This is a genomic window from Nocardia sp. NBC_00511, from assembly GCF_045161165.1.
Classification (GTDB): Bacteria; Actinomycetota; Actinomycetes; order Mycobacteriales; family Mycobacteriaceae; genus Nocardia.
The window spans coordinates 4,823,214-4,880,141 of the sequence record NZ_CP107849.1 but is presented as its reverse complement, the minus strand read 5'-3'; the positions used below and the strand labels follow the sequence as shown (position 1 = coordinate 4,880,141).

At 67.3% G+C, this 56,928-nt stretch carries 54 protein-coding genes, 1 tRNA gene and 2 pseudogenes (2 of these 57 running past the window's edge); 34 read left to right on the top strand and 23 right to left on the bottom strand.

Translation table 11 applies throughout. The features are described 5' to 3' along the window. Both OG300_RS22910 and OG300_RS22905 read left to right on the top strand, forming a co-directional pair. Positions 1-318, top strand: the 3' portion of a protein-coding gene (locus tag OG300_RS22910; RefSeq protein WP_405484780.1) for a hypothetical protein. Its footprint begins 354 nt before the window's first position; 318 of the gene's 672 nt are visible here — the last part of the coding sequence; its start codon lies off the left edge, out of view; the stop codon is at positions 316-318. Further along, the gene (locus tag OG300_RS22905) at positions 315-1,352 is read left to right on the top strand and encodes an isopenicillin N synthase family dioxygenase (protein WP_405484778.1); all 1,038 of its coding nucleotides are present in this window, start codon (positions 315-317) and stop codon (positions 1,350-1,352) included. Before OG300_RS22910 ends, OG300_RS22905 begins: the two co-directional genes overlap by 4 nt. 94 nt (positions 1,353-1,446) lie before the next feature. Here the strand turns inward: OG300_RS22905 and OG300_RS22900 are convergent, their stop codons facing one another. Further along, positions 1,447-1,965 (bottom strand): CD225/dispanin family protein, encoded by a 519-nt coding sequence (locus OG300_RS22900; RefSeq protein WP_405484776.1) that lies wholly within the window; start codon positions 1,963-1,965, stop codon positions 1,447-1,449. 169 nt (positions 1,966-2,134) lie between these two features. After that, positions 2,135-2,899, bottom strand: coding sequence for an IclR family transcriptional regulator (locus OG300_RS22895; RefSeq protein ID WP_405484774.1), 765 nt, complete (start codon positions 2,897-2,899; stop codon positions 2,135-2,137). A gap of 84 nt (positions 2,900-2,983) precedes the next feature. Here OG300_RS22895 and OG300_RS22890 point away from each other — a divergent pair, with 84 nt between their 5' ends. From OG300_RS22890 to OG300_RS22835, 12 genes are all read left to right on the top strand, one after another. Continuing rightward, a complete protein-coding gene (locus tag OG300_RS22890) occupies positions 2,984-3,223 on the top strand; it encodes a thiamine-binding protein (protein WP_405484772.1) in 240 nt (79 codons plus the stop codon). A gap of 18 nt (positions 3,224-3,241) precedes the next feature. Next, positions 3,242-3,652: a helix-turn-helix domain-containing protein gene (locus OG300_RS22885; protein ID WP_405484770.1), complete on the top strand. Its 411-nt coding sequence runs from the start codon at positions 3,242-3,244 to the stop codon at positions 3,650-3,652. A gap of 118 nt (positions 3,653-3,770) precedes the next feature. After that, the gene (locus tag OG300_RS22880) at positions 3,771-5,129 is read left to right on the top strand and encodes a nucleobase:cation symporter-2 family protein (protein ID WP_405484768.1); all 1,359 of its coding nucleotides are present in this window, start codon (positions 3,771-3,773) and stop codon (positions 5,127-5,129) included. 247 nt (positions 5,130-5,376) lie between these two features. Further along, positions 5,377-5,874 carry a 2-oxo-4-hydroxy-4-carboxy-5-ureidoimidazoline decarboxylase gene (gene uraD, locus OG300_RS22875; protein WP_405484766.1) on the top strand — a complete coding sequence of 166 codons (498 nt, stop codon included), beginning with the start codon at positions 5,377-5,379 and terminating at the stop codon, positions 5,872-5,874. Further along, on the top strand, positions 5,871-6,206 hold the full coding sequence (uraH, locus tag OG300_RS22870) for a hydroxyisourate hydrolase (RefSeq protein WP_405484764.1): 336 nt from the start codon (positions 5,871-5,873) through the stop codon (positions 6,204-6,206). The genes uraD and uraH overlap by 4 nt, the downstream gene beginning before the upstream one ends. A gap of 7 nt (positions 6,207-6,213) precedes the next feature. Next, positions 6,214-7,119, top strand: a complete 906-nt coding sequence (gene pucL / locus OG300_RS22865; protein WP_405484762.1) for a factor-independent urate hydroxylase — start codon at positions 6,214-6,216, stop codon at positions 7,117-7,119. Positions 7,120-7,150: 31 nt separating this feature from the next. Next, positions 7,151-8,557 (top strand): nucleobase:cation symporter-2 family protein, encoded by a 1,407-nt coding sequence (locus OG300_RS22860; protein ID WP_405484760.1) that lies wholly within the window; start codon positions 7,151-7,153, stop codon positions 8,555-8,557. Between the two features lie 148 nt (positions 8,558-8,705). Next, positions 8,706-9,527: a hydroxypyruvate isomerase family protein gene (locus tag OG300_RS22855; protein WP_405484759.1), complete on the top strand. Its 822-nt coding sequence runs from the start codon at positions 8,706-8,708 to the stop codon at positions 9,525-9,527. Between the two features lie 39 nt (positions 9,528-9,566). Continuing rightward, complete coding sequence (locus OG300_RS22850) at positions 9,567-10,457, top strand: 2-hydroxy-3-oxopropionate reductase (protein ID WP_405484757.1); 891 nt, start codon at positions 9,567-9,569, stop codon at positions 10,455-10,457. A 4-nt stretch (positions 10,458-10,461) separates the two neighbouring features. After that, the gene (gcl, locus tag OG300_RS22845; RefSeq protein WP_405484755.1) at positions 10,462-12,240 is read left to right on the top strand and encodes a glyoxylate carboligase; all 1,779 of its coding nucleotides are present in this window, start codon (positions 10,462-10,464) and stop codon (positions 12,238-12,240) included. Positions 12,241-12,254: 14 nt separating this feature from the next. Beyond that, a complete protein-coding gene (locus OG300_RS22840) occupies positions 12,255-13,427 on the top strand; it encodes a glycerate kinase (protein WP_405484753.1) in 1,173 nt (390 codons plus the stop codon). Beyond that, entirely contained in the window at positions 13,424-14,308 is an 885-nt protein-coding gene (locus OG300_RS22835; protein ID WP_405484751.1) for a fumarylacetoacetate hydrolase family protein, read from the top strand. Before OG300_RS22840 ends, OG300_RS22835 begins: the two co-directional genes overlap by 4 nt. A gap of 110 nt (positions 14,309-14,418) precedes the next feature. Here OG300_RS22835 and OG300_RS22830 read toward each other — a convergent pair whose 3' ends face one another. After that, entirely contained in the window at positions 14,419-15,213 is a 795-nt protein-coding gene (locus OG300_RS22830; protein WP_405484749.1) for a VOC family protein, read from the bottom strand. 138 nt (positions 15,214-15,351) lie between these two features. On the opposite strand from OG300_RS22830, the pseudogene OG300_RS22825 reads away from it, so the two are divergent. The 11 genes and pseudogenes from OG300_RS22825 to OG300_RS22775 all read left to right on the top strand — a co-directional run. After that, positions 15,352-15,854: pseudogene (locus OG300_RS22825) on the top strand (serine/threonine-protein kinase); the annotation flags it as partial. A 68-nt stretch (positions 15,855-15,922) separates the two neighbouring features. Then, a complete protein-coding gene (locus OG300_RS22820; protein ID WP_405484747.1) occupies positions 15,923-16,906 on the top strand; it encodes a hypothetical protein in 984 nt (327 codons plus the stop codon). Positions 16,907-17,002: 96 nt separating this feature from the next. Then, positions 17,003-18,022, top strand: coding sequence for a YdcF family protein (locus OG300_RS22815; RefSeq protein ID WP_405484745.1), 1,020 nt, complete (start codon positions 17,003-17,005; stop codon positions 18,020-18,022). Positions 18,023-18,124: 102 nt separating this feature from the next. After that, positions 18,125-19,507: a hypothetical protein gene (locus OG300_RS22810; protein WP_405484743.1), complete on the top strand. Its 1,383-nt coding sequence runs from the start codon at positions 18,125-18,127 to the stop codon at positions 19,505-19,507. 51 nt (positions 19,508-19,558) lie between these two features. After that, a complete protein-coding gene (locus tag OG300_RS22805; protein ID WP_405484742.1) occupies positions 19,559-20,806 on the top strand; it encodes an AAA family ATPase in 1,248 nt (415 codons plus the stop codon). Beyond that, a complete protein-coding gene (locus OG300_RS22800; RefSeq protein ID WP_405484740.1) occupies positions 20,803-22,026 on the top strand; it encodes a DUF2201 family putative metallopeptidase in 1,224 nt (407 codons plus the stop codon). The genes OG300_RS22805 and OG300_RS22800 overlap by 4 nt, the downstream gene beginning before the upstream one ends. Before the next feature lie 47 nt (positions 22,027-22,073). Further along, positions 22,074-23,552, top strand: coding sequence for an MFS transporter (locus OG300_RS22795; protein ID WP_405484738.1), 1,479 nt, complete (start codon positions 22,074-22,076; stop codon positions 23,550-23,552). A 102-nt stretch (positions 23,553-23,654) separates the two neighbouring features. After that, a complete protein-coding gene (locus tag OG300_RS22790) occupies positions 23,655-24,344 on the top strand; it encodes a VC0807 family protein (RefSeq protein ID WP_405484736.1) in 690 nt (229 codons plus the stop codon). After that, positions 24,337-25,011, top strand: a complete 675-nt coding sequence (locus OG300_RS22785; RefSeq protein WP_405484734.1) for a TMEM175 family protein — start codon at positions 24,337-24,339, stop codon at positions 25,009-25,011. The genes OG300_RS22790 and OG300_RS22785 overlap by 8 nt, the downstream gene beginning before the upstream one ends. A gap of 31 nt (positions 25,012-25,042) precedes the next feature. Continuing rightward, a complete protein-coding gene (locus tag OG300_RS22780) occupies positions 25,043-25,528 on the top strand; it encodes a VOC family protein (RefSeq protein ID WP_405484732.1) in 486 nt (161 codons plus the stop codon). Beyond that, on the top strand, positions 25,525-26,982 hold the full coding sequence (locus tag OG300_RS22775; protein WP_405484731.1) for an FAD-binding protein: 1,458 nt from the start codon (positions 25,525-25,527) through the stop codon (positions 26,980-26,982). Before OG300_RS22780 ends, OG300_RS22775 begins: the two co-directional genes overlap by 4 nt. Here the strand turns inward: OG300_RS22775 and OG300_RS22770 are convergent. The 3 genes from OG300_RS22770 to OG300_RS22760 are packed head-to-tail and all read right to left on the bottom strand — an operon-like array spanning position 26,958 to position 29,749. Next, entirely contained in the window at positions 26,958-28,439 is a 1,482-nt protein-coding gene (locus tag OG300_RS22770; RefSeq protein ID WP_405484729.1) for a DUF4132 domain-containing protein, read from the bottom strand. The genes OG300_RS22775 and OG300_RS22770 overlap by 25 nt on opposite strands. Before the next feature lie 36 nt (positions 28,440-28,475). Further along, positions 28,476-29,105, bottom strand: coding sequence for a TetR/AcrR family transcriptional regulator (locus tag OG300_RS22765; protein ID WP_405484727.1), 630 nt, complete (start codon positions 29,103-29,105; stop codon positions 28,476-28,478). Between the two features lie 50 nt (positions 29,106-29,155). Next, positions 29,156-29,749, bottom strand: coding sequence for a TetR/AcrR family transcriptional regulator (locus OG300_RS22760; RefSeq protein ID WP_405484725.1), 594 nt, complete (start codon positions 29,747-29,749; stop codon positions 29,156-29,158). A gap of 76 nt (positions 29,750-29,825) precedes the next feature. Here OG300_RS22760 and OG300_RS22755 point away from each other — a divergent pair, with 76 nt between their 5' ends. Beyond that, complete coding sequence (locus tag OG300_RS22755) at positions 29,826-31,205, top strand: DUF3533 domain-containing protein (RefSeq protein ID WP_405484723.1); 1,380 nt, start codon at positions 29,826-29,828, stop codon at positions 31,203-31,205. A 124-nt stretch (positions 31,206-31,329) separates the two neighbouring features. Then, on the top strand, positions 31,330-32,016 hold the full coding sequence (locus tag OG300_RS22750) for a GAF and ANTAR domain-containing protein (protein WP_405484721.1): 687 nt from the start codon (positions 31,330-31,332) through the stop codon (positions 32,014-32,016). 15 nt (positions 32,017-32,031) lie between these two features. Here the strand turns inward: OG300_RS22750 and OG300_RS22745 are convergent, their stop codons facing one another. From OG300_RS22745 to OG300_RS22715, 7 genes are all read right to left on the bottom strand, one after another. Then, positions 32,032-33,582 carry an MFS transporter gene (locus OG300_RS22745; protein WP_405484719.1) on the bottom strand — a complete coding sequence of 517 codons (1,551 nt, stop codon included), beginning with the start codon at positions 33,580-33,582 and terminating at the stop codon, positions 32,032-32,034. A gap of 59 nt (positions 33,583-33,641) precedes the next feature. After that, positions 33,642-34,142 (bottom strand): large conductance mechanosensitive channel protein MscL, encoded by a 501-nt coding sequence (mscL, locus tag OG300_RS22740; protein ID WP_405484717.1) that lies wholly within the window; start codon positions 34,140-34,142, stop codon positions 33,642-33,644. Between the two features lie 132 nt (positions 34,143-34,274). After that, a complete protein-coding gene (locus OG300_RS22735) occupies positions 34,275-35,834 on the bottom strand; it encodes a BCCT family transporter (protein WP_405484715.1) in 1,560 nt (519 codons plus the stop codon). Between the two features lie 93 nt (positions 35,835-35,927). After that, a complete protein-coding gene (locus OG300_RS22730; protein ID WP_405484713.1) occupies positions 35,928-36,293 on the bottom strand; it encodes a hypothetical protein in 366 nt (121 codons plus the stop codon). A 9-nt stretch (positions 36,294-36,302) separates the two neighbouring features. Then, a complete protein-coding gene (locus OG300_RS22725) occupies positions 36,303-36,494 on the bottom strand; it encodes a hypothetical protein (protein ID WP_405484711.1) in 192 nt (63 codons plus the stop codon). Between the two features lie 139 nt (positions 36,495-36,633). Next, complete coding sequence (locus OG300_RS22720; RefSeq protein WP_405484709.1) at positions 36,634-37,932, bottom strand: D-arabinono-1,4-lactone oxidase; 1,299 nt, start codon at positions 37,930-37,932, stop codon at positions 36,634-36,636. A 34-nt stretch (positions 37,933-37,966) separates the two neighbouring features. After that, positions 37,967-38,641: a TetR/AcrR family transcriptional regulator gene (locus OG300_RS22715; RefSeq protein ID WP_405484707.1), complete on the bottom strand. Its 675-nt coding sequence runs from the start codon at positions 38,639-38,641 to the stop codon at positions 37,967-37,969. 117 nt (positions 38,642-38,758) lie between these two features. Between OG300_RS22715 and OG300_RS22710 the strand changes: the two genes are divergently transcribed. Then, positions 38,759-40,267 carry an MFS transporter gene (locus OG300_RS22710; RefSeq protein WP_405484705.1) on the top strand — a complete coding sequence of 503 codons (1,509 nt, stop codon included), beginning with the start codon at positions 38,759-38,761 and terminating at the stop codon, positions 40,265-40,267. Positions 40,268-40,447: 180 nt separating this feature from the next. Here the strand turns inward: OG300_RS22710 and OG300_RS22705 are convergent, their stop codons facing one another. Next, complete coding sequence (locus OG300_RS22705) at positions 40,448-41,644, bottom strand: lipase family protein (RefSeq protein ID WP_405484703.1); 1,197 nt, start codon at positions 41,642-41,644, stop codon at positions 40,448-40,450. 120 nt (positions 41,645-41,764) lie between these two features. On the opposite strand from OG300_RS22705, the gene OG300_RS22700 reads away from it, so the two are divergent. From OG300_RS22700 to OG300_RS22685, 4 genes are all read left to right on the top strand, one after another. Then, the gene (locus OG300_RS22700; protein ID WP_405484701.1) at positions 41,765-42,226 is read left to right on the top strand and encodes a DUF190 domain-containing protein; all 462 of its coding nucleotides are present in this window, start codon (positions 41,765-41,767) and stop codon (positions 42,224-42,226) included. Between the two features lie 268 nt (positions 42,227-42,494). Beyond that, positions 42,495-44,135, top strand: coding sequence for a phosphoglucomutase (alpha-D-glucose-1,6-bisphosphate-dependent) (gene pgm, locus OG300_RS22695; protein ID WP_405484699.1), 1,641 nt, complete (start codon positions 42,495-42,497; stop codon positions 44,133-44,135). 321 nt (positions 44,136-44,456) lie between these two features. Continuing rightward, on the top strand, positions 44,457-45,680 hold the full coding sequence (locus tag OG300_RS22690; RefSeq protein WP_405484697.1) for an MFS transporter: 1,224 nt from the start codon (positions 44,457-44,459) through the stop codon (positions 45,678-45,680). Between the two features lie 70 nt (positions 45,681-45,750). Further along, positions 45,751-46,470: a DsbA family protein gene (locus OG300_RS22685; RefSeq protein ID WP_405484695.1), complete on the top strand. Its 720-nt coding sequence runs from the start codon at positions 45,751-45,753 to the stop codon at positions 46,468-46,470. A 158-nt stretch (positions 46,471-46,628) separates the two neighbouring features. Here OG300_RS22685 and OG300_RS22680 read toward each other — a convergent pair whose 3' ends face one another. After that, positions 46,629-48,278, bottom strand: coding sequence for a DUF222 domain-containing protein (locus OG300_RS22680; protein WP_405484693.1), 1,650 nt, complete (start codon positions 48,276-48,278; stop codon positions 46,629-46,631). 129 nt (positions 48,279-48,407) lie between these two features. On the opposite strand from OG300_RS22680, the gene OG300_RS22675 reads away from it, so the two are divergent. Then, positions 48,408-48,483: transfer RNA gene (locus OG300_RS22675), tRNA-Ala, on the top strand. A gap of 529 nt (positions 48,484-49,012) precedes the next feature. Here the strand turns inward: OG300_RS22675 and OG300_RS22670 are convergent. From OG300_RS22670 to OG300_RS22650, 5 genes and pseudogenes are all read right to left on the bottom strand, one after another. Continuing rightward, positions 49,013-50,071, bottom strand: a pseudogene (locus tag OG300_RS22670) (recombinase family protein); the annotation flags it as partial. Between the two features lie 170 nt (positions 50,072-50,241). After that, positions 50,242-50,460, bottom strand: coding sequence for a hypothetical protein (locus OG300_RS22665; RefSeq protein WP_405484691.1), 219 nt, complete (start codon positions 50,458-50,460; stop codon positions 50,242-50,244). Between the two features lie 359 nt (positions 50,461-50,819). After that, positions 50,820-51,152, bottom strand: a complete 333-nt coding sequence (locus OG300_RS22660) for a hypothetical protein (protein WP_405484689.1) — start codon at positions 51,150-51,152, stop codon at positions 50,820-50,822. Between the two features lie 23 nt (positions 51,153-51,175). Continuing rightward, positions 51,176-51,499, bottom strand: coding sequence for a hypothetical protein (locus tag OG300_RS22655; protein WP_405484687.1), 324 nt, complete (start codon positions 51,497-51,499; stop codon positions 51,176-51,178). Between the two features lie 2 nt (positions 51,500-51,501). After that, positions 51,502-51,693 (bottom strand): hypothetical protein, encoded by a 192-nt coding sequence (locus tag OG300_RS22650; RefSeq protein WP_405484686.1) that lies wholly within the window; start codon positions 51,691-51,693, stop codon positions 51,502-51,504. 161 nt (positions 51,694-51,854) lie between these two features. Here OG300_RS22650 and OG300_RS22645 point away from each other — a divergent pair, with 161 nt between their 5' ends. Then, complete coding sequence (locus tag OG300_RS22645) at positions 51,855-53,066, top strand: helix-turn-helix domain-containing protein (protein ID WP_405484684.1); 1,212 nt, start codon at positions 51,855-51,857, stop codon at positions 53,064-53,066. Between the two features lie 575 nt (positions 53,067-53,641). On the opposite strand, the gene OG300_RS22640 is transcribed toward OG300_RS22645, so the two are convergent. The 3 genes from OG300_RS22640 to OG300_RS22630 form a co-directional block, all read right to left on the bottom strand. Continuing rightward, complete coding sequence (locus OG300_RS22640) at positions 53,642-54,496, bottom strand: pentapeptide repeat-containing protein (protein ID WP_405484682.1); 855 nt, start codon at positions 54,494-54,496, stop codon at positions 53,642-53,644. Positions 54,497-54,866: 370 nt separating this feature from the next. Next, positions 54,867-55,919 (bottom strand): hypothetical protein, encoded by a 1,053-nt coding sequence (locus OG300_RS22635; protein WP_405484680.1) that lies wholly within the window; start codon positions 55,917-55,919, stop codon positions 54,867-54,869. A 47-nt stretch (positions 55,920-55,966) separates the two neighbouring features. Then, positions 55,967-56,928, bottom strand: the end of a protein-coding gene (locus OG300_RS22630; protein ID WP_405484678.1) for a hypothetical protein. It continues 1,585 nt past the right edge of the window; 962 of the gene's 2,547 nt are visible here — the last part of the coding sequence; its start codon lies beyond the right edge, outside the window — the gene reads right to left on this strand; its stop codon occupies positions 55,967-55,969.

Below are 56,928 nucleotides of genomic sequence, written 5' to 3'. Positions count from 1 at the left end.
CTCGTCGAAATCGGCGTGCACGCCGACTATTTCGAGCATTGGACCCGGACCGCCACGCCCGGACCCTGCTGGGCGATGGATCTCGAAGCGCCAGACGGCAGTCTCGCCCTGGTGCTGCGGGTGGGCGCGCTGTTCGGCTGGGCGCACCGTGCAGCCGCAGGGGGCGTCGAGCTTTCGCTCGGCACGGTCACCGACGGCGAATGGCTGATCACCGATTCCTCGCTACCTCATCGGGAAGGGCAAGTCCTGCAACCACTCTGGGCCGCGACCCAACAGGAATGGCGGATCCTCTACACGGAAGGAAACGTGACGTCATGAGTACAGTGACCCCTTTCACCTCGGTTCCGGTGATCGACATCGCCGGGCTGCGCTCCGGTGATCTCGCCGATCGCCGCGCCGTCGCCGACGAAATCGGCAAGGCGGCAAGGGAAGTCGGGTTCTTCTACATCAGCGGAACCGGGATCGATCCGGCGCTCTTCGATGAACTGCTGGCGGCCACCGAGGCGTTCTTCGCGCTGCCGCTGGAGGAGAAGATGCGGTCCTACATCGGATTGTCGCGCTGCCACCGCGGCTACGTGCCGACCGGCGAGGAGGGCATGGACGAGGTCAAACCCGATCTGAAGGAAGCCTTCGACACCGCACTCGACCTGCCCGCCGACGATCCGGACCACCTGGCCGGAAACCCCATGCTCGGCCCCAATGTCTGGCCCGAGCTGCCGGGCTTCGACGCCACGGTGACCGCCTACTACCAGGCTGTCATCGATATCGGGCGACAGTTGCTGTGGGCCTTCGCCATCGCATTGGACGAGGACCCGGACACCTTCCTGCGCTACGCCACCAAGACGCCCAGCCAGCTGCGCCTCATCCACTACCCGTACAACCCGGCCGCCGACGACGCGGTCGGCATCGGCGCACACAGCGACTTCGAATGCTTCACCCTGCTCAAACCCACCGCGCCCGGACTCGAGGTGCTCAACGGGGCCGGACAGTGGATCGACGTACCGCCGCTGCCGGACACCTTCGTCATCAATATCGGCGACATGCTCGAACTGTGGACCGACGGCGAATTCGTCGCCACCACCCATCGGGTTCGCAAGGTGAAGGAGGAGCGCTACTCCTTCCCCCTGTTCTTCAATGTCGACTACGACACCGTGGTTCAGCCACTGCCACAGTTCATCTCACCCGACCGCGCCCAGCGCGCCCCACTGCGTGCCGGTGAACACCTCTTCGCCCAGACCGCCCAGATCTTCCGCTACCTACGGCGACGGCTGGAGTCGGGCGAGCTCGAACTCCCGGCCGGTTCCCTGCCCGTCGGCTCCTTCGGTCAGGAGGCCCGCCAGCACGCCTCCTGACCGTTCCCCGGTACGGGCTGCTGGATTTCGTTGTGACGCAGCGGTATCGGGTCCCTGCCGCCCCGTCGGCAGGGACCCGGACCGGGTCGCTACGTCAGTGCGTGGGGGTCGGAGTCGGGGTGGGGGTGGTGGTCGGGGTGGGGACACTCATGCGGGGGGCGCCGCCGTTGCCCATCATGGGGCGATGGGTCATGCCGTTGCCGTGCTGACCGCCGCCGTGGCCGCCGTGGTGACCGCCGCCGTTGCCCCAGCCGCCGTGGTGGCCGTGATGGCCGTGGCGCATGAGGACGAACATCATCACGAGGTAGGCGATCACGAAGAGCGCGAACAGGATTCCGCCGATGATCAGGGACAGGATGCCAAGGTAGCGGGCGCGGTGGGAGGCGTGGCGGGCGCCTTCCTCGTCGCCTTCGCTCCAGAGCGGGAAGACGTTGAAGGCGTGGGTGAACGCCGAGAAGGACAGCGGCCAGAAGAACAGCAGCGAGGCCACCGCCCAGCCGACGTTGTTGGCGGGCCGGACCACCGGCAGTGCGGTGGCGGGCGCGGGTTCGACCGCTGTGGTCGGCGGTTGTTCGGAAATGGGGGCCGTGGCCTCCGGGTCGGGGGTGGGCATGGCGGGGTCCTTTTCGAATTGCCTGGTCCGCGAGGATTCGCGACCTGTGATGAGGTCGATTACGCGCTCGCTGCCTGGTAATTCACGGTGAACCGCCGGTGAGCTTGCTACGGGGCGGGTCCGAGGCGGCAAGCCCGCCCCGCGACACGCCCGCAAACTCCGGTTCGGCTCAGCGAAGATCGTCGGAGAGGGCCTCGGCGACCTCGATGAGCAGCGGCGCGGCCCGGTCGACGAGTGGTTCGGTCATCCGGCCCACCGGACCCGAGATCGAGATGGCCAGCCGGGCGGGCGCCTTGGGGACCGCCACGGCAACACAGCGGACACCCATCTCCTGCTCACCCTCGTCCATGGCGAATCCGGTACGGGCGGCCACCTCGAGCTGGGCGGCGAACTCGTTCGGATCGGTGATGGTGGTGTCGGTGTAGCGGGGCATTCCGGTGCGCGCCAACAGGTCTCGGGTCAGCTCGCGGGGGAGTCCGGCCAGGATGGCCTTGCCGACCGCGGTGCAGTGCGGCAGCGCGCGACGGCCCACCTCGGTGAACATGCGCATGGAATGGCGCGACTGCACCTGCGCCACGTAGACGATCTGATCGCCGTCCAGCATCGCCATGTTCGCGGACTCGCCGAGTTCGTCGACCAGCCGGGTCAGATGCGGGCGGGCCAGCACGCTGAGCATTTGCGAGGAACTCTCACCGAGCTTGATCAGCTTGGGGCCCAGCACATATTTGCGGGACGGTTCCTGATGCAGGTAGCCGAGGTCGACCAGGGTGCGCACCAGCCGGTGGATGGTGGGCAGCGGCAGCCCCGATTGGGTGGCCAGCTGCGACAGGCCCATCATGCCGCCCTCGTCGGCCATCAGCTCGAGCAGTCCGAACGCGCGCTCGATCGATTGCACGCCCCCGGTGCTGCCCTTCGGCTGCTTCGCTGCGGGCACTCCCGGTCCTCCTTCACTTTTCCGAATGCCGGAATTCTAAGCCAGATGGTAGATCGTGTGATCCAGCCCAGTAGCCTGGGGCGCATGCGGTTGCGCGCGGAGTTCACGACCGAACCATTCCACGGCGAAGGGGAGGCCCCGCCGCATGCGGTGGCCGCGCTCGAGCTGGCCGAATCGGCCGGTCTGGACTGCGATTTCGGCCCGCTGGGCACCTCGGTCTCCGGGTCGGACACCGACCTGCTGCCGGTGCTGGGCCAGATCATGGTGACCGCGTTCGCGCACGGCGCGACCCGGGTCACCATGCAGGTCGAACACGATGATTGAAACGGCAGGACGAACACGATGACCGAACGTTCGCCGCTGAACGAGTCCCACCCGGTGCTGCTGACCATCGCCCCGATCCTGGAACGGACCGGCGGCCGACTGGTGTCCGCGCAGGAGCGCGGCGCCGACGACATTCCCGTGGTGTGGGAGGGCGAGACCCTGGCCTGCGTGCGTTTCGTGCCCGTCGACGTGGGTGTGGCGGCGCCGGAATCGGATTCGATCGGCGGTCTGGAACGGCTGCTCGACGAGGTGGCGGGGGAGCTCGGCGGCGAGCTGGCCGCGCTGCCGCGGGTGGACAAGCAGCGTGCCGTCCGATTGCTGGAGGAGCGGGGCGCGTTCACCTTTCGCAAGTCGGCCGAGACCGTGGCCGCGGCGCTGGGGGTCACCCGGTTCACCGTCTACAACTACCTCAATCGCGAGCGGGCCTGATTCCTGTCGGTCGCGCGATAGATATATAGTTCAACATCTTGTTGACGACCTATGTGGCCCATGCCACTCTTCTCGGATGGCGGAATGACCCTTCCGCTATCCGAGAGAGGTTGCGTCAATGGCGAGTTCCGAAGCGCCCGAACGACATCCGGTCGATGCCGTACCCCCGCCCTGGCAGTTGCTCGCGGGCGGCCTGCAGCACATCGCGGCCATGGTCGCGGGCGTGGTGGCACCCCCGCTGATCGTCGGTGCGGCGGTCGGATTGAGTTCGCGCGAAACGGTTCTGCTCATCACCGCGAGCCTGTTCACCGCGGGCCTGGCCACCCTGCTGCAGTCACTGGGCTGGTGGAAATTCGGGGCGCGGATGCCGTTGATCAACGGCGGTTCCTTCGCCGCGGTCGGGCCGATCCTGGCCATCGCCAAGGAAGCCGCACCCGGGGAGGCGCTGCCGGTCATCTTCGGCGCGACCCTGATCGCGGGCATGCTGGCGGTTTTCGCGGCACCGTATTTCTCGCGGCTGCGCCGCTTCTTCCCGCCGATCGTGGGCGGCACCGTCATCGCGCTGATCGGCCTGTCGCTGCTGCCGGTCGCGCTGGGCTGGATCAGCGGGGCCGGGGAGGGCGCGACGGCTTCGGCGCACGTGCCGATGAAGAACCTTGTCGTAGCGGGCTTTTCGCTGGTGGTGGTGCTGCTGTGTCACCGCTTCCTGAAGGGTTTCGGCCGTCAGTTGGCGCTGCTGATCGGATTGGTGGCGGGTTCGCTGCTGGGCTGGCCGCTGGGGCTGATCGACACCGCGCCGGTGCACGCCAGCGCGCTGATCGGCTTCCCGTCGCCGATGCACTTCGGCGGACCCATCTTTCAGATCGGTGCGATCGTCTCGCTGTGCATCGTCATGTTGGTGGTGATGACCGAGAGCACCGCGACCATGATCGCGCTCGGTGAGATCGTCGATCGGCCCGCCGAGGAGCATCACATCGCGGGTGGTTTGCGGGCCGCCGGACTCGGCACCCTATTGAGTTCGCTGCTGGGTGGATTCGCCTGTGGCGCTTTCGCTCAGAACGTCGGTCTGGTCGCGCTGACCCGGATGTACAGCCGCTACGTGGTGGCCGCGAGCGGGGCGCTGCTGGTGCTGCTGGGCGTGTTCCCGGTGGCGGGTGCGGTGGTCGAGCTGGTGCCCAAGCCCGCGCTGGGCGGCACCGGTCTGGTGCTGTTCGGGACCGTGGCGGCCAGTGGTATCCGCACGCTGGCCAAGGCGGATCTGCACGATCCGATCAATTCACTGATCGTCGGTGTCGCGCTGTTCATCGGCATGACGCCCACTGTCGCGCCGTCCTTCTACGCCGGACTGCCGGGTCCGGTGTCGATCATCATGGCCTCGGGTATCAGCGCGGGCTGTCTGGCGGCGGTGGTCCTGCACCAGCTGTTCCGGGCGCGTGGTGAGGCCGTGGGCCTGGAGGCGGCGGCACAGGGGTCCTGATGCCCGCGAGGGCGCGGTGATCCCGCATTGAGGGGAATCGGCGGTGGGTGGCCTGTACGGGCTGCCCACCGCCGCCTGCGTTGGCGAGTGCTGTAGATTTGCTGGACCGTCGACTTGGTATGGTGAAACCTGCTTGACCTGCGGTTCACGTATATTTTCAACAAAATGTTGACGAACGCTTGTGGCCCGTGCCACTCTTCTCGGGTAGCGGAATGACCCTTCCGTTATCCGAGAGAGGTAACCGCCGATGGTGACGTTGAACGAGTTCAACTCGCGAGCCAGCGAAGAGCTCTGGCCCGAACTGCTGGCCTGCTGCGATGTGCCCGCCTGGGCCGACGCGGTACTGCGGGCCCGCCCGTACGCCGACATCGACGGCGTCCTGGCCACCGCGAGCGAACTCGCCGCCGGACTGGCCGGACCCGATGTGGAACGCGCCCTGGCCGCGCACCCCCGCATCGGCGACCGCGTCTCCGGCACCGACACCCACTCCAAGTGGTCGCGACAGGAACAGTCCGGAGTCAGCGATGACGCGGACGTCGCCGCGCAACTCCTGGACGGCAACCTCGCCTACGAACAGCGCTTCGGCCGGGTCTTCCTGATCTGCGCCACCGGGCTCTCCGCCGAGCAGATCCTCGCGAGCCTGACCCGCCGTCTCACCAACGACGACGCCACCGAGGCGGCCGAGGTCGCCGAGGAACTGCGCAAGATCGCCGTCCTGCGCCTGCGAAAGGTGTTCACCGCATGAGCACGATCACCACGCACATCCTGGATTCCGCACTCGGCAAGCCCGCGGCGGGCGTTCCGGTCCGGCTCGAGCAGCTCACCCCGTCGGCTCGAATCCTGGCCGAGGGCAAGACCGATGACGACGGCCGGATCAAGGATCTCGGCCCGGAAGGTCTCGAGGCCGGCAACTACCGCCTCACCTTCGACATCGAAACCTATTCCGCCGCAACACAGCAGACGTATTTCTATCCGTCGGTCGCGATCACCTTCACCGTGGCCGGCGCAGCGGGCGAGCACTACCACGTGCCCCTGCTGATGAGCCCCTTCGCCTATTCCACCTACCGAGGAAGCTGAGATCGACATGGCAATCAAGCTGGGACAGAACCAGTACGGCAAGGCCGAGAACCGCGTCGTGCGCGTCTACCGTGACACCCCCCGCCATCAGATCCGCGATCTGAACGTCTCCTCCGCGCTGCGCGGCGACTTCACCGACGCCCACATCACCGGTGACCAGGGCGACGTGCTGCCCACCGACACCCAGAAGAACACCGCCTTCTCCTTCGCGAAGGAGAAGGGCGTCAACGCGATCGAGGACTTCGGCATCACCCTCGCCGACCACTTCATCTCCCGCGCCCCCACCGCCACCGGTGCCCGCGTCGAGATCGAGGAGTACTCCTGGGATCGCATCCAGGTCGACGGCGAAGAGCACGACCACTCGTTCGTGAAGTCCGGCCGCGGTATTCGCACCACCGTGGTGAACATCGACGGCGTCGGCCCGGACCGGGTGGCGCACGTGGTATCCGGTGTCCGCGACCTCACGCTGCTCAAGACCACCGGCTCGGAGTTCCACGGGTTCTTCAAGGACAAGTACACCACCCTGCAGCCGACCAACGACCGCATCATGGCGACCTCGCTGGTGGCCAAGTGGCGCTACAACCACACCAATGTGGACTGGGACAAGTCCTACGAGACCATCCTCAAGACCATCCTGCGCCAGTTCGCGGTGGTGCACTCGATGGCGCTGCAGCAGACCCTGTACTCCATGGGCCGCGCGGTGCTCGAGCAGCACACCGAGGTCGCCGAGATCCGTTTCTCCGCACCGAACAAGCATCACTTCCTGGTGGACCTGAGCCCCTTCCACGTGGACAACCCGGGCGAGGTCTTCATCGCCGCGGACCGTCCCTACGGCCTGATCGAGGCCACCGTCGAGCGCGACGACGCCGTCGAGCCGGGTAACGCGTGGCTCGCCACCCCCGGCTTTTGCTGATCCGGCTGCTGCTGATCTAGGAGGTGCGGCGATGGGCGACGACCAGAGCCGCGTGGAAGTGACCGTCACCCGGCCCGAGGACGCACGACATCCCTTCGGCCAGTTGGCGGTCTACGGAACCCAGCACATCCTGACGATGTACGGCGGCGTGATCGCGCCGCCGCTCATCGTGGGTGGTGCGGCCGGGCTCTCGGTGACGGATATGGCGCTGCTGGTGACAGCGGGCCTGTTCGTCTCGGGACTGGCCACCCTGCTGCAAACCCTGGGCATCGGGCCGGTCGGCTCCAGATTGCCCATCGTGCAAGGCATTTCGTTCGCCAGCGTCTCGACCATGGTGACGATCGCGAGCCAGGACGGGCTGCGCTCGGTCTTCGGCTCGATCATCGTTGCCGGTGTCATCGGGCTGGTACTGTCGTCGTTCTTCGCGAAGCTGGTGCGGCTGTTCCCGGCCGTGGTGACCGGCACGATCATCACGGTGATCGGACTCTCGTTGCTGCCCACGGCATTTCAGTGGGCGATGGGCAACGACCGGAAATCGGCCGAGTACGGGTCGATGGGCAATATCGCCTTCGCGGGCCTGACGTTGCTGATCATTCTGGTGATCAGTCGCCTGTTCCAGGGCGCGATCTCGCGGCTGTCGATTCTGATCGGCCTGATCGCGGGCACCCTGCTGGCTGTGGTCACCGGCCGAGCCGACTTCTCCGCGGTCGCCCACACCAAGATCGTGGCGTTGCCGCCGATCATGCATTTCGGATCGCCGACCTTCCAGGTCGGGGCGATCGTGTCGATGACCATCGTGATCCTGGTGATCATGACCGAGACCACCGCCGACATCCTCGCCATCGGTGAGATCGTCGGCACCGAGGTCGATTCCAAGCGGGTGGCGGCCGGTCTGCGGGCCGACATGCTCTCCACCACGGTGGCCCCGGTGTTCGGCAGCTTCCCGTGCAGCGCGTTCGCGCAGAACGTGGGGCTGGTGGCGCTGACCGGCATCAAGAGCCGATTCGTGGTCGCCGCAGGCGGTTTGGTGCTGGTGTTGCTGGGCCTGTTCCCGGTGGTCGGCGCGGTGGTGGCCGGGATTCCGTATCCGGTGCTCGGCGGCGCGGGGATCGTGCTGTTCGGATCCGTCGCGGCAAGTGGGGTGCGCACGCTGGCGCGGGTGGACTTCAACGACAACCTGAACATGGTGATCGTCGCGGTGGCGATGGGTGTCGGACTGATTCCGATTGCCGCGCCGACGTTCTGGGACAAGTTCCCGACCTGGCTCGGGGTGATCATGCACTCCGGCATCAGCGCGACGGCGATCGTGGCCATCGTGTTGAACCTGCTCTTCAACGAGATCAAGCGGGGAAACAAGCCCGGCGCTTCGGTGTTCGCGGCGGCCGACGATTCCCGTGATCGTCTGGGCGATCGCCTCGACGACGACATTCGCGACTGATCCTCGCGGGGAGCCCGGTCATATATACCGGCTGGTAGCTCCCGGAACTCCTTGACTGGGCCGTTCTGGGAGCATTAGCATTTTCATATCCCAGAAAAACATTTCCGCATTGCGGAAAATAATGCGGAACGACCTGGAGGGATTCGCAATGACCCACTCGCTGAACTACGCGGTGAACGCCTCGATCCTGTTCACCGAACTGCCCATCCTGGAGCGCCCGGAAGCCGTGCGGCAGGCCGGATTCGACGCCGCCGAGTTCTGGTGGCCCTTCGCCGAGGCCGTGCCCTCGGACAAGGACGTGGACGCCTTCGTGTCCGCCATCCAGAACGCGGGCATCCAGCTGATCGGCCTCAACTTCTTCGCCGGTGACATGCCCGGCGGCGACCGCGGCCTGGTGTCCTGGCCCGCGCGGTCCGCGGAGTTCAAGGACAACATCGATGTGACCGTCGGCATCGGAGAGCGCCTGGGCACCAAGGCCTTCAACGCCCTCTACGGCAACCGCGTCGACGACGCCACCGCCGCGCAGCAGGACGAGTTGGCTGTCGAGAACCTCTCGGCCGCCGCCCTGGCCGCCGCCCGCATCGGCGCGACCATCCTGGTCGAGCCGGTCAGCGGCGCGCCCCGCTACCCGCTGCTCACCGCCGCCGACGCCCTCGGCGTCATCGACAAGGTGCAGGCGCACTCCGGTGTCTCCAACATCGGCCTGCTCGCCGACCTCTACCACCTGGCCGTGAACGGCGACGACGTGGACAAGGTGATCGCCGAGCACACAGCTCGCGTCGCCCACGTGCAGATCGCCGACAACCCGGGCCGCAACGAGCCGGGCACCGGCGAACTCCAGCTCGAGCTGCAGCTCGTAGACCTCTGGTCGGGCGGCTACCGGGGCTGGGTCGGCCTCGAGTACAAGCCGTCCGGCGCGTCCGTGGACGCCTTCGACTGGCTGCCGCGCGAGCGCCGCGCCGCCAAGTAGTCCAAAGACACTGATTCACAACGACTTAGGGAAAAGATAATGAGCACAATCGCTTTCATCGGCCTCGGCATCATGGGCAGCCCGATGGCCGTCCACCTGCAGAACGGTGGCCACACCGTCAAGGGCTTCGACCGCAACGCGACCGCGGCCCAGCCGCTGGTCGACGCGGGCGGCCGCGCCGTCACCTCGATCGCCGACGCCGTGCGCGGCGCGGACGTCATCGCCGTGATGGTGCCGGACTCCCCGCACGTGCAGGAGGTGCTCGCCGGTGAGAAGGGTGTCTTCGAGACCGCCGAGCCCGGCGCGCTGATCATCGACTTCTCCAGCATCCGCCCGGATGTCACCCAGGACCTGGCCAAGCAGGCCGCCGAGCGTGGCTTCCGCCTGCTCGACGCGCCGGTCTCCGGTGGTCAGCCGGGTGCGGTCAACGCCACCCTGTCGATCATGGTCGGCGGGTCGGCCGACGACTTCGCCGCCGCCGAGCCGGTTTTCAGCCTGGTCGGCAAGACCGTCGTGCACGTGGGCACCAACGGTGCGGGCCAGACCGTGAAGGCCGCCAACCAGCTCATCGTGGCGTCCAACATCCAGGCCGTAGCCGAGGCCGTGGTCTTCCTCGAGGCCTACGGCGTCGAGCTGGGCCCGGCCCTGGACGTGCTCAACGGTGGTCTCGCCGGTTCGTCCGTGCTGACCCAGAAGCGCGACAAGATGATCAACCGCGAGTTCGCGCCGGGCTTCCGGATCGACCTGCACCACAAGGACATGGGCATCTTCACCTCGGCCGCCCGCGAGGCCGGTCTGGTGACCCCCGCCGGCTCGCTGATCGCGCAGCTGGTCGCCTCGGCCCGCGCCAACGGCGACGGCCACCTGGACCACTCGGCCCTGCTGCGCGGCGTCGAGCGCCTGAGCGGCAAGCTGGACAAGGAGAACTAGACACATGGCACGCATGCGCACCGTCGACGCGGCGGTCCTGATCCTGGAAAAGGAAGGGGCCACACAGGCTTTCGGCCTGCCCGGCGCCGCGATCAACCCGTTCTACTCGGCCATGAAGAAGCACGGCGGCATCAAGCACGTGCTGGCCCGCCACGTCGAGGCCGCCTCGCACATGGCCGAGGGCTTCACCCGGGCGCAGCCCGGCAACATCGGCATCTGCATCGGCACCTCGGGTCCCGCGGGCACCGACATGGTGACCGGGCTCTACGCCGCCAGCGCGGATTCCATTCCGATCCTGTGCATCACCGGTCAGGCTCCGGTGGCCAAGCTGCACAAGGAAGACTTCCAGGCCGTCGACATCGCCTCCATCGCAAAGCCTTTGGCGAAGTGGGCGCACACCGTGCTGGAGCCCGCCCAGGTCCCCGGCGCGTTCCAGAAGGCGTTCTGGCTGATGCGCGAAGGCCGTCCGGGCCCGGTGCTGCTGGACCTGCCGATCGACGTGCAGCTGGCCGAGATCGAATTCGACATCGAGACCTACGAGCCGCTGCCCGTGGCCCGTCCGGCCGCCACCCCGGCGCAGGCCGCCAAGGTGCTGGCCATGCTGAACGCCGCGAAGCGTCCGCTGATCATCGCCGGCGGCGGCATCATCAACGCCGATGCCGACGAGCTGCTGGTGAAATTCGCTGAGCTGACCGGTGTTCCGGTGGTCCCGACCCTGATGGGCTGGGGCACCATTCCCGACGACCACGAGCTGAACGCGGGCATGGTCGGTCTGCAGACCTCGCACATCTACGGCAACGAGGCGCTGCTGGCGGCGGACTTCGTGCTGGGCATCGGTAACCGGTGGGCCAACCGCCACACCGGCGCGCTCGACGTCTACACCAAGGACCGCACCTTCGTGCACGTCGACATCGAGCCGACCCAGATCGGCCGGGTGTTCGCACCCGACTACGGCGTCGTCTCCGATGCCGGTGCCGCACTGGAGCAGTTCATCGCCGTCGCCGAATCCCTGGACAAGGTGGGCGGTCTGACCGACCACGCCGACTGGGTGAAGCAGGTGCGCGCCAAGCGCGCCACCGGACAGCGCAAGACGCACTTCGAGAACGTGCCGCTGAAGCCGGCGCGCGTGTACGAAGAGATGAACAAGGCGTTCGGCCCGGACACCCGCTACGTCACCACGATCGGTCTGTCGCAGATCCAGGCGTCGCAGATGCTGCACGTGTACAAGCCGCGGCACTGGATCAACGCCGGTCAGGCCGGCCCGCTGGGCTGGACCCTGCCCGCCGCCCTGGGCGTGGCCACCGCGGTGCCGAACGAGCCCGTCGTGGCGCTGTCCGGTGACTACGACTTCCAGTTCCTGATCGAGGAATTGGCCGTCGGCGCACAGTTCAACATCCCGTATATCCATGTGCTGGTGAACAACTCGTACCTGGGTCTGATCCGTCAGGCGCAGCGGGCGTTCGACATGGACTACTACGTGCAGCTGGACTTCGAGAACATCAACTCGCCCGAGGTCAACGGCTACGGCGTCGACCACGTGAAGGTCGCGGAAGGCCTGGGCTGCAAGGCGATTCGGGTCTTCGAGCCGCAGGACATCGGTCCCGCGTTCGAGAAGGCCAAGTCACTGATGGCCGAGTACCGGGTGCCGGTCGTGGTCGAGTGCATCCTCGAGCGCGTCACCAATGTGTCCATGGGTGCGGCCGGGATCGACGCGATCACGGAGTTCGAGGAGCTGGCCTCCGCGTTCGCCGACGCCCCCACCGCAACCGTCCCGCTGGACTAAAAGGATTCCGCCCCATGGCTCGTGTGCTCATCGCCTCCGACAAATTCAAGGGCTCGCTGACCGCGGCGCAGGTCGGAGCCGCCGTACGAGCCGGAATCCGGCGGGCCCGTCCCGACGCCGAGGTATCGGTGGTGCCCGTCGCCGACGGCGGTGACGGCACCGTCGCCGCCGCCCTCGCGGCCGGTTTCGACGCGGTGCCCTTGACCGCGTCGGGACCCACCGGGGAACCGGTGCTCACCGCCTACGCCCGGCGCGACGACCTCGCCGTCATCGAGATGGCGGACGTCTCCGGACTGGTGCGCTTGCCCGGCGGGCAGCTGCATCCGATGACCGCGACCAGTCGCGGCACCGGTGAGGTGATCGCGGCCGCCGTCGCCGCGGGCTGCCGTCGCATCGTGCTCGGTATCGGCGGCAGCGCCGGAACCGACGGTGGCGCAGGACTTTTGGAGGCACTCGGTGCTCGCCTGCTGGACGCCGACGGCAACCCCGTCGGCGACGGCGGAGCGGCTCTCACCCGAGTGGCGTCCATCGACCTGACCTCCCTGCGCGAGTTGATGGACGGCGTCGAGGTCACAGTCGCCTGTGACGTCGACAATCCCCTCACCGGCCCCACCGGGGCCGCGGCCGTCTACGGCCCGCAGAAAGGCGCCGATCCGGCGCAGGTCGCCGAACTGGATGCCGCGCTCGGGCAGTGGGCGGATCGGCTGACGGCGGCGATCGGATCGGAACGCCGGGAGGCGGCGGGCGCCGGGGCCGCGGGGGGCGTCGGATTCGCCGCCCTCGCGGTACTCGGCGCCCGCCTGCGCCCCGGCATCGAATTGATGCTGGAACTGGTCGGTTTCGACGCCGAGGTGGCCGGGGTCGACCTGGTCGTCACCGGGGAGGGCAAGCTCGACGAGCAGACCCTGCACGGTAAGGCTCCGGCCGGGGTCGCGGCCGCCGCACGCGCTGCGGGCGTGCCGGTGGTCGCGGTCTGCGGCCGTAACACCCTGCCCGACAACCGTTTACACGAGGCGGGGATCTCGGTGGCGTACTCGCTCATCGAGATCGAACCCGACGAGCAGCGCTGCCTGAGTGCCGGGGCGATGCTGTTGCAGCAGTTGGGCGTTCGCGTCGCCGAAGCGCATCTGCCGGGCGGCCCCGGCGTCGCGGCCACAGTATCCGAGCGAGCGGGAGGCGTGGCGTGAAGCTGCTGCGAGTAGGAGCCAAGGGCCGGGAGACACCGGCCGCCATCGACGCGCAAGGTGTCCTGCGCGACCTGTCCGCGATGGTGCGGGACATCGATGGTGAACTGCTGAACGATCCGGCCGCGCTGGGCGCGGTGCGGGGCGCGCTGGCGTCCGGCACGCTGCCCGAGGTGGACGCGGGCGCACGGATCGGCGCGCCGATCGTCAAGCCCGGCAAGGTGATCGGCGTCGGACTCAACTACACCGACCACGCCGCCGCCATCGGCGCCACCATTCCGGAACGGCCGGTGGTGTTCCTCAAACCGGGCACCACCGTCAGCGGTCCCTACGACGCCATCGAACTGCCGCTGGGCGCGGCCACCACCGACCACGAGGTCGAACTCGGCGTGGTCATCGGCCGCCGCCTGCACGACTGCCCGGACGCCGCCACCGCGCTGGGGGCGGTCGGCGGCTATGTGACGGCCAACGATGTCACCGAGCGCGACGGCATCGCGGGCGAACCGACCTGGGTGAAGGGCAAGTCCTTCGACACCTTCACGCCCATCGGGCCGTGGCTGGTGACACCGGACGAGGTCGCCGAACCGCAGTCGCTGAGCCTGCAACTGTGGGTGAACGGTGAACAGCGGCAAGCTGGTTCGACCGGCGACATGGTCGCCGGAGTCGGTGAGCTGCTGGTGTACCTGAGCTCGCTGATGACCCTGGAACCCGGTGATCTGATCCTGACCGGCACACCCGCGGGCGTCGCCATCAGCCGTCCGGAACCGAAACCGTATCTGCGTGACGGCGATGTCATCGTCGCGGAGGTCGCCGGGTTGGGGCGGCAGCAGACCCTCGCCACCGGGCTGCGCAAGCAGGCCCGGCCGCATCTCGAAAACGTCTGAGCCGCAAGGCTCCCCGCGCAGGCGTCGATCGCGGGTTCGGGTGAGGTTCCCGCGCCCGATGCCCGCGAACGGCCCGGCCACTGTGGAGGCCGGGCCGTTCGTGCGCGCGCTCAGGACTTGTTGCCGCCCAGGCTGAATCGGGTGCCGGTCGGGTCGGCGACGGCGGCCAGGCGGCCGTACGGGGTGTCCTCCGCGGCGGTCTCGACGGAGCCGCCCAGCTCGACCACCTTGGCGACGGCCGCGTCGACGTCCTCGACGCCGAAGTACACCCGCCAGCCACCCGGCACGCCAGGGGGCAGGAACTGAGTGGAGTCCATCACGCCGCCCAGCATCGGGGTGGTGGAATGGATTGTGGTGTAACGGAATTCGGGAGTGTCGGCGATCGTGAACGGGTCCTTCCAGCCGAACACCTCCCGGTAGAACGCCAGTGCGCCGTCATAGGCGGCGGTGTGCAGTTCGAACCACGACGGCGTCCCCACATGATCGGTCCACACGCCGTCGCCGACCGTGCCGCGCGCCTCGAACCCGGTCATCTGCGCGGGCTCCCACACGCCCACGCCGACCCCGCCGGAGTCGCCGAGGATCGCGAAGCGGCCCAGCTCGCCGACATCGCCCACCGGCACCACGACCATGCCGCCGTGCGCGACCGCCGCGTCCGCGGTGGCCTTCGCATCGGAACTCTGCAGGTAGATCGTCCACTGATCGGGCCCGCCGGTCCCGTCGTTGGTCATGCCGCCCGCCACCGCCTTGCCGTCCTTGCGGAAGGTGATGTAGCCGCCGAACTCCTCGCCCGCGCGTTCCGCGGTCCAGCCGAACAGCTCGCCGTAGAAGGCGATGGCGCGATCGGCGTCGGAGGTGAACAGATCTACCCAGATCGGGTCACCGGGTTGCGTCGTATAGGACATGTGAACTCCTCGGATCGGTGGATCGGTCATCCCGGAGATAAAGACGCCGCACACTCCGGAAACTCATCGCAGAACAGCCGCCGGATTCGATATCGCTGCCACAATGTATTTCGTCGCGCGCAGTTATTGGGGGATGCGATGGCTGACCCGCATCGGTCGCTCACCGTCGGCTCGCTGTTCGGGCCGTACCGACTCGACCGGCTGATCGGGCGCGGCGGTATGGGCGAGGTGTATCAGGCCCTCGACATCGCGCACGAACGCGTGGTGGCGCTCAAAGTACTGGCAGCGGCGCTGGCCGGAGATCCGGTGTACCGGAGTCGTTTTCAGCGGGAATGCCGGTCGACGGCGCGGTTGCGGGAGGCGCATGTCATCCCGATCCACGACTTCGGGGAGATCGACGGACGGCTGTATCTCGACATGCGGCTCGTCGACGGGGGAGTGTGCGCGCGCTGCTGAAACGGCAGGGGGCGATGCCACCGGAGGCGGCGGTCGAGCTCATCGGGCAGGTGGCCGCCGCGCTCGACGCCGCACACGCGGGGGGTCTGCTGCATCGCGACGTGAAACCCGACAACATCCTGGTGACGCCGGACGGATTCGCATACCTGGTGGACTTCGGGATCGCCCGGGCCGACGATGACGAGACCCCACCGGTACCGGGAGGGTTGCCGTGCTCGCTGTGCTGATCCTGGTGGCGGTAGTGTCCGTGTTTGTGGGATGGGCTGCGCTGCAAGGGAATCAGCGGGGGATCGCGACTCCTGATGCGACCGCGCTGCATCCGGCGGACGTCGAATTGCTCTCTCGCACAGCCGCGAACGGGTACAAGCGCGCGAACTGTCACCACGCGCACAGCAGTGGCGCGATCGCCTCGTTCCTGTGCGCGGCCAACCCCGCCACGGGTGATCCGGCCGCCCAGTTCCTGCGCTACAGCAGTCTCGACAATCTGAACGACGCCTACATGACCTTCCGGCGCAACTATCGCGCCACCGCCTGCACCGGCGACCCCGCCGGGCCGGACGGTCCGTCCGCCTTCCACGACGCGGAGGCCGGGCGCAAGGCCTGCTTCGTGGATCACGGCGATCCGGCCACACCGAAACCCGCACTGGTGCTGACCAATACGGGACTGCTGGCGATGGCGGTCTACACCTGGGACACGCCGAACGGTGAGGCGCTGCGCGATTACGTGGCACAGCACGACGATCTCGCGCAGTTCCAGAACTCCGCCGGTGCCCAGGATCCGGATTCCTTCACCCCCGCCGACCTCGCCCTGCTCACTGAGGTCGGCGCGGGGTACTCGCGGGCCAACTGCCGCCACGAACACCCGCAGGATCCGAACACCATGGCCGACACCCGGATCGCGTGCAGCCTCGCCGACGGCTTCGCGCTCGCCTTCGTCAGCTATCCCGACCGGCAGACGGCGATCATGCGCTACCAGGCGCGGCTGGCCCAGGTGTCCGGTCGTAGGTGCGGCGGCAGCGGCACCGACGATGGGTGGAACCGCGCGGGCAGTCCGGTCGGCCGCCTCTTCTGCTACGACGACGTCACCGGCAGTGGTCCACAGCATCCCTGCCTGCAAGCCGTGCACAACGACCCGGCGCTCGCGGTAGTGGTGTGCACCCTGCAACCCGATGATCCGCACGAGGGACCCCGGACGGAAGCCGAACTGGGCGCCTGGTTTCAGCGGCAGTTCGGCTAATGGTCGCGGGCGCCGGGCCGCCGACCGGATTGTCCGGTAACTGGATTGTCTTGGTGTTCTCCGGTTTTCCGGGGCAGCGGGTCGTATGGTGGCCCGGTGATTCTGCTCTCGATCGGGCTGATTCTGCTGGGCGTCTTCGCCGTGCGGTTCCATCTGGACCGGCGGCGGGTGAGCAACGGCGTCTATCTGATGCTGGCGGTGGCGTGCACGGGGGTGTGGATACTCGGGTCGGGCGGTGACGTCGATCTGGCCCGGGTGCTGGTGCGGCTGCTGATCGTCTTGTCGCCGCTGGTGGTATTGGTGCTGGCGGGGCTGCTCATCGGCAACGGGCGGGAGATGATCCGGCGCGAAGGGCCCCGGACCGGCAACCTCAGGTCGATCGCGCCCGGATTGGTCCTGCTGATCCCGTATCTGCTGTTGGGGCTCGCCGCGGTCACCGGACAACTGCGCTCCGTCGCCCTGGCGTCGCTGATCATGGCGGTCGGGTACTTCGGATTCGCCTTCGCGAGTTTCCTGCTCTACGCGATGATCTACGGCTGGCTGCCCTATCGGCCGGGCATGGACGCCATCGTCATTCCCGGGTGCGGGTTGATCGGCGCGCGGGTGCCGCCGCTACTGGCCAGCCGCCTCAACCGCGCCATTCAGATCTATTGGGAGGAGGTGGCGGCGGGACGACGTCCGCTGATCATCACCTCCGGCGGCAAAGGCCAGGACGAAGCGGTCGCCGAGGCCTCCGCCATGGCCCGCTACCTGACCGAGCGAGGTATCCCGATCGACTGCATCGCCCGCGAGGACCGCTCCACCACCACTCGCGAAAACCTGCTGTTCATCAAGCGACTGCTCGGCGACCGCGGCTCCTCGACCCGAATGGTGTTGATAACAAGCAACTTCCATGTCCTGCGCACGGCCGTGCTGGCGCGCCGCCTCGGTCTCGACGCCGAGGTGACCGGCGCTCGTACCGCGTTCTACTACCTCCCGAGTGCGATGCTGCGCGAGTTCATCGCGATCGTGGTCGCCTACAAGTGGACCAATGTCGTCGCCTGCCTGCTGCTGGCCGCGCTGCCGCTGGTGCTCGCCCTGCTCACCGGAAAGGCGCCCGCCAGCTACTGGAGTTGAGACCCAGCGCTGGCCTCGCCGGGGCCGGGACTATATGATCGACGCGATGACTACTCATTCCTATTCAGGATCGGGGGCTTCGTACGCGACAGGTGAGTGCTGATGCTCACTTCTCTTGCGAACGAAGACACTTCCCGAATTTCCCTCTGGCGGCGGGTGCGCGAGTACGCGGTTCCGCCCGCGATGATCGAGACCGCCACCGCTAGACGTGTAGTCGGCGACTGGGGCGGGGCATGTGCCGCAGCGGGTTTCGATGTCGATATCGGCATGCGTGCGCTGACGCGGACACACGGCCGGGAGCTGGCCGCTGCTGTGCGGGACGATCTGCGATATCTGGTGCCGGATCTGCTGCGCTGGCATCTGCCCAGAATCGCGCCCGACGGAATGTTGCGGCCGGGTCTGACGATGGCATTGGCCCGGTACCCCACCGATGAAAGCCGTTGTCGCGGTTCCGGTTCGGTGTTGCTGGTGGCTCGGACCGCACCCGCCTGGGCGGATGCCGGGCAGCGGATCAGCCTGGCGCTGTGGGATGAGTCGCTGCCCGGGGCGGGTGCCGCGCTGCATCCGCATCGTCGGCCCGATCGGCGCTTCCGGCTCGACCTGCACCGTCATCTGTGGGATGCGCGTCGGAGTGACGAGCTTCGAATGCGTTCCGGGGCAGTGGGATCCGGCGACCGGTCCGTGCTGGATCCGGAGCTGCTGGAGCTGATGCCGCAGGGCTTCGCCGTCGACCGATGGGCGGCCGAGGCGGAGATGCTGCTGCGGGCTGCGGGGCGTCACGCCGGGCCGGTGCTGGTGCGACTGGGCGCACGCCGTCGAGTCGTCGTGGAGTTCGCGTCGAATGACCCTGTGGTGCTGCGCATTACCCGGCGATATCCGCGCGGCAGCGAATCCGCGCTACCGGTGCTGCCGGATGCGGCCACCTGGCGGCCGCCCGATCTGGATCTACTCCGCGCCGGTGCGATCACTGCCGACCGGTTGCATCCACTGGTGGCTGCCGCGCTGGTTCCGGACCATGTTCCGAGTGAAAGATTCAGTGAGGCAGGCCGTTCGGATCAACCGGGCCTGGTGGAATGTCGCGGTGAGCGGCATCGAATCGGGCTGCGGGACGGCGTACTGACCGCGCTGGATCACGACCCGGTCGAGGTCCGGCGGGAAGAGTTGCTGGTCGCGTTGACCGGCACGCCGCTGCCCTGTCTACAAGCCATCGACCGGGCCCACCGGCACCCGGATTGTCTCGCCGGTGTTCGAGAACGACTGAGCCACGGTGACATTGCCGGTGCGCTCGCCGTGGTCGAGGGTCTGCTCGGTCCCGGTGCGCAGTTGCGTGACGGAGCGCTGCGGGACGAACTCGAAGCCGCGGCGCGGCGGCGGGTCACCTACGGCATGTTCCGTGCCGGGCTGTCCTTCTGCGACCCGCCTGCCGAACAGTGTCGTCGTAGCCCCTATGACCGTACGAATCCGCGGCACGCGATCCATCGCTGACTTTGCTGTCGCGCACCATCCAATTCTTCTGAACCCAAAGGTGATTCACACATGACTGCTATTTCGCTGTGCCCTCCCATGGCCAACCTAGGCCAAGCCTCCCAACTCGATGTCGCCGGGGAACTGCTGGCGCTGCTGGGCGCGGTGACCACCGAGCCGCGCCCGGATACCCAACTCGAAGCGCTGACGCTGGCGGTGGCCGCCGATCTTCCGGTCCTGCTGTGGGGTGAACCGGGCATCGGCAAGACCTCCGCTCTCACCCAGCTCGCCGAGTCCCTGGAACTGCCGCTGACGACGGTGATCGCGAGTGTCCATGAGCCGTCGGACTTTTCGGGCCTGCCGATCATCGGCGACGATCCCGCCGTGCACGGCGTGCCGATGGCTCCACCCGACTGGGCCGTGCGCCTGGTGCGGGCCGGGCGCGGACTGCTGTTCCTCGACGAGTTGTCGACCGCGCCACCCGCCGTGCAGGCGGCGCTGCTGCGCGTCGTCCTCGAACGGCGGATCGGGACACTGCAACTGCCCGCCGGGGTCCGCATCGTCGCCGCCGCCAACCCGCGCTCCTCGGCGGCGGACGGCTGGGAGCTGAGCCCGCCGCTGGCCAACCGCTTCGTGCACCTGCAATGGACACATGATCACGATGTGGTCGTACGCGGTCTGGGCGGCACCTGGCCGCGCGCGCAACTGCCCGCACTGGATGCCGGAAAGCTCTCGGAAGCAGTGGGTTTCGCGCGGCGGGCGGTGTGTGAATTGTTGGCGGCGCGGCCGAACCTGGTGCATCAGATGCCCACCAGTGAAACCCGTCGCGGCGGGGCGTGGCCGTCACCGCGCAGCTGGGAGATGACGCTGCGGCTGATCGCGTTCGCCACCGCGGCGGGTGCCAGCCGGGATGTGCTGTCGCAGTTGGTGCGTGGCACGGTCGGAGACGGGCCCGGCTTCGAATTGCTCACCAGCATCGACCGCATGGATCTACCGGATCCCGAAGTGCTGCTGGCTGATCCGTCCGCCGCCGTGCTGCCCACGCGCGGGGATCTGCGGCAGGCCACCCTCGACGCCGTGGTGGCCGCCGTGCGGAAGCGACCGGAGCGGGCGCGCTGGGATGCGGCGTGGGCACTGCTGGTCAAGGCCGTGGAAACCGGTGCACCGGATCTGGTGGTGGTGCCCGCGACCACCCTCGCCACCCTGCGCCGAAGTGGCTGGGACGTACCGGCTTCCATCGAGGAGCTGGCCGGAATGGTGTCGGTGTCGCAGGGCGCGGATCAGGCGGCGGCCCGGGTCGCGGCGAAGGTGGCGCAATGACGGACACCATGCGGCTGGATGTCGACAAGCTGTACGCCGCTCGCCTGACGGCGGTCCGGGCCCGGCCCTACCTGGCGACCGCCCTGTTCGCGCTGCACATCGTGGAGTCGCCGCGAGTGCCGACCATGGGGGTCGATCGGTACTGGCGGTGCTATGTGTCGCCCGCGTTCGTGGACTCCATGCCGGTCGAGGAGCTGGCATCCGTTCTGGTGCACGAGGTGTCGCATCTGCTTCGCGATCATCACGGGCGCAGCGATCGATTCGCCGTGCGGCACAACCTTTCCGGACCAGCGGAACGGCTGCGGATGAATATCGCCGCGGACGCCGAGATCAACGACGACGCCTTCGGTGACGGCCTGGTGCAACCCGAGAGCGCGGTCACCCCGGCCACGCTCGGCCTGAAGGCCGGTGAGCTGATGGAGGACTACCTGCGTCAATTCCGGCTCGAGCGACTCCCTCCGGGTCTGGCCTGGCTCGACTGCGGCAGCGGCGCGGACGGCTCGGAGCGTGCGTGGGACCTCGGCCCCGACGATGCGGACGGGCTCACCGATCAGCAGCAGGACGCGGTCCGATTCCAGGTGGCGCAGGGCATCATCGGCCGTCCGGGCGCCGCGCCCGCCGGTTGGCGGCGCTGGGCGAAGGAGGCGCTGCACCCACCACAGCCGTGGCGCGAACTGCTGGGAGCCGCAGTGCGCTCGGCGGTCTCCGCCGCGGGCGCGGGCGACGACTACACCTACGGCCGCCCCGCCCGCCGCTCCGCCGCCACCCCCGGCATCGTCCTACCCAGCCTGCGCCGCACCCCACCCCGCGTCACCGTCGTCATCGACACCTCCGGTTCGGTCAGCGACACCGAATTGGGCAGTGCCCTACTGGAAACCGCCGCCGTAACCCGCACCGTGGGCGGCCGCCGAGACCTGGTGACCGTCATGTCCTGCGACACCGCCGCCCGCATCACCGACCCCCTCTGCCGAGCCGAAGGCCTCCCCCTCATCGGTGGCGGCGGCACCGACCTCCGCACCGCCTTCACCAAAGCCCAACGCGCGAACCCACGCCCAGACGTCCTGGTAGTCCTGACCGACGGCCAAACCCCTTGGCCCACCCGCCAACCCACCTCCCGCACCATCATCGGCCTCTTCCGCCGATCCCCCTCCTGGAACGAAAACCGCGACTACACCCCCGACCGCCCACCCACCTGGGCCCGCGTCGTCGAAATCGGCTGACGTTCGCGCTCGGTGCATTTCAGGGCTCGGTTTTCGCTCGGCAATGGGTGGGTGCGGGGCGTGTCAGCGGAGGTTGGGGAGGGGTGGGGGGTAGGTTCACGGCATTTGCTGAATGTTTACTTCGCGGTATTTCCTGGGTTTCAGGAGGTTGTGTGAGCTCGGTTATCGATGATGCGCCGTTTACCGGGTTTCATAAGCGGTTGGCGATTGCTTGTTCGGGTGGGCCGTTGTTGGACGGCTACATCCTGAGCATTGTGGGGACGGCTCTGATCGGGATGAAGCCGGAATTGAATCTGAGTACGGGGCAGGTTCAGTTGATCGGGGCTTCGGCTTTGGTGGGGATGTTCGTGGGGGGTGCGCTTTTCGGGGTGCTCACGGACAAGGTTGGGCGGGAGGTGATGTATACCGCTGATCTGGTTGTCATGGGGGCGTGCTCGATTGCTTCGTTCTGGGCCGAATCCGTTTGGCTGATCGTGGTTTTGCGGTTCGTGCTGGGGATGGCGGTGTCGGCGGACTATCCGATCGCTACCTCTTTGCTGGGGGAGTGGCTGCCGGTGAAGCAGCGGGGGAAGTTGCTCGGGTTTCAGATTGTGGCCTGGTATTTGGGGTCGGTGATGGCGTTCGTGGTGGGGTATCTGCTGCTGACGTTCGGCGGGGACGGGAGCTGGCGGTGGCAGTTGGCCAGCGGGGCCGTGCTGTGCGCGGTCTTCCTGGTCATCAGGCAGAGCACGGCACCGGAATCGCCGCGCTGGCTCGCTCAGCACGGGAAGGCGGACAAGGCCGCCGCGATGGTCGAGAAATATCTGCATGTGAAGGTGGATCCGGCCAGCCTCATCGAGGAAGCCGAGGACGGCAAGGAGGTGCCGCACGGGTCGCTGCGGGAACTGTTCCGGCCCACCTATCGCAAGCGCACCCTGTTCTGTAGCGGCTTCTTCCTGTGCCAGGTGGCGGTGCTGTTCGCCATGCTGACCTTCGGACCGCAGATCCTCGCCTCCTTCGGCATGCCGTCCGGCACCTGGATGGACACCCTCGGCACCGCGCTGATCAGCCTGGTGTTCCTGATCGGCTGCCTGCCCGCCATGCGGCTCATCGACACCGTCGGCCGCCGCCCGGTCATCATCTGGTGCTTCGGGCTGATGGTGATCCCGGTGCTGTTCATCGGCATCTGGCCGACCATGCCCGCGCTGCTCGCGTTCGTCATGCTGCTGCTCTACGCGTTCTTCTGCGGCGGACCCAACGTGCTCGACTGGACGTATCCGAACGAGCTGTTCCCCACCCACATTCGCGCCACCGCAGTCGGTTTCGCCACCTCCATCAGCCGGGTCGGCGCGGCGCTGGGCACCTACCTGCTGCCCTGGGCTCTCGACCATCTCGGTATGGGACCGACCTTCCTGGGCGCGGCCGCACTCACCGCGGCGGGCTTCCTGATCTGCGTGTGGGGAGCGCCGGAAACCAAAGGCCAGCACCTGCAATCGGCTGCCACCGCCCCGCCCGCCACCGTCGCGGCGACCCCGGACGCGGCATGACAACTGTCATGCCCAGGAGGTGATGGTTCGCAGATTCGGTGGGACCCGCACGTCCGTAGCGTCATTTCCTGTAGCGCACAGACCGATTACAGGAGTTCCGATATGACCGCCACCGCCGCGAACACCACCTCGCAGCCGATCGGCAACCGCGCGAACCTGGTGCGGATGCTCGCTCCCACCGCCCGCGACGTCCTCGTCCCGCTCGTCGCCTACTACGCCCTGCACTGGGCCGGATACTCCGACTTCATCGCACTGCTCGCCGGTGCCGTCGCCTCGGCGGTCATGGTGCTCTCCGGCGTGATCCGGGCCCGCCGCCTCGACGCGCTGGCCGCGCTCATCCTGATCGGTTTCGTCGTCGGCCTCGGCGCCTCGATGATCAGCGGCGACCCGCGGCTGATGATCGTGCGAGACTCGCTCACCACCGCGGGCATCGGCCTGGCCTTCCTGATCAGCGCCGTACTCGGCAAGCCGCTCACCTACTCGGCCGCCCGTAAGGCCGTGAGCGCCGACAAGCAGAAGCTGGCCGAGATGGAACACGCCTTCACCACCAACCCGGTGGTGCGCCGCGCCCACAACCGCATCGCCGCCATGTGGGGCGTCGGCCTGGCCGGTGAATCCGCACTGCGCGTGGTGCTGGCCTACCAGCTGCCCATCTCCACCATGGCCTGGCTGTCGACCGTCATGATGGTCGCGACCTTCAGCGTCCTGATGGTGATCACCGCGCGAACCATCAAGAGCATCAAGCGATCCCAGCAGATCGGCGATCAGGGCTACGCTTCGGTGCATGAGTGAGGGTTCGGTCCCCAGGAGCACACTGGCGGGTACCGCTCGAGTAGAAGCGTTCAGCGACGGGGTGATGGCAATTGCCATCACCCTTTTGATTTTGGAGATTCGGGTGCCCGAGCACGAGCCCGGGCGCCTTTTGCAGGCTCTGGGCCATATTTGGCCGTCGTACATGGCATATCTGGCGTCGTTCATGACGATCGGCGTCGTGTGGATGAACCACCACACCTTCTTCGGGCGGCTGCGCAGCATCGATCACGTCCTGCGCTGGTGGAATCTCATGCTGCTGCTGGGGATTTCGCTGGTCCCGTTCCCCACGATGGTGGTCGCGGACAATGTGGTGCACGGGACCCACCGGGACGCGGTGGTCGCGGTGGCGCTGTACGGGATAGTCGGGGTGCTGATGACCGTGCCCTGGGCGCCCATGTGGTGGCGGCTGGCCAAGCGGCCGGAGATGTTGCAGCCCGGTCTGGGTTCGGACTACGCGCGGCGGGAGAGCTGGCGGGCCTGGCCGGGAATTCTGGTCTACGCGGTCTGCATCGGCGTCGGATTCCTCTCGCCGATCACGGCATTGGTGCTGTATCTGCTGGTCTCGACCTTCTATGGCCTGTCCAACAAGAGCTGGACCGGAACGATCGACAGGGACCCGGACGAGGCGGAGGCCTTGCCAAATTAAGCGGATGTGATTAACTGCCCGGGTGGACAGCGTGAGCAAGCCCCCCGTCACCCAGATCGCCTGGGTGGTCGAGGACGTGGCCGCCGGAGAGCGATTCCTGACGACGTTGCTGGGTGCGCGCACCTGGACGCGCATGCCCGACGTGCGCTTCGGCCCCGAAACCTGCACCTACCGCGGCGAGCCCGCCGACTTCACCGCGCACATCGCCCTGTCCTACAGCGGCGACCTGCAACTGGAGCTGATCCAGCCGGTGAGCGGCGAATCCATCTACACCGAGTTCCTGCGCCGCGGCGGCCCCGGCCTGCATCACGTCTGCGTGGAACCCGCCGACTTCGACGCGGCGCTGAAAGACTATGCGGGACAGGGCATCGACATCGTCCAGCAGGGCGATATGGGCGGGCAGATGCGCTTCGCCTACGTCGACGGCGCGGCCTCGGGCGTGCCGTACATCGAACTCGCGGAGGTCGGCCCCAATATGCGGCGGTTCTTCGACCAGATCAAGAAGGATGCGCAGTGAGTACTCGGATACCGGAAACCGTTGCCGCCCAGACCATTACCGAATGGTCCGATGAGGTCGACGTGGTCGTCGTCGGATTCGGCATCGCGGGCGGCTGCGCGGCCGTGGAGGCGGCGGCGCGCGGAGCCCGCGTGCTGGTGCTGGAACGCGCCGGAGTCGCGGGCGGCACCACCGCGCTCGCGGGCGGGCACTTCTACCTCGGCGGCGGCACCGCCGTGCAGGAGGCCACCGGACATGCGGACTCGGCCGACGAGATGTACAACTACCTGCTGTCGGTCGCCCGCGATCCGGAACCCGACAAGATCCGCGCCTACTGCGACGGCAGCGTCGAACACTTCGACTGGCTCGAGGCACTCGGTATCGCCTTCGAGCGCAGCTACTACCCGGAGAAGGCCGTAATCCAGCCCGGCACACAGGGTTTGATGTACACCGGCAACGAGAAGGTGTGGCCGTACCGCGAGCAGGCGGTCCCCGCGCCGCGTGGGCACAAGGTGCCGGTGCCCGGCGACACCCAGGGTGCGGCCCTGGTGATCGAACTGCTGGTGAAGCGGGCCGCCGCGCTCGGCGTCGAGGTGCGCTACGAGACCGGCGTGACCAACCTGGTGCTCGACGCGGACGGCGCGGTGGCCGGGGTGAGCTGGAAGCAGCTCGGGAAAACCGGTGCGGTGCGGGCGAAGTCGGTGGTGCTGGCCGCCGGCGGCTTCGTGATGAACACCGACATGGTGGCCGAGCACGTGCCGTGGCTGACCGAGAAGCCGTTCGTGCTCGGCACCCCGTTCGACGACGGCCTCGGCATCCGGCTCGGGGTCTCGGCGGGCGGCGCCACCCGCATGATGGACCAGGCGTTCGTCACCGCACCGGTGTACCCGCCCTCGAAGCTGCTCACCGGAATCGTGGTGAACCGCAACGGCGAACGCTTCGTCGCCGAGGACTCCTACCACGCGCGCACCTCCGCCTTCGTGCTCGACCAGCCCGGCGCGGTCGCCTACCTGATCGTCGACTCCGAGCACATGGAACGGCCGATGTTCCCGCTCGCGCCGTTCATCGACGGCTGGGAAACGGTCGAGGAGATGGCGAAAGCCCTCGGAATCCCTTACGAGGCACTGAAATCCACCCTCGACGACTACAACACCAACGCGGCCCGGGGCGAGGACCCCGACTTCCACAAGGCCGCCGAATGGTTGCAGCCGCAGGACCAGGGCCCGTGGGCAGCGTTCGACCTCACCCTCGGCAAGGCGCTGTACGCGGGCTTCACCCTCGGCGGCCTGCGCACCTCGGTCGACGCGGAAGTGCTGCGCGACAACGGATCACCCATCACCGGCCTGTACGCGGCAGGCGCGACCTCCTCGACCCTCGCCCAGGACGGCAAGGGCTACAGCAGCGGCACCCAGCTCGGCTCCGGCTCCTTCTTCGGCCGCCGCGCCGGACGTCACGCCGCCAGCCACTCCAGCTGACGCAGCAGCTCCGAGGCGGCCACCGGATCGAAGTCCCCGAAGCGGCCGCCTCGCAGCTCCACACCCCGAATATGTTGCTCCTCAGGCTGATAGCGGTACCCGCCCTCGATCCCCGGGTCCAACACGAGCGTGACCACCCGGCTCGGCCCGAACCGCCGCAGCAGCCGATCGGGCGCGATCTCCCACCCGAACTGCTGCAACCCGAACACCCGTCGCGTCGCCACCCGGCGACCGGCGAAGCGCGGCAGTTGATCCGAGTCCACCTCATCCGGGGTCCAGCTGTACACGGCCCGCTCGAGCTGCTCGAATGGCTGCCGTAAACCATTGCGCACGAACGAATCCCGCCACGAATCGAGTGCCGACCCGAGGTGGAGCGGATGTGCGACACCCACCAGTGCGTCCTCCGGCAGCTCGACCGGCCGATCCGCGGCATCAACGGCTGACCCGTCGAGCTCCACTCGGAACGACCCGGTGACTTCCCCACTCCCGGCGAACACCGCCCACACCAGCCGCCGCCCCAGCTCGGCCACCCCGGCATCCTCGACAACCGTCCGGCGATGCGCCCGACCCCGCCACCTGCGCCCGTCTGTCATCGCCGCTTCGAACCGCCGAACCCGCTCCGGCGCAACCGAACTCCGCCACCGACGATCGATCCGAATGACCTCGGCGACAGCACGCACGCTGCCGATGTCGGCCGGGTCCGGCTGCCCGCCCGATCGCTCCGATTCGGATTCGACCGGCTCCGCATCAGGTGGCAGTGCCTTCGTCTCGGATAGGTCTGGTCGGCCGTCCGGCGAATCAGATTGGGCGGGAGCCGAATGGGCGGCTGCGAATACCGGCCACACAGCCGCAGACGGTGGTGGGGTGGCGGATTCTGCCGTCTCGGGGGACAGGTACGTTGCAGCCTGTCGGGCCCAGACCGTGTCTAGCTCGTCGGCCAATGCCGAGAGTTCCGCTGCCACAATGGATTGCTCGTGGTGGGGTGCGGCGGTGAGATGGGCGCGGGTGCGCACGGTCAGCGGGTCGGGCGGGCTGCCCGGGGCGTCGGCGTCGGCCACCGAGAGCCACGGCGTCATCCGGCCCAAGGCGGGGTTCGCGTATTCCACGCGAATTCCCCAGCGCCACAGTGCGGCCGCCGCGGCGAAGGGGTAGCCGTGTTCGGCGATCCAGCTGTCGATGAAGCGGTCCACGAAGGCCAGTTCGCGTTCGGTGTCGGTGCGGTAGGTGACCGCGGCGAACTGGGTGGCGGCGAAGATCACGGCCGCGCCCTGGGGGAGGCAGCGGCCGTCGGGGGTGTCGAGGTAGCTCGCCGCGGCGTCGGCGAGCTCGCCCAGGCCGTCGATGCGCGCCGCGTCCAGCACCCGTTCCACACTCGGGCGTTGGCGGCGCAGCAGTCGGCGCAGGGCCGGTGTCGGGTTCGGGCGACCCACCCGGGTCGGCAACCGCGCGTCCGTCATACGCGCGATCTTGCCGTCCGGCACCGACAAGGAACGTCAGTCGCGCACGATCAGCGAAACGGCCATCGGGACGAGGATTTCGGCCAGGTCCATCACCGGCGGGCGAGGGTCGGACAGCAGCCACTCGTGGGCCAGGCCGTTGATCGCGCCGATCAGGGCGCTACCGGCCAGTTCCGGGGTGCTGCGGATGTGGGCGCTCGGCCCGGCCAGCGGATCCAGCGCCATGGTGATGGCCCCGACCCAGGAGTGGCGGCGGGTGCGGCGATGCCGTTCCATCCGCTCGCTCACTCCGACGACCTCCACGAACGCCACCTTGGCGCGATGCGGATCCGCGCCCACCGAGCCGAGATACGCGGTCAGCGCCTCGCTCACCCGGGTCGCCGGATCGGTGGAGGGTCCGAGCTGACCGAGCGCGACACCGAGCGCCAGGGCGGCCTCGTCCTGGATCTGGTCGTAGGCCGCGACCAGCACGTCCTCCCGAGTCTCGAACTCTTCGTAGAACTGTCGCTTCGACAGCCCGGCGGCCGCGCACACATCGGCCAGCGAACAATTGGCGTAGCCGCGCTCTCCGAAGATTCGGATGGCCGCGTCGAGGAATCGCTGCCGCCGCTCGGCTTTTCGTTCGGTTACGGCGCGCCCGCCGTACTGCCTGCCTTCGATCGTCACGGTCTATCCTCGAAACTCACGCCCCAAAGGTTACGGGTGAAATTCCGGCATCAGCGTCTAGGGCGCAAACCGTCAAGCATGTGGCCGACCATTTCGTCGAAAAGGCTGTCGGCCTCCCCGGCGTCGACCAGGCCGGAACCGAGGATGGCGGCCAGACCCTGGAGCGCGGCAACCGCGGACAGACAGATGCGCCGTGCCTCGCCCTCGACCACCTCGCCGCGCGCCTGACCGTCGGCGACCATGTCGATCGGCACGGTGAACGCGCGCGCCGCCGCCGCCTCGATGGCGGGGACCGGACTGTTCTTGCGCGCGAACATGAGTGCCAGCAGTTCGGGATTGTCGATGGCGAAGCGCAGGTAGGTGCGGGCCATGGCGCGCAGCCGCTCCAGGAAAGTGCCGGAGGCGGCGGCCTTTTCGAAGTTCGCGCCCAGCCGTTCGAATCCGGCCACGGTCAGCGCGTCCAGCAGGGCCTGCTTGTCCTTGAAATGCCGACTGGGTGCGGCGTGGCTGACGCCGGTGTCGCGGGCGAGCTGCCGCAGCGAGAGTCCGTCGACCCCGGCACCGGCCAGGGTGGCCTCGGCGCGGCGCAGGAGTTCGGCACGCAGGTCGCCGTGGTGATAGGAGCGCGAACTGAGTCTGGGCATGGTGAGAGCAGGATATCGGACACACTCCGCTATGTTGGCGTTGACTACTTTGTTGTCGGTGCCTACATTCGTCGACATGGCAAACGACAGTGCCACCGCGGCGAACGAGCCAGCCCCCGCAGCGCGGCCGACCCCGCGCCCCGGCGTCCCGGCGCGCGGCTGGATCGCCCCGGTGTTCGTGCTCACCCTGCTCTCGATCCTGCTCGGCACCATGTACCTCGGCTACACCTCCGACCCGGAGAAGAACCTGCACGACTTCCCCGTCGCCCTGGTCAACCAGGACGACGGCGACGTCATGAACGGCAAGACGCTCAATGTCGGCGATCAGATCGCCGACGCCCTCACCGCGCAGATCCCGCACGACAAGATCGACCTGCGCCACGTCGGCATCAACGAGGCGCGCCAGCAGCTGGGCAACGGACAGGTCTACGGGGCCATCATCATTCCCAGCGACTTCACCAAGCGGCTGTCCATCCTCGCCGCCGCCTCGGTGGTGCCCGGCGACGTGGAGCGGCCGGTCATCACCGTGCAGACCAACCCGCGCGCGGGCACCTACGCCTCCTCGATCATGCAGCGCATCACCGATCGGGCCATGGCACAGGTGAATACGACCGTCGGCGCTCAGGTCACCGATCAGGTCAAGGCGCAGCTGAAGCCCGCCGCGGGCGCGCCCGCCACCGAATTGTCCGGTGCCGCACGGCTGCAACTCGCCACGCCCATCGACATCGTGGTCAGCCCGTACCGGCCATTGCCCGAGGGCACCGGCCAGGGCCTGTCCGCGTTCTTCTACTGCCTGATCCTGCTGTTCGCGGGCTTCAGCGGGGCCATGATCATCCATTCGATGGTCGACAACGTGCTCGGCTACCTGCCCGCCGAATACGGACCCTGGTTCCGCGCACCGCAACCCATGGCCATCAGCCGCTGGCACACCCTGCTGTGGAAGTGGGCGATGGCCGCGGTCACCGCGCCGCTCATGTCCGGCATGTTCCTGATCATCGCGAAACTGATCGGCATGCCGATCGACCATCCGCTGCCGCTGTTCCTCTACGGCACCCTGGCCGTCGCCGCGGTGTGCGTGACCGGGCTGTCGGTGCTGGCCGCGTTCGGCACCGCCGGACTGCTGATCAACATGATCGTGTTCGTGGTGCTCGGCCTGCCCTCGTCCTCGGGTTCCATTCCCATCGAGGCGATTCCACGGCCCATCGCCTACCTCGCGCACTTCGAGCCCATGCACCAGATCTACCTGTCGGTGCGCGCCATCCTGTTCTTCGACGGGCACCTGGAAGCCGGATTGAGCACCGGCATCTGGATGACGCTGTTCGGGCTGGCGCTGGGGCTGCTGCTGGGCGCGGTCGCCACCCACACCTATGACCTGCGCGGACTGTACCGGCTCGGCGTGCCGCATCGGCCGGTCGCGCCGCTCGATCCGGAGCCGGTGGCCGCCGCGGCCGGGTAGACGGCCAGTCGCGCTGACCCACAGGGACTTTCGGCCCTGTTCGTTGCCGACCTGTGACAGAGATACTGGGGCAGGGCACCGAATTACTCATTGCGGAAGATGAGTGTGGGGCGGTTACATGGTGATGGCTTCATCGCAGTTCGACCAGCTGACAGGACAGTTCCTGCGTGCCGTCCGGGACGCGGGCGGTGGTCTCGTCGCGGTGTGCGCGGCCTGCGTGCGGGTGCTGCCCGTGCGCGGGGCCGCCATCGTGCTCGAGGAGCGCGACGCGGGCATGCAACCCTGGTGCGCCAGTGACGAACTCGCCGATCGTGTGGAATCGGCGCAAGCCACGGCAGGGGAGGGGCCCGCGGTCGCGGCGGTCGCCGACGGCATGCCGGTGCTGCTGGCCGACCTCGGGCACGACTGCGAACAGTGGCCCGGGTTCGCCGAAGCCCTCGCCGGACTGCCGGTTTCGGGCTCGATGCTCGCGGTGCCGTTGCGGCTGGGCGCGATTCGGCTCGGTGCGGTCGACCTCTACCGCGATGCCGTAGGCCGTCCGGGCCCGCGGCTGATGTCGGCGGCATTGCACGTCGCCGATCTGGTCACCGCCAGCCTGATCCTGGCCAGTGGCGGTGAGGCGCACCGGTGGTCACAACCGTTGTCCAGCCAGTGGATTCACCAGGCGGCGGGCATGACCAGCGCCCAGCTGGGTATCGGTCGAGACGACGCCTGCGCCCGGCTGCGCGCGCACGCGTTCACCCTGAGTCTGCCGCTGGTCGAGGTGGCGCGGCGCGTCGTGGACGGCAGTCTGCGGCTGCCGGATGAGTGAGATCCGTTCAGTCGGTCAGTGTGACGCAGTGGCTTTGAAGCCTCGGGGCACCAGGATCACGGTCAGCACGGCGACCGTGCCGACCATCGCCGCGGAGATCCACGAGGTGGTGGTCAGCGCGGCATCGTAGGCGTGCTGCGCGATGTGCAGGACCTGATCGCCCGCCGTGCCGCCCACCCGGTCGGCCACATAGGCGGCCCCGCCGACCGAACCGCGCGCCTCGTCGAGTTCCGCGCCCTGCAAAGGCAATCCGGTCATGTGGTTGGTGAACAGGCGGCCGTGGATGCTGCCCAGCAGCGCGACACCCAGGCCGATGCCCAGCTCGTAGTTGGTCTCCTCCACCGCACCGGCCTGCCCCGCCCGCTCGGCGGGCACCGCCGCGACCAGCACCGCCGCCGCCGTGGTGATCGCGATGCCGTCGCCGATACCCAGGCAGAACAGCACGAACGCCACGATCGGATAGGTGGTGTCGGGGACCGCGGCCAGCACCACGAAACCCGCTGTCAGCGCGCCCAATCCGAAGCCCATCAGGAATCGCACGCCGAGTCGCTGCATCAGCCACGGGGTGGACAGCGAACCGAACAGCACCGCGATCGCGGCGGGCAGCGTGCGCACCCCGGCCTCCGACGGCGAGTAACCGTGGATGTATTGCAGCCACAACGAGATCAGGAACAGGGCCGCGCCGATGGCGAGCATGGCAAGCAGGGTGGCGAGCGCGGCGGCGGTGAAGGCGCGATTGCGGAACAACCGCACATCCAGCAGCGGGTCGGGGGATTTCAGCTGGCGGTAGGCGAACAGACCCAGCAGCAGGAACGCCGCCACCAGGATCACCAGGTCCGTCGCGGCCGGATTGCCCTTGGCCACATGCTTGATGCCCCAGGCCAGTGCCACCACGCCCAGCACCGACACCAGCGCGCTGGTCCAGTCCAGCCGGCCGTGGTGTGGCGCACGGTATTCCGGCAGCAACCACACCCCGGCGGCCACCGTGATGATCACCACCGGCACGTTCAACCAGAACGCCGCCGACCAGCCGAACGACTCCACCAGGTGCCCGCCGATGAGCGGGCCGATGGCCGCGCCCGCACCGGCGACCGAGGCCCAGATGCCGATGGCGAGGGTGCGCTCCTTGTCGTCGGTGAAGATATTGCGGATCAACGACAGCGTGGAGGGCATCACCATGGCGCCACCGACGCCCAGCAGGGCGCGGCCGACGATCAGCTGCGCCGGGGCGTGCGCGGTGGCCGCGACGATGGACGCCAGCCCGAACAGCACGAATCCGGCCAGGAACAAACGCTTTCGGCCGTAGCGGTCACTGATCGCACCGCAGGTGATGAGCAGACCGCCGAGCACCAGACCGTAGAGGTCCACGATCCACAGCTGCTCCATCGGGCTCGGCGACATGTGGTCGATGAGCGACGGCAGCGCCACATTCAGGATCGTCGCGTCCATCGCGACCAGCAGCAGGCTCGCGCACAGCACCGCGAGCATGGCCCAGCGACCGGTCGGAGCGGATGCCGCCGCATCGGGCAGGTCCTCGGACACCTCGTTCGGGGGAGAGCTGTCCACCGGTTCCCGCCTCCTTGACTCGGCCGCCTATCCAGCTGCTGGCAACAGTGTGGCTAAGCCTAGCGGCGGGCCGGGTTCCCGCTGTTTCCCGGCGCACCGAGCGCCTGGTGGTTGGTGCTCGCCAGGTGGTTGGTGGCGCCGAGCTGATCGGGCTTGCTCAGCATGTTGCTGTTCGCGCTCTGCTTGGCCAGCAGATCGCGGATCTCGGTGAGCAACTCCAGCTCGGTCGGATCGGCCTTCACCGCGGTGGGCTTGGACAGCCGGGACTTGATGGTCTTCATCGGCACGATCAGCACGAAGTACAGGACCGCGGCGACGCAGACGAAGTTGATCAGGGCGCTGATGATCGGCCCGAGCGCGATGAACGTGGAGGGTTTACCGGCCAGCAGCTGGAATCCGAACCCGTATTCCTTGTTGCCGCCGAGGGTGGCCAGTAGCGGTTCGATCACGCCCTTGGTCACCGAGGTGACGATCGCGGTGAAGGCGGTGCCGATCACGACGGCGACCGCCAGATCGATGACATTGCCCCTCATCAGGAATTCTCTGAAGCCTTTGAGCATGACTAGCGATGATCCAATCCGAGACGATTTCGTAATGTTCCGGTTGGAAGTCTAAGGGGTACCGGCCGCGCCGGAGGTACTTGCCGCGGCCCGGAATTGCCCCCGTCACACTCGACAGCAAATGTTCGGTGATCAACTCCCGCGTTCGGCCCGGAAGGTTCGGACCAGCGCGACGCACATGGCCAGCGCGACCACGCTGAACGGCAGCGCGATCAGGATCGCCACGGTCTGCAGCGTGGTGAGCGCGGCCGTGCCCGACCCGCTCGCCACCAGCAGTGCGATCGCCACCGCGCCCTGCGCGCAGGTCCAGAAGGCACGACTCCAGGTCGGCGGTTCCGGATTGCCGCCCGAGGACAGCATGTTGACCACCAGCGCCCCGGAATCCGCGGAGGTGACGAAGAACAGCACGATCACCAGAATCGCCAGACCCGCGGTCAGCGAACCGCCGGGCAGCGTGTTCAGGAGGGCGAACAGCGCACTGTCGCGATCGGGCCCGTCCGGACCGACCAGTCCACCGCCACCGAACATTTCGCGATGCAGCGCCGCGCCGCCGAACACCGCGAACCAGACGAAGGTCAGCAGCGTCGGCACCAGCAGCACCCCGGCCACGAACTCACGCACGGTGCGGCCCCGCGAGATTCGCGCGATGAACACACCGACGAACGGGGCCCACGAGATCCACCAGCCCCAGTAGAAGACCGTCCACTGCTGTGTCCACGCGGTACCGCTGGACCCCTCGGTCGCGCCCGTGTACAGGCTGATGCGGGGCAGGCTCTGCAGATACTGGCCGATGTTCTGCACCAGATCGTTGACGATGAACAGCGTCGGCCCGGCCACCAGCACGAACAGCAGCAGCAGTCCGGCCACCCCCATATTCGCCTGCGAGAGCAGCTTGATGCCCTTGTCGACCCCGGTCACCACCGACACCGTCGCCAGCGCGGTGACCACCACGACCAGCACCACCTGCAGGCCCTTGCCCGGTTCGTGCAGCCAGCCTTGATAATTCAGGCCCGCCGAGATCTGCAGGATGCCCAGACCCAGCGAGGTCGCGACGCCGAACACGGTGCCGATCACCGCCACGATGTCGATGAGGTCGCCGCGCCAGCCTCGAATCCGGTCCCCGGCAAGGGATTCCAGTGCCCAGCGGATCGACACCGGCCGCCCCTTGCGGTGGATCGAGTACGCCATCGCCAGGCCCACGACCACGTAGATGGCCCACGGGTGGACGCCCCAGTGCAGGAACGTCTGCACCATGGCCGAATCGGCGCGCTGCGCCGCCGTCGACCCCACGCCGGGGCGCGGATCCTGATAGTGGAACAGCGGCTCGGCCACGCCCCAGAACACCAGCCCGATGCCCATGCCCGCCGCGAACAGCATGGAAAGCCATGCGGTGATCGAGTACTCGGCCTTCTCCCCGTCCGGGCCGAGCTTGATGTCGCCGAATCGGCCCAGGCCCAGCCAGATCGCGAACACCACGAACAGGCTCACGATCACGATGTAATACCAGCCGAAGCCGCCGATCACGTTGTCCTGCAAGGATTTCGCCTGTCGGGCCGCGGTGTCGCGGAACACGATGGCGTACACGGTGAACGCGGTGACCACCAGGGCCGAGGGCCAGAAGACCCGGGGCGCGACCGCCGCTCGATGGTGGACCGGGGCCGGATCGGACGAGGTGCGGTTGGGTGCGTTCACGCGGAGTCATCCCCTGGGGTCTCGGATCGAACGCGAACAACCCCGATTCCGTGCCCTGGGACTGCCCTGGACACGGAATCGGGGTTGGCTGAGCTACTTTCCGCCGACCTGTTTCTTCAGGGCCTCGACGATCTGACCGACCGCCGCCATCACGTCCTGGGCGGCGTGTCCGAGATTGGCCTGGACCTGTTCGAGGGTGTCCTGCAGGTCTTCGGGGGTGATCTTGTCGGCGAATGCCTTCGCCATATCGGCGAGGTCGGCGGCCGCGGATTGGGCGCGGTCGGCGAGTTCGGCGGCGGCGCCGCTGGCCCGTTCGGCCAGTTGCCCGGCGGCGGCTTCGGCCCGGTCCCGCAGATCGCCGGCGGTGACCCCGAGATCGGTGGTCAGGTCGTCGGCGGTGGTGCGCAGGTCGTCTGCCAGGCGTTCGGTCTCGTCGCCGAAGCGGTCATTCGTCGGCATGGGCGATCCCTACTTCTGTCCGCCGAGCTTGTCCTTCATCTTGCCCATGAACCCGCCGACCTTCTCCTTGAGATCGTCGGTGGCGTGTTCGAGCCGCTCTTCCATCTGCTTGGCCATGCCTTCGGCCTTGTCACCGGCTTCCTTGGCCTTATCGGACATGTCCGAAGTCGCATCGTTGATCTTGTCGCCGAAAGAAGACATCGAAACCTCCTCGCGTGTGGTCACGCCCGGGCCGGACGTGCATCCAGGACAGCTCGACGAGCAGCGCCGCACAGGCAGCGATCATTCAGCAACAGATACTAGTCGGTTTGTTCAGCGATGGTGGCTTTCCGGAGCGCGCTCAGTGCACCGGTCCGAGCACGCGCTCGATGTAGGCGTTGGTGAAGCGGCCCTTGGGATCGAAGCGGCGGCGCACCTCGGCGAAGCGCTCCCAGTCCGGGTAGCGCTGCGACAGCGTCTCGGCCGTCTGGAAATGCCGCTTGCCCCAGTGCGGGCGGCCGTTGTACCGATCGAAGACCCGCTCGCAGGCGCGGAAGTACGGCTCGTAGTTCATGCCCTGGTACTGGTGCACCGCGATATAGCAGGTGTCGCGGCCGCCAGCGGGGGACAGGAAGGCGTCGTCGGGGGCCACCCAGCGCACCTCGATCGGCATGGCCGTCTCGAAATGCTTTGCCACATCCTTGATCTCGCGAATGGCATCGGCCGAGTGCGCGCGCGGGATCGCGTACTCCATCTCGGTGAAGCGGAACAGCCGCGGGCTGGCGAAGACCTTGTAGGAGCGCTCGACCTGACGGCGGTAGCTGCCCGCGTGCGCCGCGCCGCGCTGCACCAGCGGGATCAGGCTCGGGCGGCGGCGGGTCAGGCGGCACAGCGCGTCGAAGGCGTAGTTGCTGGTGAGCACGTCGGAGAACCAGTCGACGGCCTTGCCGCGCGGCTGCTCGGGGATGTCGACGGTGTTGTTGCGCTTGGTCATGGCCAGCGGGCTGTGCGCGAACATGTAGAACTCGAAGTGCTCGTTGCCGTCGACGTGGGTGTCGAGGTCGTCGAGGATCTCCTCGACCGGGATCGGCCGCTCGATGCCCTCGAGCACGAACGACGGCACCATCTGCAGGGTGACGGCGGTGACCACGCCGAGTGCGCCCACATTCACCCGGGCGGCGCGCCAGCCGTCCGGATCGGTCTGCTCGTTGAGTTCGACCGTACTGCCGTCGGCGAGCATGAGCTGCACGGATTGCAGTGCCGCCGAGAGGTTTTGGAGCTTACTGCCGGTGCCGTGGGTAGCGGTCGCGGTCGCGCCCGCCACCGACTGCACGTCGATGTCGCCGAGGTTGGGGAAGGCCAGCCCGAACGGGTGCAGCGCGTTGCTGGCCGCGTTGAGCGTGATCCCGGCCTCGACGCGGACCAGGCCGCTGGCGCTGTCCACCTCGAGGATCTTGTCGAGCTTGTTGAGCCGCATCAGCGTGCCGTCGGTGAGCACGGTGTCGGTGAAGGAGTGGCCGGATCCGGCCACGCGAACCGTATGCCCGTCGGTCTCGGCCTGCGCCAGCAGTGCCGCGACATCGCCGAGGGAATTCGGTTCGGCAATGGCAGCCGGGGCGCAGCTCTGATCCCCGGCCCAGTTCACCCAAGAGTTGGTCACGCGACCAACTTTAAACCGCCAAGTGTGAGAAGCGCTACCTTTTGCGCGCCCCACATGCGACTTCTTTGGCCCGATCGACCTCTTCGTCGGTCAGCGGGCCGGGCGTCAGGTCCATTCGGGCCACGCTCTCGCCGCGGATGGCGTTCAGCATCAGCGTCGAATAGCGGTGCCACACATCGGGATTGATCGGCCGGGCGAAGCACGCGACCGCGTCGACCATGTTCACCATGGCGAAGAAATCGCCCGCCTCGATATCCGGCTGCAACACGCCCGCCGCGTGGGCGCGGGTGATCACCGCCTGCATGCCGGGCCGGATGGTGTCCTTCATCGCTGCGAATCGGTCCATGCTGTCGTGTAATTCCAGGACCACCTCACCGAAACCGCGGTTGGTGGCGATGTGACGGCACGAGTACTCGAACAGGTCGACCAGGCCCAGCCAGGGGTCGGGGTGGTGTAGCGCCACATCCACGGCGCCCGCCAGCTCGGTGACCATCTGGTCGAAGACCTCGGAGATGAGCTCCTGCTTGTTGGCGAAGCGGCGATAGACCGTGCCGACGCCGACGCCGGCGCGCTCGGCCACGTCATCGAGGGTGACCTCGAGGCCGCGATCGGCGAACAGTTCTCGGGCAGCCGCGATGATGCGCTGCTGGTTGCGGGCCGCGTCGGCGCGTAGACGCCGGGGTGCGGGCGCGGTGGTGACCTGATTCACACCGTAATCCTAACAGGAATCGGGATTATGCGGAGGATGAGACTCCGTTTACATGGTAGCTTGACTCAGTAAGCGGAGACACCTACTCCGCTATTCCTAGGGGACGAGGAAACCATCATGACAACTGCTCTCGAGAAAGATCTGTCAACGCCGGTACCGCAGAGCGACCGGCGCGGTTCGCACGCGATGCGCTGGTGGGTGCTCGCCGTACTGGGCCTGGCCCAGCTGATGGTCGTGCTCGACGCGACCGTGGTGAACATCGCTCTGCCGCACGCCCAGGCCGACCTCGGCTTCTCCAACGGCGACCGGCAGTGGGTCATCACCGGATACGCACTCGCCTTCGGCAGCCTGCTGCTGCTGGGCGGACGGCTGTCCGACCTGTTCGGCCGCCGCACCACCTTCATCGTCGGCCTGATCGGCTTCGCGGTCGCCTCCGCCGTCGGCGGCGCGGCCGGAAACTTCGAGATCCTGGTCGGTTCCCGAGTCGCGCAGGGCGTCTTCGCCGCGCTGCTCGCGCCCGCCGCGCTCTCGCTGCTCACCGTGACGTTCACCGAACCCGGTGAGCGCGCAAAGGCTTTCGGCATCTTCGGCGCCATCGCCGGTGCCGGTGGCGCCCTGGGCCTGCTGCTCGGCGGCGCGCTCACCGAGTGGGTCTCGTGGCGCTGGGTCATGTACGTGAACCTGTTCTTCGCTGCCATCGCCCTGGTCGGCGCGATCCTGTTGCTGGCCAAGCACACCGCGACGCAGCGACCCAAACTGGACCTGCCCGGCACGCTCACGGTGACGGCGGCATTGTTCGGCATCGTGTACGGCTTCTCGCACGCCGAGTCCGACGGCTGGACCAACAGCGTCACCCTGGCGTTCCTGATCGGCGGCGCGGTGCTGCTGGCGGCGTTCGTCTACATCGAGACTCGGGTCGCGCACCCGCTGCTGCCGATGCGCGTCGTACTCGACCGCACCCGCGGCGCGTCCTACATCGTCGTGTTCACCACCGGCATCGGCATGTTCGCGATGTTCCTGTTCCTCACCTACTACATGCAGCAGCAGCTCGCCTTCTCGCCGATCATGACCGGCGTGGCCTTCCTGCCCATGGTGGCGGGCATGGTCGCCGCCTCGACCACCGTTCCGGCGCTGGTCGTCCCGCGAGTCGGTCCGAAGGTCACCGCGGTGTTCGGATTCGCGCTCGCCGCAACGGGTATGGCGCTGCTGACCCGGATCGGCGTGGACACCGCCTACGCCAGCCACATCCTGCCGAGCCTGATCCTGATGGGCCTGGGCCTGGGCTTCGCCCTCTCGACCGCCTTCGCCGGCGCGACCTCGGGCGTGCATCACACCGACGCCGGTGTCGCTTCGGCCATGGTGAACACCAGCCAGCAGGTCGGCGGCTCGATCGGCACCGCACTGCTGAGCACCTTCGCCGCCACCGCCGCGAACAACTATGTGGCAGACCATGTCTCCGGTGGCGCGCCGTCGCCGCGGGTGCTGGCCGAGGCCGCGGTGGAGAGCTACACCACCACCTTCTGGTGGGCCGCCGTGATCTTCGCGGTCGGCGCGGTGGTGGTCGGGTTCGTGATGCCGAACAAGGTTCCGGTGCCCTCCGAGGGCGAACCCGTTCTCGCGCACTGACGTCCCCGCGTTAGCGCGGACCGGGTTCGGGTACCCGGGTAGGTGCCGGGTACCACCGGGCTTCCGGAATGTTGGGTTCCGGAACTGGAGCGGCCCCACTCACGACGGTGAGTGGGGCCGCTTCGTATTCGCCTGGCGCGGAGTCGTACTTGCCTGGCTCGGTGTCGTACCTGCCTGGTGTCAGTGGCAGTTCGAGGGCGCGGGGCGTCCCGCGAATCGATCCGCCAGGTAGTTCATGGCATTGGCCGAACCCGGCAGGATCGCGCCGAGGTGGTCGGCGCCCGGGATGATGTCGAACTGGACCGGGGTGCCCGCGGCGCAGTAGCGGCCCGCGGTCGCCATCGCCAGGTTCAGCGGCACCTGGTCACTGCCGCCGTGCCATTCGTAGAGGGGCGCGCGGATCAACTCGGGCACCATCTCGAGGGCGTTCTCGTGCATGGTCCGGATCATGGTCGGGTCGTTCTCCATGCCCGGGTGGAACACGTCGCTGATGCTGTGGTTCGCGCCGACGCTGATGATGTCGTCCACGCAGGAGTTCGCGATGCGTTCGCGCATGCCGAAACCGAAGGGCGTCAACGACTGATCGAGGTTGATCTCGGCGGGGTACTCGCGCTCCATGCCGATCGCGACCGCGAAGCCGAGGCCGAACAGCGCCTGCGGCGAATCGCCCGCCTCGATGGCCATCTTGCCCGGGTTCACGGGCACGCCACCCTCGGCGACGCCGACGATGGGGAGTTCGGGCGCGTAGTCGGGTGCGAGCGCCGCGGCGAAGCCGGTCGACATCGCGCCGCCGGAGTAGCCGGCCAGGCCGACCGGCGAATCACCCAGTCCCGCCGGGGCGAAACGCTTGACGGCGCGAATGCCGTCGAGGGTGATCTGCCCGCCCATGCGCGCCGCGCCGTAGGCGCTGTCGGGGCCCAGGTGATCGGGGACCGCGATGGCCCAGCCGCGGGCCAGCAGCAGCGGGAAGGCAGCGGATTCCTTCATGCTGCCGTCGAAGATGCTGTGCGACGGAGCGCATTGCATGCCCAGGGAATTCACGAACGGCTGATACGACAGCAGCGGTCGCGGGCCGGGTCCGGGGGAGATGAGGGTGGTGACCGCCGGGATCGGCGCGCCCACGGAATTGGTGGAGCGGAACAGGATCTGCGTCACGCTCGCGCCGGGCCAGGGGCTGGGCATCGGGCGGGAGTTGAGAACGTCACCGTTGGCGGCGCCTCCGAGATTGCCTGCGGCATAGTAGAACCCGTCCCGATCAGGGGCGGGGTAGATGGCACCGGCATGTGCGGCGGGCGCGGCGACCATGACGGACACCAGCGCCGTGGCTAGGCCGAAGCCTTGGACCAGCGTTTTTCTGATCGATCGGCGGACCGCCAACGAAAGCTCCTCGAGGCTGATGGGACAACACCGGGCAAGCGGCCCTATCCTCGCAGTTCCGATGGCGTGTTCGGGCTCAACAACACGCCGAACAGCAACTATTTGGTTATCGAGACCGGCGTGGTGCATCCCGTGTCCCACCGCGCCGCCGAAGTTCGTAGACTGCTCGAACGGCACGACGATTGGGGGCAGGCGATGAGTGCGGAATCCACGGGTGCGCGATCGGAGTCCGAGGGTGCGCGATCCGGCGGCGGGCGCTGGGTGCCCGCGTCGCGGCTGACCATCCTGCTCGCCGAGGACGACCTGTGGCGGCATCGCCCCCGCTACCACGAGATCGTGCGCCGGGCACGGGACTCCGGACTGGCCGGGGCCAGCGTCTGGCGCGGCGTCGAGGGCTACGGGGTGTCCTCCCACATCCACACCGCGCGACTGCTGGATCTCGCCGAGCGGCTGCCGGTGCTGGTGATGATCATCGATGAGACCGATCGGCTGCGGGAATTCGTGGAACACCATGCGGACCTGCTGGATTCGGTTACCGTGGCACTCTCCCCCGTCGAAGTTCTCGACGGGATACGGCGGTGACGGCGCAATCGGTGCGCCCACGCCCGGCCGGTCGGGTGGCGGCCCGGAATCCGGCGGATCGCGCGGTGGCACATGGATTCGATAGGGTTCTTCCCCTGACGGTTCGACAGGCCGAGGAGGGCGCTCACAGCTATGCGATGGCGAACATCGTGATCGGCGTTGCGGCGAACTGGGCCGCGGCCTGGACCGATGCCTTTCCCGGGCAGCGGGTGCGGCCGTGATGTTGATGACGAGCCGGTCGCAGGCGGTACGGAAGGGAGGTGCGAGCATGGCGCACGACCGAGCCGGTCGACCGGCCCGGCCCACGGACCTCGAGGACATCGCCCACCTGGTGACGGCCTACTACAGCCGGATCCCGGATCCGGCCGATCCGGCGCAGCTGGTGTCCTTCGGCACCTCCGGGCATCGCGGGTCCAGTCTCGACAGCGCCTTCAACGAGGCGCACATCCTGGCCATCACCCAGGCGATCGTGGAATACCGTGCCACACGCGGGATCACCGGTCCGGTGTATCTGGCCCGCGACACGCACGCGCTGTCCGAACCCGCCTGGACCACCGCGCTCGAGGTGCTCGCCGCCAACGACGTCACCGCCGTCATCGACGCCCGCGACCGGTACACCCCCACTCCGGCGCTGAGTCACGCTGTGCTGCGCCACAATCGCGGCGGCACCCGGCATCAGGCCGACGGCATCGTGGTGACGCCCTCGCACAATCCGCCGCGCGACGGCGGCTTCAAATACAACCCGCCGCACGGCGGCCCGGCCGACACCATCGCCACCGATGCCATCGCCTCGCGCGCCAACGAGCTGCTGCGCAACGGCCTGGCCGAGGTGCGGCGCACCAGCCTCGCGCATGCGCTGGCCACCAAGGTGGAGCGCTACGACTACCTGGACCGCTATATCGGGGACCTACCCAATGTGCTGAATCTGGACGCCATTCGGGGCGCGGGGATCCGGCTCGGCGCGGATCCGATGGGTGGCGCGTCGGTGGACTACTGGGAGGAGATCGGGCAGCGCTACGATCTCGAGCTCGAGGTGGTGAACCCGTTCGTTGATCCGACCTGGCGGTTCATGACGCTCGACGGTGACGGGCGGATCCGGATGGATCCCTCCTCGCGCTACGCCATGGCCTCACTGGTCGCGATTCGCGATGATTACGACATCTCCACCGGCAACGACGCGGACGCCGACCGGCACGGCATCGTGACTCCCGATGCGGGACTGATGAATCCGAACCACTACCTGGCGGTGGCGATCGAATACCTGATCGCCAATCGGATGGGCTGGGACGCGCTCACCAAGATCGGCAAGACGGTGGTGACGTCCTCCATGATCGATCGGGTGGTCGGCGTGCTGGGCCGCGACGTGTACGAGGTGCCGGTCGGCTTCAAATGGTTCGTGCCCGGATTGTTCAGCGGCAGCCTGGCTTTCGGCGGTGAGGAATCGGCCGGGGCGTCGTTCCTGCGGATGGACGGCACCGCCTGGACCACAGACAAGGACGGCATCCTGCTGGCCCTGCTGGCCGCGGAGATCACCGCGGTCACCGGCCAGAGCCCGTCCACCCGCTACGCCGAACTCGAAAAGCGCTACGGCGCGCCCGCATACGCGCGTGTCGACGCCGCCGCGACCCCGCAGCAGAAGGCCCGGCTCGCGGCGTTCACCCCGGACATGGTCACCGCCACCGAGATCGCGGGCGAACCGATCACCGCCGTGCAGACCCGCGCCCGCGGCAACGGCGCCTCACTGAGCGGCGTCAAGGTCATCACCGAGAACGCCTGGTTCGCGGCCCGGCCGTCGGGCACCGAGGACAAATACAAGATCTACGCCGAATCCTTCCAGGGGCCCGAACATCTGGCCCAGGTGCAGGCCGCTGCCGAGGAGATCGTCGGGCACGCGCTGTCGGGCGACTGACGAGCCGCGAGTGACACCGTGGCCGCGAGGCGACAACGGCCGTGCGGTGGGCCGGTGCTGCGGACATCCCGATGGCCGTATCGGTGCCGGGTGCGTTCGTTGCCCGCAGGACCGAGGAATCGCCGGGGACGAGACGGTGTTCGATGGTGCGGCGGTATAACGCGGCCGGACCGGGGTGGCGCCCGCGCGGGATCGGCCCGGTGCGCGCTGCACGTCTACTGACGGTGTCGGCGGACTGCCCGGTGGATCAGCGGTGCGAGTGGACGAATTGGATTGCGGATGAATCGGATCGGGATGTGGTGAACGAAGTGGCTCGGTGCGGTGAGTAGGGCACAGGATGCGGCGACCGGCAGTGGGCGGTTGCCGGTGGAGATCTGGGTGCTGGTGGGGTCGGCGTTCACGATCGCCATCGGGTTCGGTTTGGTGGCACCGGCTTTGCCGCAGTTCGCGCGGAGTTTCGACGTCGGGGTGGCGGCGGCTTCGTTCATAGTCAGTGCGTTCGCACTCATGCGGTTGTTGTTCGCGCCGTTGGCGGGACGGCTGTTGCAGCGGCTGGGGGAGCGGCCGGTGTATTTGACCGGGTTGCTGATCGTGGCGGTGTCGACGGGGGCTTGTGCGCTGGCACAGAGCTATTGGCAGCTGCTGGTGCTGCGATCGCTGGGCGGGATCGGGTCGACGATGTTCACGGTGTCGTCGCTGGGGCTGGTGATCCGGATGTCGCCGCCCGCCGAGCGCGGGCGGGTGTCGGGGGTGTACTCGACGAGTTTTCTGATCGGGTCGATCAGTGGGCCGCTGGTCGGGGGCGCGCTGTCGTTCCTGGGCTTGCGTGCGCCGTTCCTCATCTACTGTGCGGCGCTGCTGATCGCCAGCCTGATCGTGTATGTGGCACTGCGGGATTCGCCGCTGGCGCTGCCGGAGACCGCCACCGGCATCCCCGTGATGACGTTCCGCGAGGGGTTGGCGCGGCCCGCCTACCGGGCGGCGCTGTGGGCCAACTTCGGTAACGGCGCGGCGGTTTTCGGGGTGCGGATGGCGCTGGTGCCGTTGATCGTGGTGGAGGTGCTCAAGCAGGACGCAGCCCTGGCCGGGGTGGCGTTGACGGCGTTCGCGGCGGGCAATGCCTCGGTGCTGTTCCTGTCCGGGCGCTGGTCGGACACGCTGGGCCGCAAGCCGTTCCTGATCGTGGGGACGCTGGTGTGCGCGCTCGGCACGGCCGGGATCGGGTTGTCGCCGACGCTGCCGTGGCTGCTGGCGGCCTCGGCGGTCGCGGGGGTCGGGTCGGGGATGTTCGCGCCCGCGTTGCAGGCGGCGGTCGCCGACATCATCGGTCCGGGGCGGCGCGGCGGGCCGGTGCTGGCGGGTTATCAGATGTCGGCGGACCTGGGAACGTTCCTGGGGCCGTACGCGATCGGGCTGCTGGCCGATCGGGTGTCCTACGGGGTCGCGCTGGGTGCGACCGGTGTGCTGCTGGCGACCGCGTCGGCGGTGTGGCTGCTGGTTCCGGACACGCTGCGGCGCAAGGAACCGGTACCCACCACCACGTGAGTGTGGCGGGGGCAATCGGTGCCGTGGGTCGGCTATCGCCGGGACCGGTGCGTCGGGCAGAGTGTCACGCGTGAGCAATCCGACTTCGAAGCACACTCCGCAACCGGTGTCGAGCAAGACCACCTACGCGCTCGCCGGTGTCGCGCTGGTCGTGGTGGCGTTGATCGTGGTGGCGCTGTACATGTGGAATCGCGGCGGCAGCAACCAGATCCGCAATGACGGGTACGGTCCGGCGCACGATCCCGCGGTGACCGTGGCGCTCGACTCCGACGGTGCGATCGTGCTGGGCAAGCCGAATATCGCGAAAACGGTGGAGATTTTCGAGGATCCGCTCTGCCCCGCCTGCGGTCAGCTGGAGAAGACCCACGGCCAGGAGCTGGCCCAGGCGCTGGACCAGGGCAAGATCTCCGTCCGGTACCGCCTGGTCAACTTCCTCGACCGCAACTCGGGCAGTAAGGACTACTCCACCCGCGCTGTGGCCGCCAACGAGTGTGTCGCGCAGGCGGGCGACGGTCCGATCTATTCGAAGTTCCACTCGCTGCTGTTCACCACCGACCAGCCCGCGGAGGGCGGCTCCGATCACAACAACCAGGAGCTGGCGTCGATCGCCAAGCAGGCCGGTGCGGGTGACGACGTCGCCAAGTGCATCACCTCCGGCGACCGCGCCGACACCGCCCGCGGCCACGCCGAAACTGCGCTGAAGGGCCTGCCCGGAACTCCGGCCGTTTTCATCGACGGCAAGAAGGTCGATACCGGTAACGACAACTGGCTGGCCGACGCCATCAAGTAGTACTCCGCCTGCGCGTGGAATGATTTGCGCTGCAGGACTTTTGGGCGGGGTGCGGCCCATCTCGGGGGAACGGGTTTGGGCCGCACCCCTCGAAGGGAGCCGGGCTGTAGGGCCCGGCTCCTTGGCTTTTCAGGGGTGGAAGTTCAGGTGGGGCGCGGTCAGCGGTGGGCTGCGCGGTCCGGGAGGTCGTTGTCCGGGGTGGTGCGGGACAGCTGGGGATGGATCAGGACGTGGTTGTCGACCGGGTAGGCGAGGTCGGCGGGGAAGGGGCGACTCGGGAGTTCGGGGGAGTCGGGGATGGAGCGCAGGGGGCGCGGGTAGGGGGTGGAGGGGGCGTCGATGTCGGTGTGGGGGAACAGGTATCGCGCGCCCTCGCGGACCGTTTCGTGGATCTCACCGCTGGGGTCGATCCAGCGCATCCGGTCGGTGTCGGCGAGGTAGACGCGCCACGGCTGTTTTCCCTTGTCGGCCAACGACTTCAGGCGATGGTGGTGGGTGCACAGTACGGCGCGGTAGGCGTTCTTCGGCTGGACCGCGGGGCGGTCGGGTCGCCAATCGAACTGCACCAGTGTGGTTTCCGCGGCGGGCATGGTGCAGCCGGGGAAACGGCACAGGCCGTCGACGGCGCGGACCTCACGGGCGGGCGCGTTCGAGAAGGCCCGCACGGGAACGATCTTCGTGAGGCTCACCGGTTCGGCCGGCACCCGCGCGGGCGTGCCCTCGTGCCCGGAGCCGACCATGACGCGTTCCCAGGGCGCCTGCGGACTGCGGCTGGTGCTGGGCTTCTTGATCCGGCCGTGCGCCGCGTGGCGGGTATCGGCCAGCGGGTCGGAACGGGGCGCGGGCTGCTGCTGTTCGGGCGCGGCGGGGAGTTCGGTGGCGGGTTCCAGGGCGGCCTCGTCCGGGAAATACTCGGGAATGACCTGGAAGCGGGCATGTTCGGCGAGCGTGCGGGCGAGCGCGGCGTCGACCGGGCCGTAGCCGGACAGAAAGGCGGGATCGTCGCGCAGGCCGAGCAGGGTTTCGGCGGAGACGCCGACCTGGATCAGCGGGCGGCGTGGGGTGGCGGGAGTGTCGGCTTTCGGGCAGTCGACACCGCGCCCGCAACCGCAGTTCAGATGTCCCGATCCGTCGGCGAGGGCGATGAGCGCGTCGGCCCGCCGCTGCGCCATATTGCGCGGATCTCCTTCGCACACTTGCAGACTCATCTCGCGTAGCCGCATGGCCAGCGCCTGCGCACCCGCGGCGGGCAGCAGGCCGTCGAAGACCGCCATCCCCTCCTGTACGGCCCGGATGCGCACGTCGCGATCGTTCTCGCGGTCCTCGCGCCGCCGCTGCTCGCCGTGGGGGTCCAGCCGGGTCACCCAACGCTGCGCGGTCTGCCGCAGCCGCGCCGGATCCGACCGGATGGCCGCGTCGATCAGCTTGGGCTCCAAGGTGTCCCGCACCTCACGCGGAAGCCCGCGCAGGCTGTCGGTGATCACCTGCACCCGCGACAGATCGATGCGCCCGGCCGCGAAGGCGAGCTTGGTCTGCGGTAGCGAGTCCAGCGCGAGCCCGATGTCGATGAGCGCCGACGCCACCCCCTCCGAAACCTGCACCGCCACCGCGATCTCGGCGGCCGCGAACTCCCCGGCCCGCACTCCGCCGGCTCCCGGTTCTGCGTTCTGAGCCCGGTGCCGCCGATACACCTCCCGGACCGCCGTGACCTCCGCCGCCTGTGCGAACGCCGCAGCTCCGTGTGCCCGCCTCAGCGCGTCGATCAGCTCGTCCTCGCCCATCGCCTCCACCTCTCGGCTATCGAACATGCGTTCGAGACTACCTCGAGAAGATCGTCGTTACCAGCCTCTGTGCAGGCGATTTGGTTTCCCCGACACCCGTCGTGTAACTTCGTTCAAGCAAGCGGGGCAACGCCCGGCTCGCATGCAACTGAATACGGGGCTATGGCGCAGCTGGTAGCGCACCTCACTGGCAGTGAGGGGGTCAGGGGTTCGAATCCCCTTAGCTCCACCAATCGTGTCATTGCACGAACCGACTCCATTGGGGCTGGTACCGCGGAAGCGGTACCAGCCCCAATGTCGTTTCCGGGTTGGGGGATGCGGAAGGTGGGGACCAAGCGATCGGGGCCGGTGATGGCTACCCGGGCAACGAGGGTCTCGATCAACGCCTTGGCTTGAGTGCGGGTGCCGGTGGCGATGATTTCCGCGATGTGGTCGGCGATGCCATCCAAGGTTGAAGGTTGCGGGGCTGTGGGTTCGTTGGCCAGGGTGGCGGTGAGTTGGTCGTGGCGGGTGGCGAGCTGGGTTGTCTTGGTGCGCAATTCGCCGAGTCGTCCGGCTAGGAGCCCAGGATCGAGGGTGCCGTTTTCGAAGGCATTCAGATAGCGGTCGATCGCCTGCTGGGCCTTGGCAAGTTCGGCGGTGACGGTGGCCAATTCGGCACAGATTTCGCTGCTGGCGTCTCGGTGGTGCCGCTGCTGAGCGTGGATGGCTTGGCTGATCAGGTCGTGGCGGGTGCGGTAGAACTTGCCCAGGGCTTCGAGTACAGCTGCGTCCACGGAGTCGGCATCGAGTCGGGTGAAATCGCACTTGTCGCTGTCATAGCGGGCGCGAGTGAAGCAGGTGTAGTAGCGGTAGGTACGTGAGCGGCCAGTGGCACGGGTGCCGATCATGGCGCGCCCACAACACGGGCAACGCAAGCGGCCGGTCAGCAGGTAGTCCGACGAGTTCGCGGCGCGGTGGGCATGGGATTCCCCGCGTGCTTCGAGGACCGATTGGGCGCGGTCGAAAGTGTCGGTGTCGATGATGGCGGGGTGGGTGTCGGTGACGGTGGTGTCGCGGAAGGTCAACTCGCCGAGATAGATCCGGCTGTTGAGGATACGCAGCACGTGATGCCCGGACCATTCACGGCCGGTGCTGGCGCGATGCCCCCGCGTATTCAACTCCGCAGCGACGGCACGGGCACCCAGACGACGGCATGAGTAGAGCTCGAAGATTATCCGCACCACCACGGCTTCGGCCTCGTCAACAACAAGAGTTTGGGTGGTCTTGTCGACCTGGTAGCCGTAGGGACGTTTGCCGCCCTTCCAGAGTCCTTTAGCGGCTTTGCGTTCCATTCCGGCGATGACGCGGTCGATGATGGTGTCGCGTTCGAATTGGGCGAACATGCCCAGCATCTGCACCAGCATGCGGCCCATGGGTGTGGAGGTATCGAATGGTTCTGTGGCGGAGCGGAATACAACCTTGGCCCGATCGAGTTCATCGAGCAGAGTGACCAGGTCGCGCAGGTTGCGGGAGAAGCGGTCAACTCGGTAGACCACGAGCACATCGATGACCCCAGCGCGCGCAGCTTGCAGGGCGCGCTGCAGACCTGGCCGTTCGGTACTGGCACCGGAAGCGTCGTCGGTGAAGCTGGCAGAGTGTCGCCAGCCGGGTTGGGAGTCGATGTAGGAGTCCAGGCGGGTGTCCTGGGCTTCGATGGAGTAGGGCTGGTTGTCTTCGGTGGTGGAGCGGCGGGTGTAAGTCCCCACCCGCACGTCCTGTTCCCATGCGGCCGCGTCGGTGGAGATACGCGAAGGTGAGGATTTCTTGCTGCCTGCCATGCTGCCGGTCCTTCCCATCGATACACGCTTCTCGTAAACATGAATATCCGAAACAACCTGTGGCGGAACGGAATTCGGACTCATGGTTTCGTCCGGTACATCGCCGGGTCCATTGTCCCTCGATCCGATTTCGAATGTATTGGTGTGGCCGGTATTTCGCTGGCTGCGTTTCATGCGGCGTTCCGTTCGCCGTTGTCGGTGTGCTGGCGGTGGGTCCATGCGGTGATGAGGTCGGCGAGGAGGGTGACGGCGTGGTCGTGTTGGGTGGTGATGAGCGGTTCGGTGTCGGCTCGGTCGATGTGCCAGCGTTGGCGGGCGAGGTCGCGGGCAGGCGGCATGGTGGGCGCGGTGTCGGTCGGGGCGTGTTCTCCGGGTTCGGGGCGTTCCATCGAGGCTCCTGTTGGATGTTCGGCGTATGGAGTGGCGTCACCCATGTACTGGCAGGAGCACCCGCGTTTATCCGGGTACGGGACGGGAATTGATTCAATTCCGTGTTCCGTGGTCAAAGTTCGGACTCGATCATGGGCACGCTGCCTGCCGGGCATACGAGGGCGTTGCGCCTGTTAACTGCCAAGAAGGGGCCCGATTTCGACATTTCAGTGCGAAACGGTTCGATAACGATCGGTGTCGCCACCGACGAGCGCCCCAGGAGTGATGCCTTGCCCCTGGGGCGCTTTGGATGTGGTCGCGGCGGTGCGTGAAACGCGGCCCGCCTCTCTCGTGGGCTCGTTTCGCTGCGCCTGCTGTCTTACTCGGCTGATCCCGAAATCCTCGGTCGACCACCTCGATCCTGCGACTGAGCACGGTCCGTTGCCCCGCGATCCAAAGCGAGTTGGATACTTCGTGCGCCTCCGCTCGGATTCTGGTGCTCGAAATCGATGACCTCGAGCGGGTCGACGTCGATAACCTCTGCGATCAGTCCGGCTTCCTCAAGTGCGGCCAGATCTTCGCGCGCGACCGCGAGCAGGTCGTCGGTTGTGATTGCCGGGCCGACTCTGCCGTCGTGCCCGACCGGTGCCCAGGACCCGTCGTGATACTGCAGCCAACCGGCGGGCCGGTCCCCGTTCAGCAGCGCTGTCACGGCTTCGGTAGACATCCCGGTGCCTACCTCGTGAGGCGAGGGGTTCGGGCCCAGGTGTTCCCGGGTGACACGGTGATCACGGTGGCGACCTCGAGCAGCTCATCGGGGATCATGTGGTCGTCGAAATGCTCAGTGCTGGGCACGATTACGGTATCGACGTCTAAGCGGGCGATGGCCACCCGCAGGCGGTGGACGCGATCTTCGGTGTGTTCGCTGAACACAATTGTCTTCCGCAGGTCGTAACCAGTTCGCTTGGCGGCGGCGAGGATTCGCAGCTCGTCTCGGGGCTGGTTCAGTCCCGAGACATCACTGCGCAGGAAACCCAGAGCGGATGGCAGCAGGCCCATGGTCACCACCTCCGGCTGATCGGGACGTAGGTGTGTGGCGGCTCGGCGGCGAGTCTGGCCTGAATGTCGGCGACGGTCAGCCGTGGCTTCATGTGCCGTGCGCTGTCGGTGACGCCGTAGTCGGCGGCGCGGCCGAGGACGGCGGTGACGAACAGCAGTAGCGAGATCAGTGTGGCGACGAGGATGATCGTCATGTCGGGTGTGCTCCTGGTCCCTGGAACGGTTCTGGAGTGCACCCGGCGCCTGGGGATTCTGGTTCCGGTGTCGGGTGCATCATGACCGTGACACGTGCCACAATTGACCAGGGGCACAAACTGTCCCCCTATCCCGTTGCGGTCCGTGCGGAGATGTCGCCATGGTGCAAGACAACGAATTCGGCCCCCGATTGATGCGCTTGCGTCGCCAAGCAGGCATGACCCGCCCGATGCTCGGCGAACTCGCCGGCCGCTCGGGTAGCTGGGTTAAATCCCTCGAGACCGGCCGCCTGAAACTGCCGCGCCTGCCCATGCTCATCCGCCTGGCCGAGATCCTCGACCTCAACGACCTGACCCAGCTCACCGGCGAACAGCCACTGGCCCGCTCGCTCTACGCGAAGGCAACCCACCCCGCCCTACCCAAAGTCACCGAGGCCCTTGCCTCGTATCCGGTCACGCCCAGCACCAACGACGCGGACCTGTCACCTGAAGCGCTCGCCGCGCGCGTGCAGCAGGCGTGGGTTCTGTGGCACGGTGCGGCCCACCAGCGTTCGGCTGTGGCGACCTTGCTGCCGAATCTGTTGTGCGACACCCGTGTTGCGGTGCGACAGCTTGATGGCAAGGACCGGCGCAGGGTGCAGGCACTGCTTGCGCAGGTCTACCACCTCACCCAGCTGTATCTGTCATTCCAGCCACCAGCGGCACTAGTCCTGATGTCCGGCGACCGCGCCATGACCGCCGCCCAGGACGCCGACGACCCGCACGCGATGGCCGCCGCAGCCTGGTACGTCAACCACGTCTACCGCGACGCGGGCGAGGAACACGAAGCACGCGCCGTGCTGGCCAACCAGATGTGCGCGCTCCTGAGCCCCGACAAAGCAGGCCCCGACCTCGCGCTGTGGGGACTGCTACATCTGGCAATGGCCCTGTCCTACGCCAAGATCGGACGCGAGGGCGACGCCCTTCGCCACTGGGACGAAGCCGACCGGGCCGCGCGGGCATTGGGCGATGAATACGTGCACCCGTGGCTCATCTTCGGCCGCGCCATGGTCGACGCCTACATGATCACGATCCAGGCCGACCTCATGCACAGCGGCTACGCCATCCAACAGGCCGCCAGGGTCGACCTGGGCACGATGCCCTCGGCCACCCGCCGCAGCTTCCACACTGCCGAAACCGCACGCGCACACCACATGCGCGACGAACCACTCGCCACCGTGACACTGCTGTCTAAGGCGAATCGGGAATCACCGGACACCTTCGGGTTCTCCCTCTTCGCCCGCTCCGCAGTACCCGACCTCGTCGAGGGTGGCGGCGCGACGGTCCGAGCCGACGCCGAACAGCTCGCATCGGTACTCGGACTCGAAGTCTGACAACGCTGACGTTCCCATGATCTGCAGTCTCCGTTGCTGTCGGCTTCAGATCAGCACGCACAGTTGATCTTCGACCGGCCATGCTGACGGGTTCGGTGATGTGCGAAGTTCCTCGGCAGGGGTATTCGACGTAGTCAGCAGCGGTGACTGGGAAGATCTCCCGGTGGCCTACAACATGGACGAACTCGAGGCACTGGTTCGGCAGCGCAACCCCTACGCGACCAGGCTCAAAGTTGAGCAGTTCCCCTCGGGAGCGGTCGATATCGGTGTAATGCTGAACGATCACTTCGGTGTGATCCAGGGGAAGGGCGCCGAATGGGTGCGTCCGTCGACCTCCCCGCGGAGGAGAGCTTCATGGGTGACATGCTGGTCTTCACGTCGCTGGAAGACGCGTTGACCGCTGTTCGGCGCCTGCTCATTGCTGCAGCGGTTACGAACGAGACCGACTGAAGTTCCGAGCGCGATCCCGTAGGCACTCGGCGGGGTTGGCGCTGAGATCGTCAGCGGTTTGAATCGCACGACCAGCGGTGACAAAGGTTTGCGTCAGCGGGATAGCACCTACGAATAAGTAGGGTCTAGCGGATCGGAACAAACTCGATCGGCCACTGCGTGCTGTCATCGAACCGGGCCCCACTAAAGGACGCCCCCTGAAGATTTTCGTTCCCCTTGGTGGTCCAGTCCTTCACAAAGAGAACGTGGTCGGGGCGAGCTTCCGCATAGCTGGTGTCCTCAAATTTCGTGCCGCTGAGATTCGCGCCATCGAAGTAGGCGCCCCTCATATCCGTGCCCCCAAGGTCTGCGCCGCGAAGATCAGCCGTATTGAAATTGGCATGCCTCAACCGAGCCTCCAGGAACCATGTGCGCTGCAAGGTTGAATTATCCAATCTTGCCGATTGCAGGTCTGCGCCCCACAGCGACGCGTCGCTGAGATTCGCATTGTATAGAGAGGCTTCGGTCAGATCGGCTTGCCCAAGTTCTGCACCGGCCAGGTCGGCACCCCGGAGCTGAGCTCCTCGCAGGTTCGCATCCCTCAAATACGCATTCGCGAGGCACGTTTCCGCTAGATCAATCTTCTCGACGCTGGGCGCGCCACGACGACCGATCACAGTCAGCGCAGCTTGGACATCGATCGGGAGCTGCTGGTCTTTGACCTTGCCGCACTCCGGCCCGATGGGCGAATGGCCTCGAACAAAGGAGCCGAGAACCTCGAAGATCGTTGGCCGATCAGCTGGCGAATCACCCGCGAGCCGTTCAAGTAGATAAATTCCTCCCAGCCGAACGTCCACGGCACTGTTCCCCAGCTGCCCTGTTGCCTTCGCGAACCGCTCAGTGGTCGCAGTTTGCCGGGCCAATCCATATTGATCACTCGTCGCATGCAGTGATTGGCTGGTGAACCACAGCGCCGCAAGCGCCGCCACCGTGGTTGCCATCGATGCCAGCTTCGCCCAGCCACCCCACCCAAACAACGCGCGGGTAGTGCGCCGCATCCGACTACGGCGAGTATTCGGACGACGGAGCGAGTGGATGCGATTCTGTCGGCGCCGCGCACCGGCTGCCCGCGTTTGAGAAGTCACCGCACGATGATCCACCAAAAACGTTGCCGTGCTGACCTTTTCGATACCTGCCTGCGGTTTTGCCAATGATTATTGCGCAGGGGGTAGTCGGTTTGGAGCGTGACGCCGGCGTCGAACAAAGCCTTTGACGCACGACCACCCCTCAATCATGATGGCGCGCAGAGCGTTGTTACAGCGTCCGTACAGCCACCCACGGGCGCCAGCGCGGGCAACAGTAGGCTGCTGCTCAGCTCACCTGAAAAGCGTTCCCGGTGGCAGGCAGGCGTTGAGCGGTGTACGACATCCCGCTGCCTTCGAACTGGCCGAAATTGAACCTCATGCCCTCGATTAGGTACGCACCCATCACCAGCGGATCGTCAAGACGGACGGATTCGCCCATGTTGAACGCCTCGTCGCCGTCGAACTCAAAGCTGGCCTGCAGCCCGTCCAGTTCAAGATTGATGGGCTGGATCAACGGAACGTCACCGCGAACAACCAGCTGTCCGTGGATGTTGACGAGCGCACGGTCGATCAGATCGTCAATAGCATCGAACGCGTCGGCCAGCTCCTTCGGTCGACCGTTCAGCTCAGCGATGACCTCGGCGACACGCTGTCGGCGGTACTGGTTGCGCCGTTCGTTGCGTGCAGGCTCGTACTCGTTGACCGCACGCGGATTTAGCAGCACCCCTACCCGGCGCCGTGCGTCGTCGAGGACGTGCCGATCTTGTTCGGTCAAGGCTGCGGCGAGATCGGCGTAGCGTTGCCATTCGCCGGAATTGGTGAACGCCGCCACGACATTCTGTGCGCTACTGAGGACTTCATGGCTGTCGAGTCCGAGCACGACCGCCACGGAGGGCGGCGCCGGTTCGGCCTGCAGGTTCGCTTGCAGGATCGGCTGGCTCCAGGGCAGCCGCCGCGAGTATTCAGGCGATCGCCGATAGCCGCGCGGAGAGAACTGCGGTACGGGGATAGCCGGGTACAGAGGCAGTCGGCTACGCACCCATCCCACCGTCGACTCCACCGCGTGCCCGAGCGGCGCGATCGTCCGCAGGTAGTCGCACACTTCGCCGGTGAGATGGACCAACGGCATCTGTTGGGCAAGCTGTCCCCATGCGCTCGTCCACAGTGGTGTCTCGGTCAGCACGGTGACCCCGGCCTGCATGTTCCGCAGTGCCTCAGTGACGGTATCGTCACTGTCGTTGTGCGCGGGATGGCGTGCTAGGAAAGTCTGGACTAAGGGGCTGTCCGACCACGTCGCAGCCAGTGCCTGCACTGCAGGCCAGACGTCTTCAGTCGACATGATTCATCCTTGTCTATCAACAGTTTTCGCCATGTCGGCAACCAGGATCATAGCCAAGTCCTGCCCACCATCGCGTTGATAATCTGCTGGAGGTCGCGAGATGCGCTCTGTGCCGCACTGGTGGTAACGAATGAGTCCACACGACCGCGACCGGTCCACCCCTCAGGGTCGGAGAGTTCACCGACAAGGACTTCCTCCCCAGCGGTGAGCTCGGCGAGCTCACGGAACCACACGCCGCGGTCTCGTTCGTCGTCAACTTGGTGCTCGGAGATCGCGAACTGGATCTGCTGAGACGCCGCCGCTGTCAACGCTTCGCCATCAGAACCGGGGAGTCCCATCTGCGAGGACAAATCAAGGCGATGCTGCAGTAGCGCGGTGGAGTGCTCCGCGAGCATCGCGCGCGACTCCTGCTGGTTCTGCGGCACAGGTACACCCGACAATGCGGGCGCGGTGAGAAGTTGTTCAAGCCAGCGGTGCCAAATGCGGACTGCGACCGTCAACGGCCCTTGCCCGTCGCTTAGCGGGAATGTCCATCCCGACTCAAACACGGCACGATCGGGCGCGGCGCTTCCCAACCAGCCTTCGACGCCTGCTCCGACGGTCGCCACCACCCGTCCGTTGGTGTCCTGCCAGTAGGCGACCGTCGGACGGGCCTGGGTGGTAGGGAGCAGGAGGTCCAGGTGCCGATTGGTCTCATCGAACCAGGCGTCCTCGGGCGGGCGCCTCTCGTAGGGCGCGACGTTGACCGCGGTGAAGGGCAGATCCCGGGTGAGTCGATCGGCCAACCCGACAGCTATTCCGGAAAGTTGAGCCAGGAAGCGCGCCCGGGCCCGATCATATTCACAAAGCCGGTCGGGCAACTTCGCAAGCGAACGACTCAACGCTACTGCCGCCAGGAAATCGGCGAACGAGTCGTGAATCGGACGAACCGTATCGAAGGGTGCCGACCGGACAATCCCTGTTTCAGAACCGAATTCACGCAGACGCCGCACAGTCACCGAATGGCCGG

What these genes read in the sequence shown, in the direction of transcription:
- OG300_RS22905 (WP_405484778.1), top strand. Translation starts at nt 315, where the DNA reads ATGAGTACAGTGACCCCTTTCACCTCGGTTCCGGTGATCGACATCGCC.
- OG300_RS22900 (WP_405484776.1), bottom strand. Translation starts at nt 1,965, where the DNA reads ATGCCCACCCCCGACCCGGAGGCCACGGCCCCCATTTCCGAACAACCG.
- OG300_RS22890 (WP_405484772.1), top strand. Translation starts at nt 2,984, where the DNA reads ATGCGGTTGCGCGCGGAGTTCACGACCGAACCATTCCACGGCGAAGGG.
- OG300_RS22885 (WP_405484770.1), top strand. Translation starts at nt 3,242, where the DNA reads ATGACCGAACGTTCGCCGCTGAACGAGTCCCACCCGGTGCTGCTGACC.
- OG300_RS22880 (WP_405484768.1), top strand. Translation starts at nt 3,771, where the DNA reads ATGGCGAGTTCCGAAGCGCCCGAACGACATCCGGTCGATGCCGTACCC.
- uraD (WP_405484766.1), top strand. Translation starts at nt 5,377, where the DNA reads ATGGTGACGTTGAACGAGTTCAACTCGCGAGCCAGCGAAGAGCTCTGG.
- uraH (WP_405484764.1), top strand. Translation starts at nt 5,871, where the DNA reads ATGAGCACGATCACCACGCACATCCTGGATTCCGCACTCGGCAAGCCC.
- pucL (WP_405484762.1), top strand. Translation starts at nt 6,214, where the DNA reads ATGGCAATCAAGCTGGGACAGAACCAGTACGGCAAGGCCGAGAACCGC.
- OG300_RS22860 (WP_405484760.1), top strand. Translation starts at nt 7,151, where the DNA reads ATGGGCGACGACCAGAGCCGCGTGGAAGTGACCGTCACCCGGCCCGAG.
- OG300_RS22855 (WP_405484759.1), top strand. Translation starts at nt 8,706, where the DNA reads ATGACCCACTCGCTGAACTACGCGGTGAACGCCTCGATCCTGTTCACC.
- OG300_RS22850 (WP_405484757.1), top strand. Translation starts at nt 9,567, where the DNA reads ATGAGCACAATCGCTTTCATCGGCCTCGGCATCATGGGCAGCCCGATG.
- gcl (WP_405484755.1), top strand. Translation starts at nt 10,462, where the DNA reads ATGGCACGCATGCGCACCGTCGACGCGGCGGTCCTGATCCTGGAAAAG.
- OG300_RS22840 (WP_405484753.1), top strand. Translation starts at nt 12,255, where the DNA reads ATGGCTCGTGTGCTCATCGCCTCCGACAAATTCAAGGGCTCGCTGACC.
- OG300_RS22830 (WP_405484749.1), bottom strand. Translation starts at nt 15,213, where the DNA reads ATGTCCTATACGACGCAACCCGGTGACCCGATCTGGGTAGATCTGTTC.
- OG300_RS22810 (WP_405484743.1), top strand. Translation starts at nt 18,125, where the DNA reads ATGCTCACTTCTCTTGCGAACGAAGACACTTCCCGAATTTCCCTCTGG.
- OG300_RS22805 (WP_405484742.1), top strand. Translation starts at nt 19,559, where the DNA reads ATGACTGCTATTTCGCTGTGCCCTCCCATGGCCAACCTAGGCCAAGCC.
- OG300_RS22800 (WP_405484740.1), top strand. Translation starts at nt 20,803, where the DNA reads ATGACGGACACCATGCGGCTGGATGTCGACAAGCTGTACGCCGCTCGC.
- OG300_RS22790 (WP_405484736.1), top strand. Translation starts at nt 23,655, where the DNA reads ATGACCGCCACCGCCGCGAACACCACCTCGCAGCCGATCGGCAACCGC.
- OG300_RS22785 (WP_405484734.1), top strand. Translation starts at nt 24,337, where the DNA reads ATGAGTGAGGGTTCGGTCCCCAGGAGCACACTGGCGGGTACCGCTCGA.
- OG300_RS22770 (WP_405484729.1), bottom strand. Translation starts at nt 28,439, where the DNA reads ATGACGGACGCGCGGTTGCCGACCCGGGTGGGTCGCCCGAACCCGACA.
- OG300_RS22760 (WP_405484725.1), bottom strand. Translation starts at nt 29,749, where the DNA reads ATGCCCAGACTCAGTTCGCGCTCCTATCACCACGGCGACCTGCGTGCC.
- OG300_RS22755 (WP_405484723.1), top strand. Translation starts at nt 29,826, where the DNA reads ATGGCAAACGACAGTGCCACCGCGGCGAACGAGCCAGCCCCCGCAGCG.
- OG300_RS22750 (WP_405484721.1), top strand. Translation starts at nt 31,330, where the DNA reads ATGGCTTCATCGCAGTTCGACCAGCTGACAGGACAGTTCCTGCGTGCC.
- mscL (WP_405484717.1), bottom strand. Translation starts at nt 34,142, where the DNA reads ATGCTCAAAGGCTTCAGAGAATTCCTGATGAGGGGCAATGTCATCGAT.
- OG300_RS22730 (WP_405484713.1), bottom strand. Translation starts at nt 36,293, where the DNA reads ATGCCGACGAATGACCGCTTCGGCGACGAGACCGAACGCCTGGCAGAC.
- OG300_RS22725 (WP_405484711.1), bottom strand. Translation starts at nt 36,494, where the DNA reads ATGTCTTCTTTCGGCGACAAGATCAACGATGCGACTTCGGACATGTCC.
- OG300_RS22710 (WP_405484705.1), top strand. Translation starts at nt 38,759, where the DNA reads ATGACAACTGCTCTCGAGAAAGATCTGTCAACGCCGGTACCGCAGAGC.
- pgm (WP_405484699.1), top strand. Translation starts at nt 42,495, where the DNA reads ATGGCGCACGACCGAGCCGGTCGACCGGCCCGGCCCACGGACCTCGAG.
- OG300_RS22680 (WP_405484693.1), bottom strand. Translation starts at nt 48,278, where the DNA reads ATGTTCGATAGCCGAGAGGTGGAGGCGATGGGCGAGGACGAGCTGATC.
- OG300_RS22665 (WP_405484691.1), bottom strand. Translation starts at nt 50,460, where the DNA reads ATGGAACGCCCCGAACCCGGAGAACACGCCCCGACCGACACCGCGCCC.
- OG300_RS22655 (WP_405484687.1), bottom strand. Translation starts at nt 51,499, where the DNA reads ATGGGCCTGCTGCCATCCGCTCTGGGTTTCCTGCGCAGTGATGTCTCG.
- OG300_RS22650 (WP_405484686.1), bottom strand. Translation starts at nt 51,693, where the DNA reads ATGACGATCATCCTCGTCGCCACACTGATCTCGCTACTGCTGTTCGTC.
- OG300_RS22645 (WP_405484684.1), top strand. Translation starts at nt 51,855, where the DNA reads ATGGTGCAAGACAACGAATTCGGCCCCCGATTGATGCGCTTGCGTCGC.
- OG300_RS22640 (WP_405484682.1), bottom strand. Translation starts at nt 54,496, where the DNA reads ATGGCAACCACGGTGGCGGCGCTTGCGGCGCTGTGGTTCACCAGCCAA.
- OG300_RS22635 (WP_405484680.1), bottom strand. Translation starts at nt 55,919, where the DNA reads ATGTCGACTGAAGACGTCTGGCCTGCAGTGCAGGCACTGGCTGCGACG.